The following is a 57671-nucleotide window of genomic DNA, read 5'->3' on the forward strand; positions in this document are numbered from 1 at the left end:
CACGGAATGCAGCAATTCTGTCTTCCTCGAAGAACATATGCTCTGTACGGCAAAGACCGATACCTTCAGCGCCAAGCTCACGAGCCTTCTTAGCGTCAGCAGGTGTATCAGCATTTGTTCTAACCTTAAGAGTTCTGTACTTATCAGCCCAAGCCATAACTCTGCCGAACTCGCCAGCGATTGTAGCGTCTACTGTTGGGATAATACCATCATAGATATTACCTGTTGAACCATCAATAGAAATATAATCGCCCTCTGTGAAATCCTTACCTGCGAGTGTAAACTTCTTGTTAGCCTCGTCCATAATGATGTCGGAGCAACCAGATACACAGCAAGTACCCATACCACGAGCAACAACAGCTGCGTGAGATGTCATACCGCCACGAACTGTGAGGATACCCTGAGAAGCCTTCATACCTGTAATATCTTCAGGAGATGTTTCAAGTCTTACGAGAACAACCTTCTCGCCCTTTGCATTCCAAGCTTCTGCATCTTCAGCAGTAAATACGATCTTACCGCAAGCAGCGCCTGGAGAAGCACCAAGACCCTTACCGATTGGTGTAGCAGCCTTAAGAGCCTTTGCATCAAACTGTGGGTGGAGAAGTGTGTCGAGGTTACGAGGGTCGATCATTGCAACAGCTTCTTCTTCTGTTCTCATACCCTCATCAACGAGGTCACAAGCAATCTTAAGAGCAGCCTGAGCTGTTCTCTTACCATTTCTTGTCTGGAGCATATAAAGCTTACCGTCTTCGACAGTGAACTCCATATCCTGCATATCTCTGTAGTGATTCTCAAGAGTTGAGCAAACTGTGTTGAACTGAGCAAATGCCTCTGGGAACTTGTCAGCCATTTCCTTAATCTTCATTGGTGTACGAACGCCGGCAACAACGTCTTCGCCCTGTGCGTTTGTAAGGAACTCACCGAAGAGGCCCTTTTCACCTGTTGCAGGGTCACGAGTAAATGCAACACCTGTACCACAGTTATCACCCATATTACCGAATGCCATTGACTGAACGTTAACAGCAGTACCCCATGAGTAAGGAATATCGTTATCACGACGATAAACATTTGCTCTTGGGTTGTCCCATGAACGGAAAACAGCCTTGATAGCTTCCATAAGCTGTTCCTTAGGATCAGATGGGAAGTCCTTACCAATCTTTTCCTTATATTCTGCCTTGAACTGACCTGCAAGATTCTTGAGGTCATCAGCTATAAGGTCAACGTCCTGTGTTACGCCCTTTTCAGCCTTCATCTTGTCGATAAGCTCTTCGAAGTACTTCTTACCAACTTCCATAACAACATCAGAGAACATCTGAATGAATCTTCTGTAGCAGTCCCATGCCCAACGAGGGTTGTTAGACTTCTTTGCGAGAACCTCAACAACATCTTCGTTAAGACCAAGGTTAAGAATTGTATCCATCATACCAGGCATAGATGCTCTTGCACCTGAACGAACAGATACGAGAAGTGGATTTTCCTTATCGCCGAACTTCTTGCCAGTGATTTCTTCCATCTTTACGATGTACTCCATAATCTGAGCTTGAATTTCGTCGTTAATCTTCTTGCCGTCTTCATAATACTGAGTACAAGCCTCTGTTGTGATTGTGAAGCCCTGTGGAACAGGAAGACCAAGATTTGTCATTTCAGCAAGGTTAGCACCCTTACCGCCGAGAAGATTACGCATATTAGCGTTACCTTCGCTGAATAAATAGACCCATTTGTTAGCCATTGGATTACCCCCTGAGATAAATTTAAAATCGACATAAGTCGCTTATTGGTATTATACCATAAACAAAAAGAAATTTCTATTGTTTTTTTCAAAAAAGTTGCTTTTAATGAAAAAATTTTTAGGACTATTTTGATAAATTTTATTTAAACGATATTTTTTATAAAATCACTTGAAAAACCTTTGAATTGTTGCAATAATTATCGTAAGCATATAAAATATATTAAAAGGATTACAGAATTTATTTTAAACTATATTTAGGAGGACTAATCTTGGAAAATAAATCTTGTGCGTTAATTCTCTCTGGCGGAGAAGGAAAGCGAATGAAATCAAATAAGCCAAAAGCTATGAGCGAGGTTCTTTTTAAGCCTATGCTTCAATGGGTTATAGATGCAGTAAGAGGTGCTGGCATAGAGGATATTTGCCTTGTAACAGGCTTTAAACACGAAATTATAGAAAACTATATTTCTACTCTCCCCTATCATATTGAAACTGTTATTCAGACAGAAAGACTTGGAACAGGTCACGCTGTTATGACTGCAAAAGAATTTTTAAAATCTCATAGCGGAAAAAATGTTCTTGTACTAAATGGTGACGCACCATTTATCGACAGCGAAACTATAAAGAAATCTGCGGAATTTCATTCAAATAATGGTTGTACTGTAATTTCTGCTGAACTTGAAAATCCATTTGGTTACGGAAGAATTATCCGTACAGGTGAATCTACACTTGAGGCTATCGTTGAGGAAAAGGAAGCTGATGATTTTCAGCGTGCTGTCAAAGAAGTAAATTCAGGGGCATATTGGTTTAATGTTGATAGTTTACTCTCAGCTCTTGATAAGCTTGTTCCAAGCGAAAAAACGGGAGAATACTATCTCACTGATACTGTTCAGATTATTAAGCAAACCGACAAAACCGTTTCTGCATTCAAGGCAGCTTCTTCAGATTCTGTTCTCGGTGCAAACGATTGTTCACAGCTTGCACAACTCAATGAAATCGCACGAAACAGAGTTATCGAAAAGCATCTTGCAAATGGTGTAAATATTCCTTGCAGAGATGGCGTTATGATTGGCTGTGATGTAAAGATAGAGGCTGGAGCAACTATTCTTCCTGCGAGCGTAATTGTAGGAAATGCTATTATAAAGGCAGAAAGTGTAATAGGCCCTGCGGCTTACATTAAATAATTTTATGGACAAAATCAAAGAAAGCGACCTTTATCAACCTATCAAGGACTATCTTGATTCTCTCGGCTATGATACCAAAGGCGAGGTTAAAGACTGTGATATAACTGCAATAAAAGGTGATGAGCTTATTGTTGTTGAACTGAAAAAGGGTTTCACAATAGAGTTAATCTATCAGGCTATTGAAAGGCAGAAAATCGCTGACAGTGTTTATGTAGCAATACCGTTTCCGAAGCGTGGTTATAAGAATCCACATTATAAAGATATGGTTGCGCTTTGTAAGCGGCTGGAAATAGGCTTGATTTTAGTTGATTTTACAATAAACGGAAAAGCCCAGATTGATATTACTGTAAATCCTGAATTCATAAAGCCTATTCGCAAAAACAATAAAAAGCGTATGGCTGTTATTTCTGAACACAACGGTAGAACAGGAAGTATTAACATCGGCGGTGTTAATCGACGAAAAATAATGACAGTATACAAAGAGCAATCATTAACTATTGCAAAAATTCTTGCTGAGAATGGCGAGCTTTCTGCAAGAGAAATTCGTAAACTTTGCAGTTATGAAAAAACCTCTTCGATTTTGCGAATGAACTACTACAAGCTATTCGAGAAAATCGGTGCTAAAGGTCATTGCACATATCGTATCACTGACATAGGGCTTAAAATGCTCGATGAATACAAAGATTTAATTGAATAAACAAAAATGCGATAAACCCGATTTTTAGAGTTTATCGCATTTTATTATTTATATGAGTTTTGCGGCGAACTGCGTTCGCCTTTTAGGTGAAAGAGAAGTTAAGGGCTTCGCCCTTAAAACCCACAAGGGACTCCGTCCCTTGACCCTGCAAGCTTTTGAAAAAGCTTGAGCAAAACTTTTAACATTTTTAGAAAAAAGTTTATCAGCTAATCGGTAGTCACTTCGACCGCGTCAACTATCTTCCCTAACTCACTACGAGCGAGACTTGTCGAGCGATTCCGCGTCTTGACTGCGGAGGCACTCCGCCAAAACTTTTAATTTTTTTAGGGAAAGTTTATCAGCTAATCGGTAGTTTCATCGACCGCGTCAACTATCTTCCCTAACTCACTACGAGCGAGACTTGTCGAGCGATTCCGCGTCTTGACTGCGGAGGCACTCCGCCAAAACTTTTAATTTTTTTAGGGAAAGTTTATCAGCTAATCGGTAGTTTCATCGACCGCGTCAACTATCTTCCCTAACTCATTACGAGCGAGACTTGTCGAGCGATTCCGCGTCTTGACCGCGGAGGCACTCCGCCAAAACTTTTAATTTTTTAGGGAAAAGTTTATTAGCTAATCGGTAGTTACTTCGACTACATTTTAACTGCGGAGGCACTCCGCTTATTTACTAAAGACAATAGACTTTCCTGCGTCCATAGTAACTGTTGTTCCGTCCTTGAGGAGGTTTGTTGCATTTTCTGCACCAACTATAACAGGCTTACCAAGAGCAAGACAAGCAATAGCTGCATGAGATGTAGCACCATTCATTTCTGTAATGACACCTGAAGCCTTCTTTATAAGTGGAAGAACTCTATTAGATGTACTTGGAAGAACGAGAATATCACCATCTCTGAATCTCTCGATTGCCTCTTCTTCTGTATTGCATACACAAAGTGAACCACAAGCGATGCCACTTCCGACAACTGTTGTTCCTGCTGCAAGAATATCGCCGACAAGGTGAACCTTCAGCATATTTGTTGTTCCTGAAATTCCGAGAGGGATACCAGCGGTAATAACTGCAAGGTCACCATTCTGGACAAGTCCTTCTTTTTCAGCAACCTCAATCACATGGTTGAATAAATCATCTGTATTTTGTTTTTCTTCAACCATAACAGGCTTAACACCCCAAAGTATATTCATCTGACGCCAAACTTTTTTGCTTGTTGTTCCGCCAACAATCATACACTGTGGACGATATTTTGAAATCATAGAAGCAGTCTTACCTGATTTTGAAACTGTCATAATAGCGGCTGCACCTAAATCGTGAGCTGTTGTACAAGTTGCATGAGAAATAGCTGATGTAACATTAGGGCGCTCTGGTCTGTTAGCTTTTTCAAATCTTCCGATGTAGTCTATATCCATCTCTGTTCTCTCTGCAATAAGAGCCATTGTTTTTACTGACTCAACCGGATAAAGTCCTGCAGCTGTTTCACCTGAAAGCATAATTCCACTTGTGCCGTCATAGATAGCATTCGCAACATCAGTTGTTTCAGCTCTTGTAGGGCGAGGATTCTTAATCATAGAATCGAGCATCTGAGTTGCTGTGATAACCTGCTTGCCGGCATCAAATGCTTTTTTAATAAGCTGCTTTTGAAGTACAGGAATTTCCTCAAGAGGAACTTCTACGCCGAGGTCGCCTCTTGCAACCATAATTCCATCAGAAGCTCTTACGATTTCATCAATATTATTAACGCCATCGGAGTTTTCGATTTTTGCAATAATCTTTATATTCTTGCAATGATTTTTCTCAAGCTCATCTTTTAAGTCCTCAATATCCTGAGCGCTTCTGGTAAATGAAGCTGCGATAAAATCGAAGTCATTCTCAACGCCAAACTTAATATCAGACCTATCTCTATCACTAAGAAATGGAAGAGAAAGAGTTATATTAGGAACATTGATACCTTTATTTGAGGAAACATATCCGCCATTTATAACAGTACAGATAATATCTCCGTCTTTCTTTTCAACAACTTTAAGTTCAATAAGACCGTCGTCAATAAGAATCTTAGAACCGATATTAACATCGTCATAAAGTCCGCTGAAGCTTACAGAACAACGCTCTGCATCGCCTTCAATGGTTTCTTTTGTAACAAGTGTAAAGGTTTGATTTGTTTCGAGAAAAACTTTCTTGTCTTTAAAAGTGCCTGTACGAATTTCAGGACCCTTTGTATCAAGAAGCATAGCTACCGGAAGGTTAAGCTCATCTCTTAATTTTTTTACAAGCTTTACACGCTCAAGATGAACCTCATGTGTCTGGTGTGACATATTGAAACGAGCAACATCCATACCATTGAGCATAAGACCTCTTAAGACCTGCTCATCATCAGTAGCCGGACCAAGTGTACAAATAATTTTTGTCTTTCTCATATTATTCTACCCCTCTTTTTATGAAAGTAACACAATTAAAAAAATCCTGCTTATACATAATAATACACCAGAGTAAATACTTTGACAAGTAGTTTCAGCAAAACTTTAAATAGATTTTACATAAGAAGCAATCAAAAACTCACCTATAAATCGCTCTATAATCAGTAAAATTCCAGTTTTAATATATTTTATACGATTTGTCTAAAATTAAGATTTTTTTAAAACAGATGATATATTTTTGCTTTAAATACAGCTTAAAACCCCTTTGCAATCAACGAAACAATAGTTTTTAATATATTTTGCACAATTTGTATAAATTTAGGCTTGAAAAATTTGGTAAGGTATGCTATAATTATCATCATTGAATAGTGATTGTGCATGAGTACAATAATTCTTATAAACAATTATCACTTTTAAAAAGGAGAATGGGAAATGAGCTATTGGGTAAACGAATCTGTATTTTATCACATATATCCTCTTGGATTCTGTGGTGCGCCAAGGGTTAATGACGGTGAAACTGTCTGCCGTCTTGATAAGGTAATCGATTGGATTCCTCATCTTAAAAGTATGAATGTAAATGCAATCTATTTTGGCCCTGTTTTTAAATCAACTGTACACGGCTATGATACTGACGATTATCGTGTAATTGATAACAGACTTGGCACAAATGAATCATTCAAGCACATTTGCGATGAACTTCATAAGAACGGAATTAAGGTTGTTCTTGATGGTGTATTCAATCATGTTGGCAGAAATTTCTGGGCATTTAAAGATGTTCGTGAAAAGGGAAATTCTTCACAATATTGTGGTTGGTTCCAAAATCTTCATTTTGGTGGCGGAAGCCCTTACGGCGACCCATTCTCATATGAGGGTTGGCAAGGACATTACGACCTCGTTAAGCTAAACCTTAAAAATCCTGATGTTAAGAATTATCTTCTTGATTCTGTCGGAATGTGGATGAACGAGTTTAAGATTGACGGACTTCGCCTTGATGCAGCCGATTGCGTTGACCCTGATTTCTTTAAAGCTCTTCGCCACTATACTAAAAGCAAAGACAGCAATTTCTGGCTTATGGGTGAGATTATTCACGGCGATTATAATCGTTGGGCTAACCCTGAAATGCTTGATTCTGTAACAAACTACGAATGCTACAAGGGTATCTATTCATCACACAACGATAAGAACTATTTCGAGATTGCACATTCACTAAATCGTCAATTTGCAAATGGTGGTATCTATCGCAATATATATACTTATAATTTCGTTGATAACCACGATGTAAACAGAGTTGCAAGCGTTGTAAGAAATTCTGCAAATCTTGAAAATATCTACACAACAATGTATTGTATGCCAGGTGTGCCATCAATATACTATGGCAGTGAATGGGGCATCAAGGGCGAAAAGAATAATACTGATTATGATTATCCACTCCGCCCTGAACTCAATATTTCTGATATTCAGGATAATGCTCTCCTCGCACACATCAGAAAGCTTGGCAAGGCAAGGACAAGCACTGAGGCTTTGAAGTATGGTTCTTTCGAGAATGTACAAATAAGAAATGAACAGCTTATCTTTAAACGCAGTTTAGATTCTCAGACAGCTTATGTTGCTCTTAATCTTGCTGATAACAATATGGATATGGGCTTTAATGCAGATGGTGCATATCTTGTTGATAAGCTTAGCGGAAAAAGCTATCAGGTAAACAATGGTTATGTCAATATTGATATTCCTGCTCATTCCTCAAGAATACTTGTAACTTCAAATACTCCAACACTTGAAGATGTACAGGTTGAGGAAACAAAGGCAGAAACTGCTCCGGTTGCTGAACCTGAAAAGAAAGAAGAACCCGTACTTCCAGCTTGGGGAACTCTCGGCAAGCATCGTCACTTCAAGGGCGGTGAATACGAGGTTATTGCATTGGCAAAGCACAGCGAAACAATGGAAGATTTAGTTATCTACAAAGAGCTTTTCGGTGAAGGTAAAGTCTGGGCAAGACCTGCATCAATGTTCTATCAGATGGTAAACATTGATGGAAACCTTGTTCCAAGATTTAAATTTATAGGTTAAGAGCCTTTAATAACCGTAAGCAAAGAATATATTTAAACACAATTGAATTTTATAAATAAATCAAACGCCACAACTCGTTACCTGAGTTGTGGCGTTTAGCATTTATTTGGATAATATTAGCGGCGAACTTCGTTCGCCTTTAGGAGAAAGAAATGTTAAGGGCGTTGCCCTTAAAACCCACGAGGGACGCTGTCCCTCGACCTTGCGAGCCTTTAAAAAGGCTCGAGCGAAACTTTTAACTGTATTAGGAGAACTCATTAACTAATCGGTAGTTCATTGGTAATTTTTTAGACCACGTCAACCAATTTCTCTTATAAGTGTCGAGCGAGACTTGTCGAGCGATTCCGCGTCTTGTCCCGTGCGGTCACGCACTGTTATTTCTTTTTGCTTCTGCGTTTTTGAGCATTCTTTGCTGAATCTACTAATGCCTGATGTTCCTTGTCAGCTTGAATCTGCTCAAGAGTTCTCTTATCCTCATCATAACCGTCAGGTAGCCATTTGGTCATTCCCTTTTCTACACATTCTTCATAATGTGCATACCAATAATCTTCCTGCTGTTTTGTATAAAAACCGGCTATACCAACAAAAAGTATAATAACATAAAGAACTGCAACAATTACTGCACCATACTCAATATAATTCAAGGGGAAAAATGTAAATAAATCGAAAAGCAAAAGTGCTGAACCAATAGTTGCAACGGCATTTTTTATATGACGCTTTTTATCAAAGCTCGCTACCAAGAAACCAATTATCGGAACAACCAAAAACCAAACAGAATAAATCAATCTTTGGAATGTTCCCTCTGTTCGCTTATCTACTGACGAACCTGAAAGACTCTTGCCAAATATAAGCTGGAAACCTGTATCACTAATTGTAGTTGATGAAGTAAGCAAACTTGTCGCAGTATATATACTATCAAGAAGTTCATCATAACTTTCTTTGGTATATAAAGTTCTATCAATGTGTGCTGCATCATCAATAACATTAAGAATTTCATCAGTCTGGCACTTCTGACCGATTATATTATCATCTGCAAGAGTTTTAGGATAAATAATTTTACTTTTTTCAAGCTTCTTATTTTCCTCTACTTCTTCTGCACTTGCTTTTTTGAGATTTTTCTCAGCCTTTTTTATATTCTGGCAGGCATTATCAAGCTGTGTCTGATACTCTGCAACATCTTTTTCAGTATCAAAAGTTCTTTCAACATTAAACTTTGTAAATGGGAATGATACACTGATAATTCCAAATAAAAACAAAATACATAATGAAATTCTCAGCTTTTCTGAGCGTTTCTTTTTACGCTTTTTCACTTCTGGAACATTATAAACCGTTTTACCCTTTTGAGATTTTTTAGGTTTATTTTCTTTTTTAGGCTCGTTAAATTCTTCTCCACCTATTTTTTTAGCCAAATACAAGACTTCCTTTCTATATAAAATAAAAAACTGCCGACCGAAAATATACGAATCGGCAGTTTTTATAATTCAAGCTATTAAATTTGGGTAAATTTTTCTTTATAGCTTTCAATAGTTTGTCCAATAATTTCTATTGCTGATTCTCTACCCTTAACCTCGTCAACAACCGTTTCCTTATTTTCGAGAGATTTATAAACCGAAAAGAAATGTGTCATCTCATCAAAAATATGCTTAGGAAGTTCAGAAATATCCTTATATTCATTATAGGTAGGGTCACTATAAGGAATAGCAATAATCTTTTCATCGTTATGTCCATTATCAAGCATTGTTATAACACCGATAGGATAGCAACGAATAAGAGTCATAGGATAAATCTGTTCTGAGCAAAGAACAAGAACATCAAGCGGATCCATATCATCCGCATAGGTTCTTGGGATAAAACCATAGTTTGCAGGATAGTGGGTTGATGTATGAAGTATACGGTCAAGCTTCAAAGTTCCTGTTTGCTTATCAAGCTCATACTTAGCCTTACTTCCCTTTGGAATTTCGATAACAACCATAAAGTCTTCGGGTTTAATTCTTGAGGAATCAATATCATGCCAAATATTCATAAATAGTTTCACTCCGTTCTTATAAAATATTACGGTTATCTTCAATAGAATTATAACACATAATAATCTATCTTTCCACTAAAAACAAGAAAATCTTCATTAAAAATAATACAAAAAGCAGGCATAGAAAAAATTCTTTGCCTGCTATAAATCTTTATCTTGTTTCAGAGGAAGAAACAGTTTCTTCATTTTTGGTAGAAATATTATCTGATATTTTTACAGGTGAGATATGCGCCTTACCCGACGCTCCTATAAGAACTACTTTATCGTTATCGAGATAAAATTTCAAGTTTTCATAATCACTATCAGAAAATTCTATTCCTTCAGACGCAAATGCATTAACAACTATATTCTTTATACTGCTTTCGTCACCACTGATAACATCACTAAGTTCAAGTTCTTTTCCTGTCCTCATATCTATTGTATGAAGTTCAATAGCAGATGAAGAATCGGCAACATTAGGCGATTGAATATCAATATCTACAACATACGAAAGTATGTAATCGCTATTATATGTAACTCTTGCAGAAATCCTTGTTTCTATTCTCTTGCCTTTAGATTTTACAAGATAATAAATATCATCTTCACCCTCAGCACCATATACCGACGGATTAAGTTTAAAATATCTATCAAGGATTTCCTTAACAGAAGAATTAACCTTATCTACACCTGTCAGATTTTCTTTAGAGCTAAGCTCAAACCATTCTGCTGTACTCTTAAAAATCTCTGTATCACTATATTTTCTGAGATTTTCGTCATTGATAGTTTTTACAGAAATTATACCCTTTGTCTCTGCACTTTGTGAAGATTCAGTAGAAGATTCACTGCTTTGTGTAGATTCACTTTTTTCTGAAGAAGAATCTTGTGGTTTAGATTCCACTGAATTTTCGGACGAACTACTTCCAGAAGTTTCAGAAGGTAAAATATCCGGTTTGCTTTCCTCAAGCTTTTTAAGCTCTGTTTTTATGGTTTCACTTTTGGTTTCAATATAGCCTGTTTCTAAAGTTTCACGAGCCATATCGTTTTCATTTGCACCGCTATATGAATCTGCCAAACCAATATAAAGTTCTTCGTTTGTAGGATTAATTTTTATTGCTTGCTTAAAAAGTTCAATAGCTTCTCCATAGTCATTAGCTTTCAATTTTTCCTGAGCAAGAGTAGCAATATCAGAATAAATCATATCTTCTTTATTATTTCCTATCAAAGGAGCTGTGGCAAGTAATGCTGCAACTATAAATGCTGTACTTGCAAGGACTATTGCCTTTGAACCTCCCGAAAAACCTGCTGCATCATTTACTTTAACCTTGTGAAGATTTATAGGTTCATTATTCTGTTTTTTCTTACTGTGCTTGAAAATTTTCATAATGCACTTCCTAAAAATATTAACAAAGCGACTAATTCAACAAAAAAATGAATTTATAGATATAATTATACTACTAATTCACCAAAAAGTAAATGACAAATTAGCAATGAATTATTCGAGACTAAGATATGTTGTATCCGTATCTTCCTCAATAGTAATCTTAAACATATCTGTGTTTGAATATGGTAAAGGTATTTCCTCATATTCCCAATCACGAATCTTAACCAAAAATACAAGCTTGTCACCCGCAAGGAAGAAATTATAGTTGTTTATCTGTTCATCTGTAAGAGAAACTCCTATAAGTTCTGCCTGAGTTTTTATAACTGTATATATATCACTTGTATTCAATAAATTATTAAGATAATACTCATCGCCTGTTTTCAGGTTTATAGTATGAGTTTCCATTGTTTCTTTGAAGTTAGAAATTGTAGGAGGCATATAATACTTATAAATTACAAACGAGAATATTCCGTTTTTGTTATAAGTAACTGTTATCCTACAATGAGAAAGTGCTATTGTACCTCTGGAGGCTCTTTCAAGATTATACAATTCTTTCTCATTTTTAACTCCATATAAATCTTTATCAAATTCATAATAACTATTTAATGTTTGCTGAATAATATTATTAGCATATTCTATTCCGGGAAGGTCTCTGTCATCAGTAATTTCAATCCATCTGCCTTCACCCTTATAAATTTCCTTGCCTTTATATTCAACACTTTTTTCGTCAACCTTAGTTTCAAACTTAACGGGTTGTTTTGCAAGCTTTTCAAGTCGTTCCTGCTCAAGACGCTCTTTTTCCTTTTGTTCTTCTTCAGCTTTCTTTCTCTCTTCCTCTTCTTTTTTCTTTGCTTCCTCTTCAATCTTCTTAACAGTAGCCTCTACTTCGGAAAGTTTTGAATTAAGCTTATCAAGTTCATCGCCTTCAAGCTTATCCGTTCCCGACTTAAGTACAGTTAATGCCTTATCATAATTTTCTTGGCTAATATAAACATTAGCTGCAAGAATATAAGGCTCTGAAATATTAGGTTTAGTTTCAATAGCTGATGTGAATTTTGTTATAGCAAGATTATAATCGTTGTTTTTGATTGCTGCATTGCCTTCGCTTACAAGATTATTATAAATCTTATCTACTCTAAGTTTTTCTCTCAAAGTATCAAGTCTTGTTTTTATCTTTGTACTTCCTGTTTCTCTATAACCAATCTCAAGAGCGGAAACTGCTTCATCTTCCTTGCCTGTTGCAACATATGCGTCAGCAAGGAGCATATATGCCTCAACATCAGATGTATCAAGTTTCACACACTCTGAAAGGTCTGTTATAGCGCCATAAAAATCTTCTGATTTATATTTCTGCTGTCCTGATGCAAAAAGTTCATCAGCAGTAGGGCCACTATTAGCTATAATCACACAAGTAGTGATAATTCCTGCTGCTATAACAAGAGCCGAACAGCAGACAATTATAGCCGCTTTCAATCCTTTTGAAAGTGGTTTTTTCTTTTTGGTTTTTTCTGAATTTTTTTCAACCTCATCTTTTGCGGCAGAACTTACTTCTCTTGTTTTAGATTCAACCTCATCAACAGAGCTTACAACTTTTGTTGTAGAATTTTTCTTACTCTTTGGAGTTATAATAGGCTTTTTATCCCTTTTGGGTTCACCGCCTTCAATCGTAAAAGAAGATATATCCTCAAATTCACTATGCAAATTAGGATTTTTTTCCTTAACTTCCCTCTTAGGCTCACTATTTATATTAGTGCTTGTATTTATAGATTCCTTTTTAGGTCTATTTTTGCCAGATTTATTTTTCTTAGATTTTTGTTTAGCCTGTTGAGGTTTTTGGCTCATAGGCTGATTCTGAGGTTTAGGTTGAACTTTATTTTCAGCCTTAGGTATACTTTCAGACTGAGCCTGAGGTTTATTTTCAGATTCAGGTTGAGCTATATCTTCAGATTGCTTTACTTCTATGTCATTTACCTGCACCTGAGGTTCTTCTGTTTCAGAGTTGATAACATTTTGCTTTTCCGCAGAATCTGCGATAGCACTTTCATTGATGTTCTTTTCAGGTTCTTCGTCAATTTTCGCACCGCAGACAAAACAAATTTTATCATTCTTATCTACGGCTGTTCCACAGTTTTTGCAAAACTTCATTATTATATCTCCTCCTATGTCACATAAGCCTTATATAAAGTTGTTTGCTCTATATTTAGGCCCTCATTTGTGATACTTTCCGTTAGAGTTTATCTGAAATGCTCTGTAAATCTGTTCACACAACAATACTCTCGCAAGCTGATGCGGAAATGTCATTCTTGACATCGAAATTCTTGCATTTGAAATTCGTTTAACTTCATCTGAAAGCCCCCAAGAACCTCCTATTATGAAAGCCAATTCACTTTTCCCATCAAGACCAGCTGTCTGAATTTTATCAGCAAGCTGTTCTGAACTTATCAGCGTTCCTTCTATACACATTGAGAAAATCATAGCTCCCTTTGGAATTTTCGCAATAATTCTTTCGCCCTCTTTTTTAATCGTGTTGTCTATATCAGACTGCGAGGGTTTATCCGGTAGCTTTTCTTCATTTACTTCAACTATATTGAACTTACAAAATGCACCGAGTCTTTTAGTATATTCTGCACAAGCATCTTTAAAATATTTTTCCTTTAGATTTCCGACACAAATTAAAGTAACATTCATCATAAAATCACCAACTAAAATATCATCGAACCGCTTGTATTTTCCTTTGGTGCAACAGTAAGAATAAAATCCTTTTTCTCAACCATTCCCGCAAGATTTAATGCACTTTTTGAAGTTACATAGGCAAGTTCCGGAAAATTATTTTGCTCACTAAGATGTGCAAGAATTATTCTTGTAGTTCCTTTTTCTACAAAATTCGCCAATTCAGCAGAACAAGTATCATTTGATAGATGTCCGGAATCTGACAAAACTCGCCTTTTTAATAAATATGGATAAGGTCCGTTTTGGAGCATATTTACATCATGGTTTGATTCTATCACGACTGTATCACAACCCGAAACTGCATTACGAACCTCATCTGAAATATATCCGAGGTCTGTGGCTATAGCAACGCTTCTTTTATCTGCGGTGTTTATAACATAGCCACAGCTTTCCCGACAATCATGTGATGTCGAAAAAGATTTAATCTCCATACCCGCAACTTCGTTGCCATAAGGAGAAATTATCTCATAATCGTATTTGCCATTCAGTTCTCCCATGTCTTCAAGAGCCGAAAGTGTCCCCTGTGTTGCATAAACCTTTATATTATGCCTTGAGGCAAGCACTCTTATTCCCTTTATATGATCCGTATGTTCATGCGTTACAAAAATAGCCTTGACAGCCGTAATGTCAAGACCATTGGTTTTAAGGGCATTCTCAAGCTGTTTGGCACTTCGCCCTGCATCAACAAGAATCCCCTCTTTTTCATTTCCTATATAATAGCTATTACCGCTACTTCCACTAAAAAGCGGACATAATCGAGCCAATTCAAGCCCTCCATTAAATAAAACTTATGCTGTTGCCGATTGAGAACCAGGTTCATTGGTATTTATGCGTTTAATATCAGCGCCAAGACTTCTGAACTTCTCTACAACATCTTCATAGCCACGTTCAATATATTTAATATCTTCAATATAAGATGTACCGTTAGCTGTAAGTGCAGCAATAATCATAGCGGCGCCTGCTCTAAGGTCTGTTGATTTAAGCGGAGAAGCATTAAGTTCAGAAACCCCCTCAATAATAGCAGACTTGTCGTTTACGGATATTTTAGCACCCATTCGCCTAAGTTCATCAACATATTTAAAGCGGTTATCCCATACGCTTTCTCTTACTATGCTTGTACCCTTAGCTTTGATAAGTACAGCTGCCATCTGTGGTTGCATATCTGTCGGAAAGCCAGGATGTGGCATGGTGATAATATTACAATGATTAAGCTCACCTGTGCGTTTTACTCTTACCGCATCGTCATATTCTTCTACTTCTACGCCCATTTCTCTGAGCTTTGCGGTAATAGATTCAAGGTGCTTTGTAATAACATTTTTAATTAGAACATCTCCACCTGTTGCAGCAGCGGCAGCCATATATGTGCCTGCTTCAATCTGATCAGGAATAATAGAATATGTAGAACCAGAAAGAGATTTTACACCTGAAATCTTGATAACATCTGTGCCTGCTCCTCTAACATCTGCACCCATAGAATTAAGGAAGTTTGCAAGGTCAACTATATGTGGCTCTTTTGCAGCATTTTCTATTACCGTCTTGCCCTCTGCCTTAACAGCAGCAAGCATTACATTCATAGTAGCTCCAACAGAAACAACGTCCATATATACATGATTGCCAACAAGTTTATCGGCTTTTACACAAATCATTCCGCCGTTTGTTATGCTGTAATTAGCGCCAAGAGCCTCAAAACCTTTAAGATGAAGGTCTATTGGACGAACGCCAAAATCGCAGCCGCCCGGCATCGCAACTTCAGCACTATTGAATTTTCCGAGTAATGCACCAAGAAGATAGTATGATGCTCTCATATGGCGTACAAGCTCATATGGTGCAACAGGATTTCTAATTCCTCTTGGGTCTATTTCTAAAGTAGATTTATTTATTCTTTTAATATTTGCTCCCATTGATTCAAGAATACTTGCCATAATTGATACATCGGCAATATTAGGAACATTTTCTATTCTGCATATTCCATCAGAGAGAACAACGGCAGGGATAATCGCAACAGCGGCATTTTTTGCACCGCTGATAGAAACCTCGCCATTAAGTTTATTTCCGCCTGTAATAACAAATTTCTCCAAGCTAAAACACTCCCAAAAGTATCTGGGCTAAAGAACCCGACCTTACATAATATTTAAGAAAGCTGTTTAATGAAAACAGCGTTGTTATTTAATTTAATAAAGGTTTATTTTTATACCCTTATACATTTTAATAAGCCTTTTCAAAGGCCTGAGCAAAACTTTATAAATTTCTGTCATACATAAAAAGACGATGATGAGTCAGAATAATTTATCCAACTATCTGAACGGCTATGATTTTCCGTCAGTACGATTAAAAACTTGCATATAATATACACCGCCTCTTATTGATAATAATACAAACGAGCGAACTTGTCAATGTTTACAAGACCTTTAAAATTTATTGTTACATACCGTCATTAAAATCTGCATTTTTAAAAAATAAATTGTAAAAAACGCAAAAAAGTACCGCAGAAAATAGCTTTTAAATACTAAAAAGTTTTTCTGCGGTACAATAAAAACCTATTTATTTTTTACAATTTGACAATATATTTTTCCATATAGGAAAAATATTCTGTTATTCTGCTTTATAAAATTCAAGAATTCCACGATATGTCATATATACATCAAGTTTTGAAACGACTTCAAATGGTGCGTGCATAGAAAGAACTGGAACACCTAAATCAACTACATCAACATTAAGATTAGCAACAAACTTTGCGATTGTTCCACCGCCGCCGCCGTCCACCTTACCAAGCTCTCCTGCCTGCCAAAGAACGCCTGCACCGTCAAAAATTGCACGAACCTTTGCCATATATTCAGCGGTAGCTTCACTTGTACCGCTCTTGCCACCACTGCCTGTATACTTTGTTATAACTGTACCATTGTTGATATAGCAAGAATTATTTACTTCGTATGCAGAAGCATAGGTTGGGTCGAATGCTGCATTAACATCAGCAGAAAGGCAGGTACTCTTCGCAAGAACATGTCTTAATTCAACGCTTTCAGCTTTTGCAAGATCTGCAATAAAGTCATACATATAAAGCGACTTCATACCAGTATTGCCATCACTTCCGATTTCTTCTTTGTCAGTAAGAACTGTAATACAAGTCTGTTCAGGAAGTTCAACATCAATAGCAGCCATAAGTGCAGGATATGCACAAACTCTGTCGTCATGTCCGTAGCTACCTATCATACTTCTATCAAAACCAAGGTCCTTTGCCTTAAATGCCGGAACTGCTTCAAGGTCAGCAGAGAGGAAATCTGTTTCCGTAATTCCATACTTTTCGTTGAGGATATTAAGAACATTGAGCTTAACTTGCTCACTCTCAGGATCATTGTTAAACGGTCTGCTTGCTACGAGAATATTCAAATCTTCGCCTGTAAATGCCTTAACCATTGTTTTTTGCATCTGCTCTACTGCAAGATGTGGAAGAAGGTCTGTAACGCAGAAGCAAGGGTCGCCTTCATCTTCACCGATATTAACTGTAACTGTTGAGCCGTCTTTGAGAGCAACTACACCATGAAGTGAAAGTGGAATAGCTGTCCACTGATACTTCTTAATCCCTCCATAGTAATGTGTCTTAAAGAGAGCCATATTACTAGTTTCATAAAGTGGGTTTGGCTTGAGGTCAAGTCTTGGTGAATCTATATGTGCTATACCAAGATGAACGCCGTTTTTTACGCCGTTTTTACCGATAACTGCAAGCATAATTGCCTTATTTCTGTTATTGACATAAACCTTATCGCCAGCCTTATATTCTGTGTCAACAGAATATTCAGTAAAGCCGTTTTCCTTAGCAATCTGAATAGCATAAGCTACAGCCTCACGCTCTGTTTTAGCTTTATTGAGGAAGTCCTTATATTCCTCGCAGAAATCATCTGCTTGAGCGACTTCCTTAGCACTTACACGCTTAGAGCCGTTTTCCTTGTTCATCATAAGCTTTTCTTTCAAAAGCTTTGCCTGAGATTTTTCTTCATTTGCCATATTATATCTTCCTTTCTATGATTTACCTCTGATATTTTATAACGAAATTTTTTGCTTATTTGCTAAAATATAGTTCGGCATATTTATCACGATTATTTTTTACACGCTTGAGATATTCATTCGTTTCACCAAACGGAGTTGAATCAAGTGTTTTCCCGTCTGCGGAATATTGGCTCATAGTCAGCCATTCATCGACATTTCCCAAACCTGCATTATACGCACAAATTGCCGTATCGAGGTCGTTATTATATCTTTCGAGAAGAACCGAAAGACATAGCGTACCATACTTAATGTTTATCTTTGGGTCAAAAAGTAAATCTGCATTGCTCGAATCGTAGTCATCATTTGCATAATAGGTATGAAGCCATTCAAATGTTGGCTGAGTAAGCTGCATAAGTCCACGAGCGTCAGCTGCTGAAACCGCATCCGGATTAAAATTGCTTTCTGTTTTTATAACTCCATAGATAAGCTCTTTAGGGATATTATATTCAGCCGAAGCTGCAGAAACCTCTTCTTCATATTTTAATGGATACGATGAGTTGATATATGTATCATATGCAAATTTCACACCTATTATTATTGCTACAAAAACCAACGCAAAAAGAATGATTGTCAGCGTTATTTTTAGTGCCTTATTCACCTGCCACTACCTTTCTTATGTGTGAAACCACCATCTTTAACAATTTTAACGAAAGCTTCTGCATCACTAATAAGATCATTTATGCTCTGCTCTCCATTAAGAATATAGTCTGAATGTTCCCGAAAATATTCCTCACTAAGCTGTACTTTCATACGAGAAAGAGCCTGCTCTCTGCTTATGCTGTCACGAGATATTATTCTTTGAAGACGACATTCCTGCGAGGCTATAACTGAAACTATTATATCACAAAGCTTATCGCTGCCGCTTTCAAAAAGCTGTGGTGCGTCAAAGACAACTATCTCACAGCCATTCGCAAAATATTCAGCAATTCTTTGCTTTGTGAGCTCAACTATATGTGGATGGGTAATTTCGTTGAGAAGTTTTGTATTTTCTTTAGAAGAAAATGCTTTTTCGGCAAGCTTTTTTCTATTAAGCGAGCCATCTTTATTTATTATATCACAGCCAAAAGCGTTTGTCAGCATTTTTAGGCAATCTGTTTTTGGTTCGACAACCTCTCTTGCTATTTTATCCGCGTCTATTATTCCGCATCCACACTTTTTCATAGCGTCAGAAACTGTGCTTTTTCCTGCGCCTGTTTGCCCGGTAAGACCTATTACAATTTTTTTCATATAAATCAGAACCTATGAATATCATTTTGATTATTATTTGCCTGTGTATTTTGGGGATTTATATCATTTTGTTGAGGATTATCATATCCTGTGTAGTATTCATCATTTGAATATGGATTATAAGCATTTCTATTTGAATCATATCCATTATCAGGCATAGCATTTATATAATTCTTGTTATTTTGTCTCTTCTTAATAAGATTAAGCAAAGTTATAATTGAGAAAGCCAGCAGTATAATACCAATTATAATCCAAACCCATTTTATAGACGGACTATCGTTTTCGATTTTATATGAGACAATATATTGCTGCGCCTTTTCAACAGAATTTACTCCAATATCAGCATCTACAACTGAGTTAAAAAATACATTTTTTTCTTCAGTTGTAAGTAACGATATTCTACCGTTTATTTCTAAGTTAAGTTTTCCATCATATGAATCAATATATGTATCCAGCATATTTTTTTGATTTACATCACTCGTAGCAAAAATAATAAACATTCCATTTTCCATAGGAATAAGATAATAATATTTTTTAGAGTTTTTTTCGTACATAAAAGCTCCAACTGTATCAGTAATTGTTGCATCAACTAATTTATTACTTTCAATTTCATTAACTGTTGCTGTATTTAAATTTAGTGGAGTGCTATTATGGAGTATAATTTCATTTGTTGCCGACCAAAGACAAAATATTGCCATTAAGGCAGAAAGTATTACCATAACGACATTTCTTAGTAAGTTTATATTTCCTATTCTTAATCCTTTCATATTTTACCCCTTAAAATTTATTTTTATATATATTGCATACCCTTCATTGCAATATATATAACTCAATAATTCTCCATATATCACATTTTTCTAAAACTATTTTACTTTTATACATCTATAACATTAAATGCTGCCGCTCTCAAAATTCTATTATATACGGCAAGACCTATACCTTCTGCTCTCGGGCAATGTGCATAAACACGAGTATAGCCGTCTTCATCTGCTTCTCTAAGACAGGTAAAAAGTCTATGCGCATGAGTTGCCTCATCATCTTTTTTCCCTAAAACAATATAATTTTTGAAACTATCCTTTTCTTCTTCATAGCAAAGCACAGCTGTTTTATCATCGGAATTTGCTTTTATATATTCGCAAAATCCCTGTTCTGAACCTCTAAGCAAGATGACTTCTGCCTTTGGAGAATAATGCTTATATTTCATTCCGGGACTTGAAGCTTTCATTCCCTTTCCAAGCGATTTCAAAACTGCTGGGTGAACCTTTACTTCTCCGATTTCTGCTCTAAGTTGCTCAAGAGTTACTCCGCCCGGACGAAGTAGTGTAGGAACATCTTCAGCAAGAGTTATAACTGTAGATTCAACTCCAACTTCACAATCTCCACCATCAACGATTGCATCTATTCTACCGTCCATATCTGCCAAAACATGGCGAACTGTTGTTGGGCTTGGACTTCCTGAAAGATTTGCACTTGGAGCAGCTATAGGTGATGATTTTGCGATAAGCTCGTGTGCAACGGGGTGTGAAGGGAAGCGTATTGCGACAGTTGAAAGCCCTGCACTTACCTCATCAGGTATAATATCTGATTTAGGTAAAACTATTGTAAGTGGACCCGGCCAAAATTTTTCAGCAAGCTTTTTTGCTTTATCGGGAAATTCCGAAACAAGCATATCAATTTGCTTAATATCTGAAATATGAACTATAAGTGGATTATCCATTGGTCTGCCCTTTGCCTTAAATATCTTTGCAACTGCTTCTCCGTTTAAGGCGTCCGCGGCAAGTCCATAGACAGTTTCTGTTGGCATAGCAACTATACCGCCATTTTTTATAATATCGGCAGCTATATCAATCTCATTTTTATTTAGCAAAAGTGTTTTCATTATCTCACTCCATTTTAATATAAAAATAGTGATAAACTAAATTATAGTCTACCACTATTTGACATATTATTCAATATTCTTATAAAATTATTCTAAAATTTACTTATATCCTTCTTTTCGATATTTTCCTGTGTGAAATCAAATGAATCATATTTATAGTCATCATAGGTTGGTATACTTTTTTCAAGTCTTGGTTTAATATATTCTTCTCCATATATAGTTCTGCGGTCTTCTTCTATATTAAAATCTACAGAGTCTTTAGTATACTCATTATAATATTCAATATCTTTAGCGTTATCGGGATTTATTTCTTCATATTTCTTAAACTCATCACCATGCTGAACTAAATCAACCTCTGGCATATATGGCTTTATTTTTCCTCTTGAAACACCTATACAATATATAGCATTTTTTATAGGTTTTTTCAGAAATAGAATTGATAAAACAAGCATAAATAAACCGCCGACTACTGTTGCAATAACAACGCCTTCATCAGAATATTCTTTATATATTGAAGCATCTACAACCTGATTTAGGGACGCCTTATTAAATCCGGTACGAATTCCCATATTTAAAAGCGTATTATCAGATAATGTTTTAGCAGAGATAGTTCTTCTGTCTGCTTCAGCCATTGCTTTCACATAACCTATAAAGTATTTTCTACTCTGTTGACCTTTTAGGACTTTTGCAAATTCTATATCACATTCACTGTCAACTTCCGTTCTAAATGTAAGAATCCTATTATTATCCGTTTTAACAAGATAATAATTAAGTTCTTTTTCCCCAACACTAATCGTTCCAAAAATAAAAGAAGCGCTTTCAATTTTTCCATAAACCATTTCGCCATTTTTTAGGTTTTCATAATCTGAAAATCCTATTTTTCTGCCTTCGTGTTCATCTTTTAAAATCCATTGTCCTGCAAAATACAGTTGATAAACAAATAAACAAAATGCTGCTACTCCAAGAATTATTCTGATACTTGTCCAAAATCCACCTTTGACTTCGCTTCTAAACAATATAAATCCTCCTATAATTATTCTGAATTTTTTAGTTGTTCCGTTCTATCTGCTGTAATAAGTGCGTCTATAATTTCATCAATGTTTCCATTAAGAATATCGTCAATTTTATAAAGCGTTAATCCTATTCTGTGGTCGGTAACTCTTCCCTGCGGATAATTATAGGTTCGGATCCTTTCGCTTCTATCTCCTGTTCCAACCTGTGAACGTCTTTCCTGTGCAACTTCATTATGCTGTTTTTCCTGTTCGATTTTAAGCAATCTTGATTTCAGAACTTTAAGAGCCTTATCCTTATTTTTAAATTGACTTCTCTCGTCCTGACATTCTACAACCATACCTGTTGGAATATGAGTAATTCTTATTGCTGAGGAGGTTTTATTGATATGCTGACCGCCTGCACCACTCGAACGGAAAGTGTCAATCTGCAAATCATTTGGGTTTATATCAACCTCGACATCATCAGCCTCCGGCAAAACTGCAACCGTAACTGTTGAAGTATGAACTCTGCCCTGCGTTTCTGTTTCAGGAACACGCTGAACTCTATGCACTCCGCTCTCATACTTCAATCTTGAATAAGCGCCGTCACCAGTAATCATAAAGCTGATTTCTTTATATCCGCCAAGTTCTGTTTCGTTGGCATTTATTATTTCAGTTTTATAACCTCTTTTAACAGCATACATACTGTACATACGATAAAGTACGCCTGCAAAAAGCGCTGCTTCCTCTCCGCCTGCACCGCCTCGAATTTCAACAATAACATTGCGGTCATCGTTCGGGTCTTTTGGCAGAAGTAAAATTTTCAATTCCTCTGAAAGACTTTCTATGCGTTCTCTTGCGTCATTAAGTTCCTCAGAAACCATATCTCGAAAATCCTTATCCAAGCCACCGCCTGAAAGCAATTCCAAAGCCTCTTTTTCGTCCTCTTGTGCTTTCTTATATTCTCTATATTTAAGAACTATAGGTTCAAGAGAACTATATTCTTTCATAATATTCCTATAAAGCTCTGTATCATTGATTACAGACGGCTCACAAATTTTTCTTGCAAGCTCCTGATAACGCAAATCGAGAGCGTTTATTTTTTCAAACATATCAAAAAAACCTCCGTTAAATTAAGCGTCTTCTCTTATAATTTTTTTAATATTTTTTTCCGCTTTAACACGAGGGAGCATAATCTCATGCCCGCACTGCTCGCATTTAATTTTGAAATCCATACCAACTCTTAACACATGAAAACGTTTATTTCCACATGGGTGTGGCTTTTTCATTTCAAGAATATCGCCTACACGAACGTCCATATTCGTCCTCCTAAAATCGACTTGAATCCTAAAATAAATTATGATATAATTATTTTTAGTGTGCATTAATATGCACACTTTATATATGCCCGTAGCTCAGTTGGATAGAGCGACAGACTCCGACTCTGTAGGCCGCAGGTTCAATTCCTGTCGGGCATACCAATATATTTTAGGTAAGGTTTGCTCAGTGTCCCTTTGGAACTCTCTCGAGCATACCTTTTTCTTTTGTGCGGTCTGCTCTAAATAAGCCTATGAAAATTATCATCATTATTATAGCTGCTCCCCATATAGCTTTACCGAGGATAAGTCTGCTAAGTACAGTTCCTACTGCTGCACCTGCAATAAACATAGAAAGCATAAATATATGAAGGAAAAAACGAGATTTAGCTTTCTTGTCTTTTTTCTTCAACCATTTTATAAGATGTACGCCTGTTTGTCTTAAATGGTTTGTACAGAAGGTTGTTGCCATAGGTACACCCTCAGCTTGTCTGAATGTATTATATTGCATAGAGCATATGAAATTTATCGCAACCTGCGAAATTTGAAATGGTGCCGATTCGGGAACAAACCCAAGAGCTATCAAGACTAAAACCTCAAAACCTATTAAACATGTATCCCAACGCAGAAAGTTTATTTTCTTTATTTTCTTTGGCAGAATTTCAGAAATTATTGCTCCAAGAAAATATGCCGAAATAGGAATCAAAAGATATGCCGCTTCAAGCCAATTTGCATCTCCAAGCGCAATACCCATAAGAACCATATTACCGGTCTGTGCGTTACAGAAAACATTTCCTCTTATAGTATATGTAAACGCACCCATAAAACCGCCGCTCATCATAAGCAGTAAAAATACCCATTTCTTTTCACACTCAAGAAAAAGTTCTTTTTCATCTTTGATAAGCTTTTTTTCGCCCTCTTTGATTATCTCCTCTTCTTTTTTAATAAACTGTTTTTCTTCATTTAATAATTTCTTTTCTTCTTCTAATAATTTTTCTTTGCGTTTCAACTTTATCAGCTCCCCTTAGTATTGCTCACTGATTGGTGAAAGTTCGCCCTTTTCAAAAGCTTCTATATATTTAAGAGATTTTCCGCAGCCTTTAACAACGCAAAGCGATGATTCGTCTGCAACTCTTACTTTTATTTTGGTTACAGCATTTATGATTTCTGCCATACCTCTTAGCTGTGCTGTACCGCCTGTAAGGATAATTCCATCAGAAGATATATCTCCCATAAGCTCAGGTGGAGTTTCTTCTAATACATCTTGTATCTGATAGACAATCTCTGTGACAATATCAACTAATATATCAGAAATTTCATATGAACTTATATCCGTCTGCATAGGCATACCTGTAACACAATTTCTGCCCTTTAGCCTGAATATTTTATTCTCTCCTATATTTCCGACACAGCCAACAGCTATTTTTGCATTCTCAGCAGTACGCTTACCAATGAGAAGATTATATTTTTTCTTAACATATTTTATAATTTCATCATCTATTGCATTACCTGCTTTTTTAATACTTCGTGAAACTGAAATTCCACCTAATGAAAGAACGGCTATATCTGTTGTTCCTCCACCAATATCGACAACCATTGAGCCATGCGGACTTGTAATATCAACTCCTGCTCCCATAGCTGCTGCAACAGGTTCTTCAACAAGACAAACCCTTCTTATTCCTGCACTGCTTATAGCATTTACTACAGCTCTTTTTTCAACTTCTGTTATATCGCTTGGAACACAGGCTACAACCTTTGGCATACCTATTCTTCCAATAGAAATGCCCGAAAGCATAATCTTAACCATATTTTCCACAAGAGAAAAATCCGTTATAACTCCGCCACTTAATGGATACATAGCCGACATACGCTCTGATGTCCTTCCAAGCATTTCATAGGCTTTTTGTCCCACGGCAATTATATTATCTGTCATAAGGTCAACAGTTATAACCGACGGTTCATCAACCACAACACCCTTATCAGGCAAAAAAATTCTTGTTTTTGATGTTCCGAGGTCTATTGCTATATCAACTCCCATAAAGGACTCCTTTCTGATGGCAAACCATCGTTCATATAATTAATGTAAATTCTAAAAATTAAAAGTTTCGCCCAAGCCCTTTCAAAGGCTTGCAGTTTCCAAAGGCGGTCACCTACGACAGAGCCTTTGGTCACTCTCCTCAAAGAACAAATTTTTTAATTATCTTAGGGAAATTTATTAATTTATCAGTAGTTTCTTTACTTAAATGGATTTCGATTTAAGCTAAATTCAGCTACAATTTTCCTTCAAAATCACTTTTTGTTTCTGAAAGAAACACTCTCAAGCCTGAATAGCGTTTTGTTCTTTTATTATTATTTACCATTGTTTCTATTGTTGACTGTGTACCTACTAGAATAAGCAGTTTTTTTGCACGAGTCACTCCGGTGTATAGCAAATTCCTGTAATAAAGCTGAGGTGCTCCTCTGAACATTGGCATAATGACAGCTTCAAATTCATTTCCCTGACTCTTATGCACTGTCGTTGCATAAGCAAGCTCCAAATCTCTGACGCTTTCCCTATCATATTCAACAAGCTTATCATCAAATTTAACGCTTGCTGTTCCGGCCTTGCTATTTACCCTTACAACAGTACCAATATCCCCGTTGAAAACACCTTCTCCGTCATCGTCATCTCCACGAGTCCAGATAAGGTCATAGTTATTTCTAATCTGCATAACCTTATCGCCATATCTCAAAGAATATGTTCCAATGTTCAAATCAAGATTCGTACCAATTGGTGGATTAAGTACCTCCTGCAATTTTTTATTCAACTCAATCACACCAAGCAATCCTTTTCTGCCTGGACAAAGCACTTGAATATCTGTCATTGCAGAGTAGCCATAACTTTTCGGAAGTCTATCCTTGCACAAGCCGATAATTGTTTCTGTAATCTTATCCGCTGATGAACAGGGCAAGAAAAAGAAATCCTTATCATGTGTACTAAGGTCTGGCATTTCGCCTTTTACGATTTTATGTGCATTTGTAACAATAAGACTTTTCATAGACTGACGGAAAATCTCTGTCAAAGCTACAACCGGAACAGCACCCGAAGCTATCAAATCTCCAAGAACATTTCCTGCCCCCACGCTTGGAAGCTGGTCGCTATCACCAACCATAATAAGTCGGCAGCCCATAGGCAAGGCACGAAGTACACTTTCAAAAAGCTTTGAATCCACCATAGAAAGTTCATCAAGTACAAGTGCATCACAATCAAGCATATTTCTCTCATCACGCTTGAAGTATGGTTTATCGTGCTTATCCCATTCAACCTCTAATAATCTGTGTATGGTTTTGGCCTCACAGCCCGTGAGTTCTGACATTCTGTGTGCGGCTCTTCCAGTGGGAGCGGCACATTGAACTTTTATACCATTATCCTTTAATAAGCTGATAATTGCATTAAGGGTTGTTGTTTTACCCGTTCCGGGTCCACCTGTTAATATGAGAAGTCCGCCCGAAATAGCCTCTAAAATAGCTTTTCTTTGAAGTTCGGCATATTTTATGCCCTGCTGTTTTTCAAAATTTTCAAGAGCAGATTCTATGCCAACAATTCTCTGAGGCGGAAATTGTTTCATAAGCTTTATTCGTCCTGCGGAATAGGTTTCACTCTTATAAAAATCTGGCAAAAAGATAAACTCTTTTCCTTCAAGAGTATCCTCAATAAGACTTTTGTCTATAATCATATTTTCGAGTATCTCGGAAATTCGCTTAGGCTCTGTTTTGAGAAATTTCGCACAAACCTCAATCAGCTTTTCCTTTGGCAGACAAGTATGTCCGTTATTGGAATTATATGTGTTTATATATATTATTCCTGCTCTTAGTCTGAACTCATCGTCCTGTGCCATATCCATAGATGCGGCGATTCTGTCTGCGTGTTCAAATGATACGCCGATTTCATCACAGCAAAGAACATAAGGATTTGATTCTATTGTTTCAATAGACCTTGCTCCAAGCTCTCTCCAAATCTTAACGCTGATTTCAGGAGGAACATTATACTTATCAAGAAAAGCTATAACCTCTCTCATACCAAAAATCTTTTTAAGCTCATTGCTTATTGACATAGCCTTTTCACGAGATATGCCTTTGATTTCGGTCATTCTAAGCGGTTCTTTTTCTATAACCTCAAGAGTGTTTTCGCCAAATGTTTCAACCAATCTTCTCGCAGTTGCCGGACCTACTCCCTTTACCGATCTTGACGAAAGATATTTCAAAATAGCTGTTGAACCTATCGGCATTGTTCTTGTGCAAGAAACTACAGCAAATTGTTCGCCATAGCTTTTATGCGTTTGCCAATGTCCTTGAACTACAATTTCTTCACCAACAGACACCTCTGGCATTATTCCGACAGCAGTAGTTTCACCGTCCTCACAAGAAAGATTGAGAACAGTATATCCGTTTGATTCATTACGATAAATTATAGATTCTACCGAGCCTTTAAGCTCTAACAATTCATCGTTCATTTATTAAGTTCCTTTCTCAATTTAGTGAGCATAACTCATAATAAGTTAAAGAAGCTTGTCAACATTATTAAAGTAATTACCAATGAACTACTAATACAGCGGACTCTGTCAGCCTTGCGTATTAAAGCGTTTCATAAGCTCTCTATATGTCATTTCATAGCCACGATTTTGAGAATCATAGCTTTGATTTTTAGCATTTCCATTTGTAATAAGTGAAACAACATAATCAAGCATTGCAGGATTTTTAACAAGAATAGGTCCTGTAAGATATGTTCCGAGAATATTATTTATTCGTATACCATCGGATTTATCATTGCGATTATTGCCTATTCCATAAACTACATTAAATAAGGGAGTGAAGTTTCCCTTAATAAATCCGCATTTATTAACAAACCCTACAAGTGGCTTTTCTATAAAATCCGCCTTGAAGATTACATCGCCTGTAATTCTTGTATCGTTCTTAATGAGTTCTGTATCATTCGGATTAGCTGAAATATATTTTTTATAGCTTTCTCCGCCCTGATATGTGTAAAAATCAGCAAATGAAAGAGCTTCAAAAGTATCTCCATTCCTATCACAGATACTTTTGCCGAGCATTTCAAGAGAATTTCCTGTAAATAATGCTGTACCATTGTTTTCGATGTAAATTTTTAATTCGTCCTTATGAGAAATAATGTCAGCAAGTGCAACCTTTTGATTTCTTTCTGTACCTGCTCCGCAATATACGAAATTATAATCCGCAATATTAAAACTATCGTCTACGCTTACCTTATCAAGCTGAACCTCAATTCCGGCGTCCTCAAGGTATCTGCATAGAACGGCAATATTTCCATATTCGCCATATAAATTCATTAAATCATGATATAGATGTAAGACTTTAATAATCATAATTTTTCCTCCTTAACAAGACTAAGGAATTTTCCCTTATCTGAGAAACAGGTTATTACATAAAGCTTTCTGTCACTGCTTGTCTTTAGATATTCAGCGGCTTCTCCAATATCGCTGAAAGCTTTAATCTTGCTTTCTTCAATGCCTGTAAACGAAAAGCGTGTTTGTAAATCGGCTGAATAAAGTCCCGCAAGGACAATTTCTCCGACATTCTTACTTGCAAGAAGCTCAAAATCAATATCCCACAGCCAAGAAACATCACTTGTAAAATACTTTCTGCTGATAGCGTCAACTATGATAAGTATATCACAGCCTTGCTTATCATTAGCGGCAAGTGTAAGCGATTGGTCATAAGAAACGGAATTTTCGTGCTTTGAGGTAAGCAATGTTCCGTAACGCTTATCAAGGCTGAACTCTATAACTCGTCCATTTTTAAGAACATAATTATTTATGCTCTTGCAAATAGTTGCATCATCAATTCCGACAATAGAGCAAACAGAATATGCTGCAAGAATATTATAAACATTATAAAGGCTCTTTAATGCAAGCTTTATTGTTGATTTATCATTTATAATTATCTCACCTTTATCAAGGTCTGCGGCGGTAACAGAAAACTGTGTATTATTTCTTTTAAGTCCGCAATTAGGGCAAGAATATTTTCCGATATGATTATAATGATAGTATTCATAAGAAAGACGCTTTTTGCAGTGTGGACAGAAAATTCCGTCATTATATACGCTGTTATTTTTTTCGTGCGAAACGGAAATCTTATCCGCACCAAAGTATATAACATCATCTTTTCCATAACCAAAGCAAGATACAAGCGGGTCATCAGCATTAAGAATAAGCTGTGTTCCATCGTGTATGCTGTTTTTCAAGCAATCATAAACCCACTCTGGGTGGCCGTTTCTTGTAAGCTGGTCACGATACAAGTTTGTAATAACATAATGTGTAGGTGTAAAATATTTAAATGTATACTGTGCAAAGCGTTCGTCACTCTCGATTAAAAGAATATCGCTCTTAACCTTACCACCCATTGTAGAATTACATAGAATAAAAGTTGTTACACCCTCAATTTGATTAGAACCTTCTTTATTATATGCGACAGTTTTTCCGCCCTCTTGCAAAATATGTGCTATCATTTCAACGGTCGAGGTTTTACCGTTACTGCCCGTTACCGCAATGATATATTCAGGCATTTTAATCTTCTTAAGAATATTACGGTCAAGCTTTAAAGCATATTTGCCAGGAAGACTGCTTCCCTTTCCAATCAATTTACCTATAAAATGCAGTAGTTTACAAACAAGAATTACAAAGAAAACACGCATTATCTCACCCTCATTTTTTTATTTGAACTTCATCTGTAAAAGCGGTTTATTCTATATTATACCATAATTCGATTTAAATTGGTATATAAAAAAGAATTTCCTTTGGCTACATAATTAAAATTGGCAAAGCAGGTTGTATGTAAACTAAATGTAACATAATTTGTTACATTTATGTGGTTGAAATAAATTCCATAAAATATTAAAATATTATCAAGGAGGTATGATAAATATGAAAAATCAAAAAATTAATATCAGTGAAAATCTTGTTAACCTAAGAAAAATAAACAAACTTTCCATTGAAGATGTTGCGGATAAAATTGGAGTTTCGAGGCAAGCAATCTCCCGTTGGGAAAGCGGCGAATCTGTTCCAGACATTATAAATTGTGATGCTTTGGCTGAATTTTATAACGTTTCTTTAGACGACCTCCTTCATTATTCGCAAAAGGAATCCGGACTTCCTATAGCTCCTAAAGGTAAGCATATATTTGGCACTACAGTTATTGGCGAAAGAGGTCAAGTAGTCATACCAAAGCCCGCAAGAGAAACTATGAATCTTAAAGCAGGAGATGTACTTTTAGTTTTAGGTGATGAAAATCAGGGAACAAAAGGAATTGCATTTGTTCCTGCGGATAATTTTATGAATCAGGTAAAAGAAATTATGGATTCTTTCCATTATAAAACAAAATAATAAGGAGGACAATTAAAATGGATGTAAGTACAGAACCCAAGAAAAAGGTCAAAAAGAAAAGAAAGGCATTAAAAATTACGCTTTTAATAGTGCTTGGCGTAATAATCATCATATCCGTACTGTTTTCAATTTATTTCTATAAATGTACACATTATTGGCAGGCGGATATGCAAAAAACTCTCGACGCAGGCTTTGAAACAAAGCAAGTTACTCTTTCGGACGGTTCAGTAATAAATTATGCTGAAGGTCCTGACAACGGAGATGCACTTTTACTTATTCATGGACAAACTTGTGCATGGGATGACTACACTCGTGTTCTTCCAAAGCTTAGTGAAAATTGGCATGTTTATGCAGTTGACTGCTACGGTCACGGAGATTCTTCACACAACCCTAAAAAATATTACCTTAAAGAAAATGGCGATGACTTAATCTGGTTTATAAACAATGTAATTAAAGAAAATACTGTTGTTTCGGGACATTCTTCAGGAGGACTCATTGCCTCATATGTTGCAGCATATGGAGGAGATAAGGTTATAGGCTCTGTCTTAGAGGACCCCCCAGTATTTTCAACAGAAAAAGGTTATTTTGAAAAATCCTTTGCTTATCTTGATACATATAAAAATATTCATGAATATTTGCAAAGTGATAAATCCGAGTGTTGGGAAGCTTACTATATGCGTCATTGTTTGTGGGGACAGCTCTATATGTCAAGCTCTATGGATAGTCTGGCAGATTATGCACAAAAATATCATGAACAGCACCCAAACGAAAGTGTTCAGTTCTTCTTTATGCCAGAAGATATAAACTTTATGTTTATGAATATGAACAGATATGACTTGCAATTCGGTGAGAATTTTTATGATTATAGTTGGCAAAGCGGTATATCACACGAAAAAATGATGTCTGATATAAAGGTTCCGACAATATTTATTCATGCAAAAGACAGTTATACTGACGATGGTATCCTTCTTGCCGCAAGCTCAGACGAACAAGCAAGAAAAGCTGTAAGTCTTATCGAAAATTGCGAATTAGTTGAGCTTGAAAGCAGCCACGATATACACAGATTTAATCCTGATACATTTATAAATGCTGTCAATAAACTTGCTAAAAAATAAAATTATTGACAAACACTTAATTAGGTGTTATATTAAATTTACAACTTAACAAATTACCAACTTATCAAGAGCGACTGAGGGAACAGGCCCTGTGAAGTCCGGCAACCTGCTTAATTGTAAGGTGCCAAATCCTGCGGTAAAGCCGAAAGATGAGTAGCATAAACTTAGCCGTTCGGTTTTCTGCCGAGCGGCTTTTTAAATGATTAAATCAAAGGCAGTTAAGAATTTTTCTCAAAAGGAGCTATAAATTATGGCAAAACATTTTTTCACATCTGAATCGGTAACAGAAGGACATCCTGACAAGCTCTGCGACCAAATTTCTGACGCAGTTCTCGATGCAATCATCGAGCAAGACCCTGATGCTCATGTTGCTTGTGAGGTTACTGCAACAACAGGTATGGTTCATGTTATGGGTGAAATATCTACAAGTTGCTATGTTGATATAAACCAAATTGCAAGAAATGTTATAAACGAAATCGGTTATGACAATGCACAAAGTGGATTTAACGGAAATACCTGTGCAGTTCTTGCTTCTATAGATTCCCAATCTCCTGATATTGCACAAGGCGTAAATATTTCTTATGAAGTTCGTGACGGTGAAAGTGATGCTCTTAATCAAATAGGTGCCGGCGACCAGGGTATTATGTTTGGTTACGCTTGTGACGAAACCCCTGAACTTATGCCTCTTTCAATCTCTCTTGCACACAAGCTTGCAAAGCGTCTTACTGAGGTTCGCAAAAACGGCACTCTTAAATATCTCCGTCCCGATGGCAAAACTCAAGTTACAGTTGAATATGACGATGACAAAATTACTCGTATTGACACTGTCCTTATCTCAACACAACACGATGAAGATGTTTCACTCGAAACCATCCGCAAGGACCTCATTAAATATGTTATTGAACCAATTATTCCTGCTGAACTTTATAAGGATACAAGAATACTTGTAAATCCAACAGGCAGATTTGTAGTTGGTGGCCCTGTCGGTGACAGTGGTTTGACCGGAAGAAAGATTATTGTTGACACCTACGGCGGATTCTCTCGCCATGGTGGTGGCGCATTCTCTGGTAAAGACCCAACAAAGGTTGACCGTTCGGCAGCATATGCAGCAAGATATGTTGCTAAAAATATTGTTGGTGCAGGACTTGCTAAGAAGTGCGAGCTTCAGCTTTCATATGCAATCGGTGTTGCAAAGCCAATCTCTGTAATGGTTGATACATTCGGCACAGGCACTGTATCTGACGATGTACTCTCTAAAGCCGTTTCTAAGGTTTTCGACCTAAGACCTGCCGCAATTATTCGTGATCTCGATCTCCGCCGTCCGATTTATCGCCAGCTTGCCGCTTACGGCCATATGGGCAGAGAGGAACTTGGCGTAGCTTGGGAAAATCTTGACAAAGTTGACGCTCTCAAAAAGGCTGTTGAGGAAGTTCAGAAATAATCTTTAGAAAACACAGTAATAAAATAAAGAGGAATATTTCATGAGCAATCTTGGTGCTTACCAATGGATTACTACATTATCAAAAAAAGTCGGTGGACCATTTCAACTTTTGGGCATTACTGCAGTTGGTGGATATGCAGTTTTTCGTGCTATAGAAGCTGGAGGTAAAAAGGCATATAAAGTATTCAAAAAGAATAAGGAACATGAAAAAAATATTAGTAATGCATCTGAATATATAGTTACAAAAGAAAGCAAGAGTGATGAAAATGTAGACTTTGCAGTAGGTGATAAATTCTGCATATTAGAAAAAGACGGTGATTCGATTCTTATAGATAAATTAGATGATCCTAATTCACCGTATTTTGTATCTAAAGAATTTCTTAAAGAAATATCTGAATATAACAAAAATGATAATGAATAAGATAAAATAGCAAATATAATGTATCTATATATTAAAGTAATATAAATCAAAATATCAATATTTTTGATAAAAAATTAATTAACCGGGAATCCATATGGGTTCTCGGTTTTTTGCACCTCATATGTAAAACTGAATATTATAGCTATGGGTGGTAAATATGCAAGAGCTATTCATAGTTTTATTCATAATATTGAGCATTTTGGGGCTTGTAAGTATTGTAAAAAAAATTATTATGTGGCTCTTAAAATATGACGATGGAGAAATTATAACCGTCATTCCTATTAAGGGACATTGCGAAAATATTGAATATCGCATTCGCTGTGCATACGAAAGAGCAAACTGGTCATCAGAAAATCATCATATAATATGCCTTGATAAAGGTATGGACGATGAAACACGCATACTTTGCAACAAAATTTGTGAACGCTTTGGGATTGAAATTATCAGTTCTCCGACTTTAGCACAAGTTGCTAAAAATACTTAAAGACAACAAAAATACCCGCCAGTTTCCTGACGGGTATTTTTTATGAAAAATTTAAAATTTTAATAATTTAAATTATTCGTTGATAGCAGAAACAACGCCTGAACCAACTGTTCTACCACCCTCACGGATAGCGAAACGGAGGCCTTCTTCGATAGCGATAGGTGTGATAAGCTCAACATCCATATCAACGTTATCGCCAGGCATGCACATCTCTGTGCCCTCTGGAAGAGAGATTGTACCTGTAACGTCTGTTGTTCTGAAATAGAACTGTGGACGATAGTTGTTGAAGAATGGTGTATGACGGCCGCCTTCATCCTTTGTCAAGACGTAAACATGACCCTTGAACTTTGTGTGTGGGTGAATTGTGCCTGGCTTTGCAAGAACCTGACCTCTTTCGATATCAGTTCTCTGAATACCACGGAGAAGAACACCGATGTTGTCACCAGCCTCAGCGAAGTCGAGAAGCTTTCTGAACATTTCGATACCTGTAACAACAGTTGTTCTCTTCTCGTCTGTAAGACCAACGATTTCAACTTCCTCAGACATCTTAAGTGTACCTCTTTCAACTCTACCAGTTGCAACAGTACCACGACCTGTGATTGTGAATACGTCTTCAACAGGCATAAGGAAAGGAAGGTCACTCTTACGCTCAGGAGTTGGGATATACTCATCAACAGCGTCCATAAGCTCACGGATGCACTTGTACTCTTCAGCGTTAGGATCTGTAGAAGTAGAAGTAAGAGCGAGGTATGCAGAACCCTTGATGATAGGTGTATCATCGCCTGGGAAGTCATACTCGTTAAGGAGCTCACGAATTTCCATCTCAACGAGCTCGAGAAGCTCTGGATCGTCAACTTGGTCAGTCTTGTTCATGAATACAACGATGTAAGGAACACCAACCTGACGAGCAAGAAGGATGTGCTCTCTTGTCTGTGGCATAGGACCATCAGCAGCTGAAACAACGAGGATAGCACCGTCCATCTGAGCAGCACCAGTAATCATGTTCTTAACGTAGTCAGCATGTCCTGGGCAGTCAACGTGAGCGTAGTGACGCTTGTCTGTTTCATACTCAACGTGTGCTGTGTTGATTGTGATACCACGAGCTCTCTCTTCTGGAGCGCTGTCGATGTTAGCGTAGTCAACGAAATCTGCATCGCCTTCGAGGTTAAGAACCTTAGTGATAGCAGCAGTAAGAGTTGTCTTACCGTGGTCAACGTGGCCGATAGTACCGATGTTAATATGCGGTTTGTTTCTTTCAAATTTTTCCTTTGCCATTTGAATTTTCCTCCTATACTATAAATATAATACACTGCATTTGCATATTGGATTCATTTTACCAATAAATCACGAGAAATGCAAGTGTTTTAATAAAAATAGACTAAAATTTACACAAAATTAATCCTTTTTATTTCTTGCGGACATAATTTCCTCAGCAATGCTCTTTGGAACTTCTGCATAGTTGCTTGGCTCCATAACATACTGACCACGGCCCTGTGTCTTAGAACGCATATCAGTAGCGTAACCGAACATCTGAGAAAGTGGAACCATAGCGTTGATTCTTTGTGCACCTGCAACTGCCTCCATGCCCTGGATCATACCACGGCGGGAGTTAAGGTCGCCGATAACATCGCCCATGTATTCCTCTGGAACGATAACTGTAACCTTCATAATCGGCTCGAGAAGAACAGGGTCTGCCTTTCTCATAGCTGACTTGAATGCCATAGAACCGGCAATCTTAAATGCCATTTCTGAAGAGTCAACTTCATGATAAGAACCATCATAAAGTGTAACCTTAACATCAACAACATTATAGTTTGCAAGAACACCCGAAAGCATAGCGCCCTGGATACCTTGGTCAACTGCTGGGATATATTCCTTAGGAATAGCACCACCAACGATTGCATTGACGAACTCATAGCCCTTGCCTGGGTTCGGCTCAATTCTAATCTTAACGTGACCATACTGTCCTTTACCACCGGACTGTCTTGCATACTTCTCATCAACTTCTGCTGTTGTGCGGATTGTTTCCTTGTATGCAACCTGTGGTTTACCGATATTAGCTTCAACCTTAAACTCACGGAGAAGTCTGTCTACGATGATTTCGAGGTGAAGCTCACCCATACCAGCGATGATAGTTTGTCCTGTTTCTTCGTCTGTATAAGCCTTGAATGTTGGGTCTTCTTCTGCAAGCTTTGCAAGAGCAATGCCCATCTTCTCCTGGCCAGCCTTAGTCTTAGGCTCGATAGCAACACGGATAACTGGATCTGGGAATTCCATAGATTCGAGGATAACCGGATCACTTTCTACGCAAAGTGTATCACCAGTTGTTGTGTTCTTAAGACCAACAGCAGCTGCGATGTCACCTGCATAAACTGTTTCGATATCCTGTCTGTGGTTAGCGTGCATTTGAAGAATACGACCGATACGCTCTGTATTGCCCTTTGTAGAGTTATATACATTTGAACCTGCGTTCAATGTACCTGAATAAACTCTAAAGAAGCAAAGCTTACCAACATATGGGTCAGTAGCAATCTTAAATGCAAGAGCTGCAAATGGCTCTGTATCAGATGAAGGACGCTCTACTTCTTCCTCAGTATCAGGATTGATACCCTTGATAGCAGGAACATCAACAGGAGAAGGCATATAATCGACAATAGCGTCGAGAAGCTTCTGTACGCCCTTATTTCTATAAGAAGTTCCGCATGTAACCGGAACCATATTGTTAGCGATTGTAGATTCACGGATAACTCTCTTGATTTGCTCTGTTGTTGGCTCTTCGCCCTCGAGATACTTCTCAAGAAGTTCTTCGTCCTGCTCTACAACATGCTCGATAAGCTCGCTTCTGTATTTGTCAGCAAGCTCCTTCATATCTTCAGGGATTTCCTCAACCTTCATATCCTGGCCCATCTCATCATAATAGACATCAGCCTTCATCTCTACGAGGTCGATAATACCCTTAAAAGTATCCTCAGCACCGATAGGAAGCTGAATTGGAACAGCATTACACTTAAGGCGATCCTTCATCATTTCTACAACACGGTAGAAGTCCGCACCCATGATATCCATCTTATTGACATATACCATACGTGGAACGCCATATTTGTCAGCCTGTCTCCAAACAGTTTCGGACTGAGGCTCAACGCCACCCTTTGCACAAAGAACTGTTACAGAGCCGTCAAGAACTCTCAAAGAACGCTCAACTTCAACTGTAAAGTCAACGTGTCCTGGGGTGTCTATGATATTGATTCTGTGCTTACCCTTATCGTGGTTGCTTCCGCTCCAGAAGCAAGTAGTAGCAGCAGATGTAATTGTAATACCTCTTTCCTGCTCCTGTACCATCCAGTCCATAGTAGCAGAGCCATCATGAGTCTCGCCGATTTTATGGTTGATACCGGTGTAGAAAAGGATACGTTCTGTTGTTGTTGTTTTACCAGCATCGATATGAGCCATGATGCCGATATTACGAGTCATTTCAAGTGAAACTTGTCTTGCCATCTTTGTATCCTCCTTAATGTTTTGTCGTAAGCCTTCTGCTTACGCATACTGTCCTCAGCTTGCGGATATTAAGCCGAATAGAGTACGCAATTACCATCTGTAATGTGCGAAAGCTCTGTTTGCTTCTGCCATCTTGTGAGTATCCTCACGCTTCTTAGCAGCACCGCCGGTTCCGTTGACAGCATCAAGGATTTCTCCGGCAAGTCTTTCTCTCATTGTCTTTTCAGATCTAAGTCTTGAATACTTAGCAATCCAACGAAGACCGAGTGTCTGTCTTCTCTCAGGTGAAACCTCGATAGGTACCTGATAGGTAGCACCACCAACACGGCGAGCCTTAACCTCCAAAGAAGGCATAACGTTTTCCATAGCCTGCTCAAAAACCTCTAATGGCTCCTTGCCTGTCTTCTCGGAAATAATATCAAAAGCACCGTAAACGATTTTCTGGGAAACACCCTTCTTTCCGTCATACATGATGTTATTGATAAGACGAGTGACGAGCTTTGAGTTATACACTGGATCAGGCAGGACATCTCTCTTAGCAATTTGACCTCTTCTTGGCACTTTACTTCCCTCCTTCATAATGATGAATTCTTAGGTACTCGAAAGGATTTTGTTCTTCCGTTTGCCATACAGAGGCTATATATAAAAATACATCTCTGTATTGCATAATCAATTAAACATTTATCCTTAGAGAATTTTCTTTCGCTCTATGCGAAATTATTTTGCAGCTCCAGCCTTTGGACGCTTTGCGCCATACTTAGAACGGGACTGCATACGCTTTGCAACGCCCTGTGCGTCAAGCGTACCTCTGATAATGTGGTAACGAACACCAGGAAGGTCCTTTACACGTCCGCCTCTGATGAGAACGACGCTGTGCTCCTGAAGGTTATGACCTACACCTGGGATGTAGGAAGTAACTTCGATACCGTTAGAAAGTCTTACTCTGGCAATCTTTCTGAGAGCTGAGTTAGGCTTCTTAGGAGTAGCTGTCTTAACTGCTGTGCAAACGCCTCTCTTTTGTGGGGAGTTTTGGTCAATAGCTACACGCTTCTTAGAGTTCCAGCCTTTACGGAGTGCAGGAGCCTTAGCTTTCTTTTCAGAAACCTCTCTGCCCTTGCGTACCAATTGGTTAAATGTTGGCAATCAAATCCACCTCCTTGCTCAAAATATATATGTTAAAGAGCTTAGTTATTATAGCCCTATAACAAGCAAAATATGCGAAAATCGGAATTTCATTTTCCAGATTTCAGTCGGCAAACAATAGTCGCCCACAATTTATGATTTTAACACAGCCAAACATATTTTGTCAAGCACTAATCTGCCTCAAATTAAGATTTTTCTTAAGCTTTACATAAATTAAGCCTTTCAAAAAGTCAATTTTCGAAAGGCCTATATTCTAAAATTTAATAATCAATTTAAATGATATTTTTCACACATAAAATGATATCGGATATTCTGCTGTTTATTTTATACAGAATATCCGATTTGCCTTGTTACTATATAATTTTTGCAACTTCGCCATCTTTTAGAATCTGACACTTTAAATCTGATATTGAAGAAAACTTCTTCTCTGCACGAATGAAGTCTAACAATCTTACATCTACTTTCTTTCCATAAAGATCTCCTGAATAATCGAGTATCCAAGTCTCTGAAACGGGCTTATCACTGCCAACTGTAGGCTTAACTCCGATATTAGTAACGCCACGATATTCTTTGTCGTCTATCGTAACAAGTGAAGCATAAACTCCAAATTTAGGCAAACAGAAATTTTCCGGAAATGTTTGATTTATAGTCGGTATTCCGATAGTTCTGCCAAGCTGTCTGCCATGAACTACTTCAAGACAATAACCGAACTTATGTCCAAGCATTTTATTTGCCGGTAAAATATCGCCGTCTTGCAGTAAATTTCTTATTCGGCTTGAACTTATACACTCGCCTTCATAAAGAATAGGCTCTCTTGAAACGGTTTGGCAATTATACTTCCCACATATTTTTGCAAGAATATTACTATCGCATTTACCGCCCTTTCCAAAATGATAATTAAAACCGCAGACAACGCCTTTGCATTTCAAATTATCAATAAGAACCGTTTTGACAAATTCTTCGCCACTAAAACTCATCATTTCTTTGAAATCGACTATGTAAAGCAAATCAATGCCTAAGCTCTCAATAAGACGTATTTTCTCGGATTTTGTCGTAAGAAACATATCCGATTCACCTGTGAGAATACTCTTAGGTCTGCGTGAAAATGTCAGAACGCAAGATTTTACTCCAAGAGCCTTTGCATTTTCTACTGCTGTACATATAACATCTTTATGTCCGAGATGTACTCCGTCAAAAAAACCAAGTGCTGTAAAGCTTTCATTCTCAGACGGAATTATATCATAAACTATTTTCATCAAAACACCCGTATATCAAAATTGCTTTTTTACGCTCAATTCTTCCTTTTCTTTGTTTACATATCCTAAGCCTAGAAAAACATCACTCGGATTATAAACTCTATAATATGCTCCGTTCTCGGAATTATCGTCTACACCTGTTCTCGAAAGCATAAGACCACCACCATTTTTAAACCTTATGGCTTGAGCCTCTGTAACCTTAACCGACGGATAACACGCAAAAACGCTATCTGTCGGTTTAAGATATTCCTCAAGCATACCATTTTCTGAAAGTTCTTTTGCTTTCTCAAGTGTGATTGCGTCATCAAGAGTATATCCGCAAGCTGTAACTCGTCTTAACGAGGTCATAACCGCACCACAACCAAGAGTTTGTCCTATATCGTCACAGATACTTCTTATATATGTGCCTTTAGAGCATTTAACAATAATTTTTGCCGATTGAAGTTGTTCGTCAAAATTTAATAAATCAAGTTTATAAACCGTTACAGGGCGAGCCTCTCTTTCTGTAATCAAGCCTTTTCTTGCAAGCTCGTAAAGGCGTACACCATCCTTAGAAACTGCCGAATACATCGGCGGAAGCTGCATTATATTTCCACGAAATTGTGGTAAAACAGCTTCTAAGTCCTCTAATTTAACATTGGATTCTGTCTGTGAAATAATTTTGCCCGTAATATCAAGCGTATCAGTAGTAATTCCAAAACTGAATGTTGCTTCATATTCCTTATCGCTTTCAGGCAAAAGCGATTGTGCTTTTGTTGCATTTCCGATAAGAATAGGTAGAACGCCCGTTGCCATAGGGTCAAGCGTTCCCGTGTGCCCGATTTTCTTTTCGCCGCAAATTCTTCTCATCTTGGCGACAACATCAAAGGAAGTATAACCATTGCCCTTATCTATAACTATAATACCATTCATTACTTACCCTCTAATGCTTGTCCGACAACTGTTACAATCTGTTCTATAGATTCATTAAGCGTACCTGTTATCATACAGCCGGCAGCAGCCTTATGACCGCCGCCGCCAAAATTTGCACAAATATTCGATGCATCAATTTCGTCTGTCGTTCTTACAGAAACTTTAAACTTGCCGTTATTCTTTTCACGAAGAGTTATTCCAACCATAACTCCCTCTATCTGTTTTGGCAAAGAGGCTACTCCCTCCATATCACTGTCAACAGCGCCGGATTCTTTCATCATATCAATAGTTGCATAAACTATTGCACATCTTCCGTCAAGATAAAACTGCATAGAATCCATTACTCTGCGTTCTATTTCAAGCCTTGAGCGTGACTTTGTTTCAAACATAAGGCGGTTAATCATACCGGATTCCGCACCACAGTCTATCATATCTGCGGCAATTCTATGAGTTTCTGCCGTAACATTTGTATATCTGAAACAACCTGTATCTGTCGTAATACCTGTATAAATGGCGTTAGCTATATCTTTATCAAATTCAACATTCATAAGTCTGATAAGTTTTTCAATAACCTGTGCTGCGGCTGCGGCACTGGCTTCAACATAATATTCCTTTGCGAATTTAGTATTTGAACCATGATGGTCTATGCAAAGGTCTATCTTATCGGCGTAGCCTGAAAGTTTTTCACCAAGAAGCTTTGTGTCTGCAACATCAACGCTGACAACAAATTCCTCGTCAAATTCGAGTTTTTCGAGTTTATCAGTAAAATATGAATACTTATCAGGGAACGGGTCTGTGCAATCGACCTTAACATTCTTACCAAGCTTACGCAATGCCATAGCAAGAGCATATCCCGAACCGATAGTATCACCATCAGGAGAACGGTGTGTCAATATAAGAATTTTATCTTTAGATAAAAGAGTTTTAGCGGCAGACTCAAGCGTTATCATGTTTATCTTCCTTTACATCATTCAGAATTCTGTTAATATTTGCACTATATTCAATAGAATCTGTTGCAATAAAAGTCAATGCCGGAACATGGCGAAGAGTAAGTCTTGAACCCAGTTCACTTCTTACATAGCCGGCAGCATTTTTAAGAGCCTTTACAGCCTCCTTTGCGGATTCCATACCGCTCATAGAGCTTATATAAACCTTACAGTATGAAACATCGCTCGAAACATCAACTCTTACTATGCTTATAAGAGAATTATGAAGTCTTGGGTCTTTCATTTCTCTCAATATAGCAGTAAGTTCACGCATAATATCTTCGGAATTTCTTACTGATTTAAAGCTTTTCATTATTTTAGCCTCCTTACATATTTCTATTATACGAAATAATCATCGAATTAAAACTAAATTATTATTTTTCTATCTGAAATTATCTTTATTACACGAAAGCGGCAGCTATTGCCACCGCTTTTTTAACAACGATTTGCCGTTATTACTTTGTATAATAAATTTTCAATGAGTATATTATTCTGTGAGATTATATACTTATTCTGTATACTCCTGCATCTCGTAAACCTCGAAAATATCGCCGTCCTTCAAATCGCTGAAACGCTCAAGTGTAATACCGCACTCAAAGCCAGCAGCAACTTCCTTGACGGAATCTTTAAATCTCTGCAATGATGCAATCTTATCATCAGCTATGACAATACCATCTCTTACTACTCGAACATCGGCACCTCTTACAGCCTTGCCTGAGAGTACATAAGAACCCGCAACAATACCGACATTTGTAATCTTGTAGGTTGTACGGCACTCTACTCTACCAAGCTCAACTTCTCTTACCTTTGGTGCAAGCATACCCTTCATAGCGGACTGGATTTCCTCTATGCAGTCATAGATAACTCTATAAAGACGCATATCAACGCCATCACGCTCTGCATTTTCAGCAGCAACCGGGTCCGGACGAACATTAAAGCCAACGATAATCGCATTAGATGCAGATGCAAGCATAACATCAGATTCTCTGATGGCACCTACGCCGCCATGAATGACATTAACACGAACTTCGTCATTAGAAAGCTTTTCGAGTGATTGTCTAACAGCCTCAACAGAACCCTGAACATCAGCCTTAACGATAACTTTAAGTTCCTTAACTTCGCCAAGCTGCATTTGGTCAAAGAGGTTATCGAGAGTAACCTTTGTCTGATTGCCCCACTGTTCTTCTTTCTGCTTTTCCTTACGCTGTTCAACAAGTTCACGAGCAAGTCTTTCATCAGAAACTGCGTTGAATATGTCGCCACCTGACGGAACATCGTCAAGACCTGTAATCTCAACAGGGAATGACGGACCTGCCTCCTTAACCTTTTCGCCCTTTTCATTTGTCATCGCTCTTACACGACCTACGGCTGTACCGGCAACGATAATATCTCCAACTCTGAGAGTACCGTTCTGAACGAGAACAGATGCAATAGGACCTCTACCCTTATCAAGACGAGCCTCGATAACAGTACCCTTTGCAGGACGGTCAGGGTTAGCTTTAAGCTCTTTAATTTCAGCAACAAGCGTTACCATTTCGAGAAGGTCGTCAAGACCTTCTTTTGTATGTGCTGAAACTGGAATAACCGGAACATCGCCGCCCCATTCTTCAGGTACAAGTCCATATTCTGTAAGCTGCTGCTTAACTCTTTCAGGGTCAGCACCAATCTTATCCATCTTATTTATAGCAACTATAACAGAAACTCCCGCAGCCTTTGCGTGGTTAATAGCTTCAACTGTCTGTGGCATAATACCGTCATCAGCAGCAACAACAAGTATAGCTATATCAGTAACCTGAGCACCTCTTGCTCTCATAGTTGTGAAAGCTTCGTGTCCCGGAGTATCAAGGAAAGTAATGTCATTTCCGTTGACATTAACTCTATAAGCACCAATATGCTGTGTGATGCCGCCTGCCTCTGTTGATGTAACATTAGCGTGACGAATAGCATCAAGAATAGAAGTCTTACCGTGGTCAACGTGTCCCATAACAACTACAACAGGAGCACGAGTTACGAGGTTGTCGTCATCGTCTTCGCTATCGTCAATAATTCTTTCCTCAATAGTAACAACAACTTCCTTTTCAACCTTTGCATGGAATTCCATAGCTGCAAGTGATGCTGTATCAAAATCAATAACATCATTAACTGTTACCATAGTACCCATCATAAAGAGTTTTTTGATAACTTCTGCTGCTGTTGCTTTAAGTCTTAAAGCAAGTTCTCCGACAGTAATTTCATCGGGAATAGAAACAGTGATAGGCTTTGCCTTTCTTTCTGCTGCAATTCTCTCTAAGCGTTCCTTTTCTGTTTCACGCTTTGAACTTCTGGATTTTCCACGCTGCTGTGAACGCTGAGTGAATTTCTGCTTTTGAGTAGTAGTCTTGCTTTCGCTCTTCTTTCCGCCGCCAAGCTTTTCACTTGCCATACGGTCGTACTTCTCATTATAACGCTCAATATCGACCTGTGCGGCTCTTGTATTTATAACTCTGCCACGAGATTGCTCTTGTTCAATGACAGGTTCTTCCGGTTTCTTTGCCTGTGCTTTTTGTGAAGTCTTTTTATCCTGTGGCTTATCCTGCTTTTTCTGAGAATTATTTTGCTGATTATTTTTCTTCTGTCCCTGCTTTTGGTCGTTCTTAGACTTTTCGTCCTTAGCTTTTGCAGGCTTATCAGTTTTTTCCGCTTTTTCTGTTTTTTCAGGTTCGGCATCTCTCGAAGCATAATATGCGTCAAAATTTTCAACTTGATTTTTCTGCGTAAAATACTCAAAAACTACATTAAGTTCTTGGTCTGTAAGAACATTACCGCTCTTCTTTGTTACACCGCAGCATTCCTTGATAGCCTCTATAACGGCTTTGCTTGGAACATTAAGGTCCTTAGCTACTTCACTTACCTTGTATTTAATCATATAATCAATTTCCTCCTGTCATATCATTGCAAAGCATAACGAGCTTTTTTGCAAAGCCCTCATCATCTACTGAAATAATGCCCGAGGTCTTTCCTATCGCCATTCCGACCTCATTCATAGATATATTTAACGAGATAGTCTCGGTTTTCGTGCGTTCTACGATTTTCAGAATTTTACTTTTTGAGCGTTCTGATAAATCATTGCACAAGAGCAATAGTCTTGATCTTCCATGAATCATAGCGTCAACCGCAGGGTCGAAGCCAAGTGAAAGTTTACCTGCACGCCTCGCCAAACCAAGAAACGATAGAATTTTTTCATTCACCAGTAAATTCCTCCTCGAGCTTGTTATATATTTCTTCCGAAATCTTGCATGAGAAAGCTCTTTCAAGCCGTCTTGCTTTTTTCGCGGAGGCAAGGCAGACGTTGCTGCGGCAAATATATGCACCTCGACCGGGCTTTTTTCCAGTAAAATCTACTGAAATTTCACCCGCTTGAACAACCTCGCCATTTTCGTCCTTCAAATCAGGAGCTTTTACAATTCGCACAAGCTCTTTCTTTTCTTTCATTTCTCCACAGCCTGTGCATTTTCTCAAAGGTACTTTTTTCTGTCGCATTTTTCTTTTCTTCGCCGCCTTTCTATCCTTTATTTCGGGAACATTGCCCTCAATTTTTCAAACCCCTTATAGGAGCTTTATGCTTCTTTATACTTTATAATAATTATTCTAAGCCGTCACCAACATACTCTTCCTTTTTAGCAGAAGTATCTTCTTCGTCCTCGCCAAAGAATCCGCTTTCTGGGCGAATATCAATCTTCCAGCCTGTAAGCTTTGCTGCAAGTCTTGCATTCTGTCCTTTATTACCGATTGCAAGTGAAAGCTGACTATCAGGAACTGTTGCCTTGCATACCTTTTCGCCGTTAGGGTCAATCTCTACCTTAACAACTTCAGCGGGCGACAATGCAGCAGCAATAAACTTAACTGGGTCTTCGCTATATTCAACAACATCTATTTTTTCGCCGGCAAGCTCATTTACGATTGCTCCTACTCTTACGCCACGAGGTCCGATACAAGCTCCTCTTGGGTCAACATTCTCATCACGGCTGAATACAGCAATCTTTGTTCTTGAACCGGCCTCTCTTGAAACAGACTTAATTTCAACGATACCGTCATAAATTTCAGGAACTTCTTTCTCGAAAAGACGCTTAACAAAGTCAGGGTGAGTTCTTGAAATGATAACACGAGGTCCTTTTTCTGTGTTTTTAACATCAGCAACATAAACCTTGATTGTGTCGCCCTCTTTGATAACCTCTCCGGCAACCTGCTCGCCTCTTGGAAGAACAGCCTCTGCTTTTCCTATACGGATTGTAGCATTGCCTGTTTTAGGGTCAACTCTTTCGACCTGTGCAGAAACGATTTCCTGAACCTTGCTCTGGAACTCAACAAGAACCTGGCTCTTTTCACCGTCACGAATACCTTGGCGAATTGTATTTCTTGCAACCTGAACAGCGATTCTGCCAAATTGCTTAGGGTCAAGCTTCACACCAATTTTATCTTCAAGCTGAGCCTTTGCGTTAATAGCACGAGCATCTTGGAGTGAAATCTCATAATCGGGGTCGAAAACTTCTTCAACAACTTCCTTATTTAAGTAAACATCGAATTTGCCCTTTTCTGGGTCCATCTCGACTCTTGCATCGTTGTTTCCGCCGTAAGCACTCTTACAGGCAACAAGTATAGATTTCTCAATCTGAGAAAGCATATATTCAACAGGTATTCCCTTTTCCTTTTCAAGAAGCTTCAATGCTTCAAAAAGCTCTGTATTCATTTTCCAATAACCTCCAATTATATTAAAAAGTCATCTAACTTTATATAGACCGTATTTTTCTTTTGAATAGTTGTTTTTTCGTTGCCATCAAGCATAAGAGTTACGCTATCCTTATCGTGTGCTATAAGCGTACCTTTAAGCTCACGAACACCATTTTCGTTTGGACGAATAAGCTTAATCATTATCGGAGCACCGAGAAATTCTTCAAAATGCTCATCACGAATAAGGTCACGCTCTATTCCCGGTGAAGAAACCTCAAGACAGTAATTCTGCTCTATCGGGTCGAGCTTATCGAGCGGTTCGTCTATTGCTCGGCTCATAGCCTCGCAATCCTCTATTGTAACACCGCTTGGCTTGTCGATAAAGATTCTAAGATACCAGACAGCACCTTCCTTTTGAAAGCGAACATCCCAAAGGCTAAGATCAAGTTTTTCGGCGATAGGCTTTGCCAAATCCCAGACGACTGAAACTGTGTTTCCCTGTTTTTTTTCTGCCATACGCTCCTCCTTTAAGCAAAAGTCCTTAAACACGATAAAAGAGCGGGTCGCCCCACTCTTTTACAATTCCTATTCTTGTTAATAATTTTAACATATAATTTCGATATATGCAAGGGTTTTATGCGAATTAAATCCCGATTTTACTACAGTTTTCTGATAATTACATATTTCGGGCAAATTTTTATTTAATTTTCTAACATAAAATATAAACTAAGCTTAATAAAGAACTAAAGTGCTACCATAGATTTCGCATTTGCAGTCATATTTATTCTCTGTGCCTGATTTTGTATCTATAATGTAGACAGCCTTATTATCGCTATTTGTAATGATGAAACGATTTTCTATACAGGCAATAAATTTACCAAAAGAGGTTTTATACTCAAACTTAAAATCATTCATCATACTTTCAACAAGGGTTTTATTCTCATCAATAGTAAGTCTGTATGTCTGACCTGTACGATTTTCAACATAATATGTTTCGTTATCTTCACAGGGCAGAAGTTCTGCAAGAGCCTCTATTTTTCTATCCTCAAAATCATATGAGCATATTTTTTCAACACCAGATTTAAAGTGTGTGGCTTTCATATATAGCTTTTTATCTGTTATTGCGGCATAACGCACCATACCTTTAATATCAGCACTTGCAACACAGTGAACCGTCAGATTTTCCTTACCGTCTTTAAGTTCAAGCAAAGCAGCATCTAAATCGCAAATCCATATATTATCACGAATATCAGCACTAATCCATCTTTGTTCCCTAAAGTAATATAGCTTTGTTTCCTCATCACCCCAAGGGTCGAGAATAATTAGCTTATTGCCCTCAGTGGTCTTAACTGTAAATAAGCTGTCGCAACCAACTTTTGAAATCAGAGGACAGCGTATAAACGATTTCTTATCTTGCTCTATATCGTAAATATAAGCAAGTGTATCGCACTTCGTTAAAGCTTTATACTGCTTAAAGAAATTCTTGCTTTTTTCATCAGGTGCAGCTGTAAAAATAATATTGTTTGCATCTATGGCTTTACACTCATAAAATCTTCCCGTAAAATTCAGCTTTCTGCGACTAAGCTCCATTCCACTGCGTCTATCAAGTTCAACTACCCACAGACTGCTTGAACCGTTTTCAAGCACGAGAAGTATGGTTTCTTCAAACGCAAAAATATGCTGCACAAAAGAAGAATCTTCAAGTGTATAATTTGTAACAAGTCTTTCTCTGCGAGTATCACGATTATATTCAAGTATATAGAGATTACTAAGTTCGCCCTGAAGCTTTTCTTCTGCGTAATATATAAAATCATCGTCAACATAAAAAAGCTGAATCCGTCTTTTCTCGAAAACATTTCTTATATCAACAACTTTCATTTATATCACCTGACTTTCGCTAATCAATAATCAAGAAATTTATATCTAATTATAAACTTAGGGAACCCTAAAGAAGGATTCCCTAAAGTTTGTTTTATGTTATGCAGCTTTAGAAATTAAAGTGAAATAGAGGAAACCGGCTTGTCCTCATAAATTCTCTCAATAGCCTCTGCAAATACAGGAGCAACTGGAAGCATTGTGAACTTATCAAGCATCTTATCTTGTGGTACAGGAATTGTATCGAGAAGAATAAGCTCCTTGATTGGGCTTTCCTTAATTCTGTCAATAGCAGGACCAGAAAGAACGCCGTGTGTAGCACCAGCATAAACCTCAGTAGCTCCGCCAAGCTCGATTGTAGCCTTAGCAGCGTTGCAGAGTGTACCTGCTGTATCAATCATATCGTCAACAAGAATAACCTTCTTGCCCTTAACATCACCGATGATGTTCATAACTTCGCATACATTTGCTCTTGGGCGACGCTTGTCAATAATAGCAATCGGGCAACCAAGGCGTGTAGCAAAGTTTCTTGCTCTTGTAACAGAACCAAGGTCGGGGGATACAACAACATAATCATCTGGGTTGTCGCCAATCATCTTCTTGAAGTAGTTAGCAAGAAGAGGAGCACCGAGGAGGTGGTCAACAGGGATATTGAAGAAGCCCTGAATCTGTGCAGCGTGAAGGTCCATAGTAAGAAGTCTGTCAGCACCTGCTGTTGTGATAAGGTCAGCAACAAGCTTTGCTGAGATTGGGTCACGAGGCTTGGACTTTCTGTCCTGACGAGCATAGCCGAAATACGGTACAACGGCTGTGATTCTTGCTGCGGAAGCACGACGCATAGCGTCAATCATAATAAGAAGCTCCATAATATTGTCATTAACAGGAGCACAGGTTGACTGAACAATAAAGCAGTCTGAACCTCTTACTGATTCATGAAGCGAAACAGCGATTTCACCGTCGCTGAAGCTTGAAACATCGGACTTGCCGACAGGAATTCCAAGACAAGCAGCTATCTGCTGTGCGACAGGAATGTTAGAGTTACAAGTGAAAATCTTGATGTCCTTACCATGAAAATTCATTACTGATAATCCCCCTAAATTTTCTATGAAGTTTTTAATATCTGTTTAAAAACAGACTTCGCCCAAAGCGGGGCGTTTCCAATTAATATTGTAATACTAACTGCGAAAAAAATCAAGTTTTGGAGTATCTTCGCCGAAAAATTGTAAAGACTAACAATAGAACAGCCATAAATTAAGTAAAAAAGTAGTAAAAGAGATAGGCTTAAGCATACACCAAAACCCATAAAATTATCTTATCCTAAAAATGCTTAATAATTATATTTCTTTCTATTTGTTATAAGGAATATAACTGTAACCACTAAAGCACAAAGTTCTGCACAGGTGATTGAAAGCCATATGCCGTCAAGACCGAGTATCAAAGGCAAAAGCATAACTGATGCTATCTGGAATAAAAGTGTTCTTAAAAAAGATATTGCAGCCGAAATAACACCATTATTCAAGGCTGTGAAAAACGCCGAACCATAAATATTGAAGCCACATATCAGATAAGAGAATGAGAAAATAATAAGTCCATGCTGTGTAATTTCAAAAAGTTTTGCATCATATCCGACAAATATACTTGATAGAACTCCTGAAAAGCTTATTGAAAGCACCGCCAAAGCAACACCTACAACACTTACAAAGCCTAAGCTCTTATGAAAAAGATTTTTCAATTCGCTATTATTTCTCGCACCATAATGATAACTTACAATAGGGGCACTTCCTATTGAATATCCAAGGAAAATTGAAACAAAAATGAAGTTTACATACATTATTACTCCATATGCTGCAACTCCGTCTTCGCCTATATATTCCATAAGCTTATAGTTATAGAGCATATTTACTATTGACATAGAAAGATTTGTCATAAGCTCTGATGAACCATTCGCACAAGTTTTCAACAAAATCTTCCAATACATTTTTGTCTTGCCTAAATGCAAGGAACTGCTATTCTTGCTTGAAAAGTAAAATAGTGGAATTACTCCTCCTACAAGCTGGCTTATGGCTGTTGCTATTGCCGCACCTGCTATTCCCCAATTAAATAATACTATAAACACGAAATCAAGAACCATATTTGTAACGCCTGCAGCAACAGTTACACCAAGTCCAAGCTGTGGTTTTCCTGCCGCAACGAAGAAGCTCTGAAATGAGTTAAGAAGCATATAAGGAATTAAGGCAGTTATAATTATATTGCCGTATATAACGCAATTTTCGAGCATTTCGCCCTCTGCTCCAAGAAGTATTGAAATAGGTCGCATAAAAGTCAAGCCTAAAGCTGTCAAAATTGCTCCCAAAACTATCATTACATAAACCAACATAGAAAAATACTGGTTTGCTTTTTCTTTATCGCCCTCGCCAAGAGTTTTAGAAATTATAGCACTTCCTCCTGTACCAATCATAAAGCCCAATGCACCGAGAATCATCAAAAATGGCATAATTAAATTAACTGCCGCAAAAGGTGTCTTGCCTACGAAATTGGAAACAAATATTCCATCAACAACTCCATATACTGATGTAAAAATCATCATAATTATTGACGGAAATACGAATTTCAATAGTTTTTTAAGTGTAAAATGCTCTGAAAGCTGTATTTTCATAAATTTTTCTCCTCCCATAAAAATGCGCTCGATTATCTCTCAATAATCGAGCGCACCCGACATCTTATCGACTTCACAATTGCGATTGTTAGTCCTCCGATGACCTATTTAATTTTAAAATTAAGAACCTCTTTTTGCTTTGCGTTTTCTTGTAGAAATAAGAGCTACAACCGCACCCGCAAAAGAAACTACTGCCGCAGATGACAAACTGATAACCAGCGGCATTACAAATTCCGGAACCTTATATTTTTCCGAATAATTATAAATTACATAAATATCATTCTCAGTATAGACGCCATTGGCATTGGCAGGTGTTTCTATAAGTTCATAGCCATCGAACTTCATAGCCTCTGTCGTATAGCTTGATGTGCCGTCAGCCTTGCCTGTCATCACCTTTTTATCTAAGACCTTTCCATCAGCACCAATATAAACTGCAGTAACCTTGCCTGAATATATTACGCTATCTCCATCAACCCAGCAAGTGCCACGAAGTGAATATCCCTTGCCTGTTGAACTCTTATCGGTTTTGATACCGTTGTCAGGGTCTTTCATATTCGTGAAAATACAATATGCCTCACTCGCATCAATAGTGAGAGTATACCAACCATCTTCACTGCTTTTTTTCATTTCTGTACCAGGGCTTTTTGCAGATATTACATTACGCTTATCATCGTCGCCAAGTGTAAATACATATGCACCGACTTTTTCCCAACCGTTTTTATTATAGTAGTTTATAACAAGCTTGTCAGCTTCCTTAGTTTTATAGTAATAAACCACTTCAAGTTCTTCACCTGTAAATGTTCCTGCCGTATTATCAGGAAGTTTTTCGAGGTCAAGCTCAAAACCGTCAATAGCCTTTACTGTTGTTGTATAAGCTGTGCCTTCTCTGCCCTCAATAGTAACTGAGCTTGCTATTTCCTGTGCTGCCATACCAAAAGCTTCATCGCCTGCTCGCATATACTTTACAGTAACCTTGCCGACTGCACCCTCAAACTTATTATAGTAATAAGTTACAGTTTGGTCAGCCTTTGTAAATGTTCCGCTCTCATTACCGTTTACGCTGTCAAAATCATATCTAAGGTTTAAAGATTCGTCCTTTGAGGTTGTGAACTTACTTCCCTCTTTGCCAGTGATAACCTGAGAATTTATAACTTCACCTGTTGCCTTGTCTTTATATTCGATAGTAACCTTGCACTTATCGCTTGTGAGATTGATTTTCTCAAAGCTTGATTTATCAACAAGAATCAAAGCTGAACCTGCGGCAACCTTAACTGTATTTCCCTTTACTGTTCCAAGACTCTTAACGCCTGCTGAAGTCTTATTTGCAATAACAGTCCACTCGCTTGGAAGCTTATCACCCTTGAGGGTTACTTCTTTTTCCTCAGTTGAGGAATTGAATATGAGAGCAACCTGCGACCACTCTGATTTAAGTTTCTTTTCTGTATTTGTTAGAGTATATGCAACTAAACCATCGCTGTTATTTTCAGCAAATACCATTCTTTCAGACGCACCTGTTGTAGCATCTCTGAATGGCGAAAATGCCTTTTTAATTTCGATAAGTCCACTGTAATAAGATACCAAATCACGATATTTTTCAACATTGGACCAATTAAGCATATTTATGCTTGTAGACGATTTGTAGCTATTTTCATCGCCCTTTTTAGTTCTTGCAAATTCTTCACCTGCCTGCATAAATGTCAAGCCCTGTGAAGTAATATACATGGCTCCTGCAAGCTTATTCATATCTACAAGCTCATCGTCTCTGTCTGTAAAGTTTTGGTCGGTTCTTGCAGAGAGTACAAGCTTATCATAAAGAGTATAATTATCATGTGCCGAAACATAGCTTACACACTGCGAAGGCTGATTTGCCCAACCTCCGGTAGTAGTCTTTGTGTTATTTGCCTGTATGCTGTCTATAATATCACTGTCGTTAGTACCATGCTGTATAAAACCAGTGTTAGCCGCAATAAAAACATCACCCTTAATTGCATCACGGATTTTGTCATTAAATGCACCAATTCTATTGTCAAGTTTATTTATATTACTCTGAATAGCAGTAGCTTGACTTGTTCCGATAGTACCGCCTGTCCAAGGCTCACCGTAGAGAATAATTTTCTTTCCGCCGTCAAGCTTATCAACGGCTTCACGAATCTTATTCATTGTTGTTACATCGTGTACACCCATAAGGTCGAAACGGAAACCATCTATATGATATTCCTGAATCCAATAAAGAATAGAATCTATCATATATTTTCTGAACATAGCGTGTTCACTTGCGGTTTCATTTCCACACCCTGAAGCATTGCTGAATGTTCCGTCTTTATTCATACGATAATAGTAATTAGGAACTGTCTTTTGGAATGAGCTATCCTTTGCAGTATAAGTATGATTGTAAACAACGTCCATAATAACACCGATACCAGCATCATGAAGTGCCTTAATCATCTGTTTAAACTCATTAATTCTGACATTTCCGTCATAAGGGTCGGAAGAATATGAACCTTCCGGAACATTATAGTTCTTTGGGTCATAACCCCAGTTAAATGCACCGTCTTGAGTTTCGTCAATAGTTGCATAGTCAAAAACAGGTAAAAGCTGAACATGAGTCACGCCAAGTTCTTTAAGATAATCTATACCTGTTGAGATAACTCCCTGATTATTGAGGGTTGTGCCTTTTTCTGTAAATGCAAGATACTTACCCTTATTAGCGTCCGTAACGCCAGAATCCGGGCTTATAGAAAAATCACGAACATGAACTTCCCAAACAACTGTATCTGTCGGAGAATCATAGGTTATATGCTTGTCCTTATCCCAGCCATCAGGATCCGTTGAATCGAGGTCAACAACCATCGCTCTATTGCCATTTACACCAACAGCTTTAGCATAAATATCACAGGTTTCCTGAGACTTGCCATCAGTTGTTACAATATATGTGTAGTAGGTATTTTTAATATCTCCAAAGACTGTATAATACCAAATGCCATTATCGCCTTTAAGCATTTTCAAATTAGAAATAACTCTCGCACCCTGCTCACTGTCACTTCCTGTTGTATAACGCTTAAGATATACTTTTTCAGCACTTGGTGCCCATACCTTAAAGGTAGTTTTTTCTTTGGTATAATTTGCACCTAAGTCGTTTCCGTCATAAGCCTGCTTATCAAGCTCATGAGCGTATTTTTTCTCAGCTGCATACGCCATATTTGGAACAGTCATTGCTATACCTCCTAATAAAATTGTTGCTGATAACATAGCTGATAAAAGCCTTTTTAACCTTGCCAAGCTGGAACCTCCCAATATCACAAAAAGCGTGCAAATATAAATTTGGATAAGTTACATTTTTTACAACTTTTCCTAAAATCATCTTTTAAAAACTTAAACTTTTGCCATACCATATAATTTTATCATATTAAATCAATATTTCAAGCCGTTTTTTTATTTTTGGTAAACATTTTATTATTCACCTATAAATGTCACATTTGTATAGTAATATATTCATAATAATGCAATTACTTTCGGCAAATTTGACATATTATTTTTTCATACTTGAAGCTATAAGTTACTATATAGTATAATAAATTTAAAGGTATTTTATCTAAAAAGGAAGTATACGTAATGACAGAAAAGCCATTTTCACAAATCAGGCAATCACTTATCAGAACCGCTATGGGAGAAATCAAGCCGGACCTCATACTGCGCGGTGGTAAAATTATAAATGTTTTTACAGAAAAAATAAATTCAGGAGATATTCTCATTAAAGATGGCTATATTGCCGCTATCGGAGACTATTCTGAGATGTATCCAAGCTCCGAAGATTTCGAGATAGTAAATCTTAAGGGAAAATATGTTTCTGCTGGATTTATAAACGCTCATGTTCATGTTGAATCATCTATGGTTCTTCCAAATGTCTATGCTTGTGAAGAAGTTCGTTTCGGCACAACAACTATAATCACCGACCCTCACGAAATAGGAAATGTCGGTGGTATGCCTGCTCTTGAAAGCATACTTGAGATGACCGAAAATCTACCTATAAATTATTTTGTTATGTTGCCAAGCTGTGTACCATCAACACCGTTTGAACATGCCGGTGCAGTTTTAACTGCTGATGAACTTATCAAACTTAAAAATAATCCTCGTGTTCTCGGACTTGGTGAAATGATGAATGTTCCGGGTGTACTTGGTTGTTCTGAAGATGTTATGAACAAGCTTGATGCCTTTGATAATGAAATAATAGACGGACATTCTCCTATGCTTTCAGGCAATCCTCTTTCAGCATATAAAGCTGCAGGAATTATGACCGACCACGAATCAGCATCATTTGATGAAGCGATAGAAAAGCTTAGCCTTGGACTTTCCGTTCTTGTAAGAGAAGGTTCTGCCGCAAAAAATCTTGAAGATATAATTCGTGGTGTCGTTGATAATTCAATAGATACAAATAATATGGCTTTCTGTACAGACGATAAACACCTAAGCGATGTTTGCAAAGAGGGTACTATACGCTGTAATATAAAGAAAGCTATCGCACTTGGACTTTCCCCTATCAACGCATACAAAATGGCAACTATAAATGCCGCAAAAATTTATGGCTTAAAGCATATAGGTGCAGTTGCACCATCATATAAAGCAGATTTAGTTATACTTGATGATATGGAAAATGTCAGCATATCGGAAATTTATAAAGACGGTATTCCGTTTAAAAATTTGAACTTCGAGCAAAAGTTGAGTTGTCCTGAATATCTACTCAATTCTGTAAATTATGCGCCTATTAAAATTTCAAATTTTGAACTTCCTAAAAATGATAAATATTCTATAATAGGAATTATTGACAATCAGATTATCACTAAAAAGCTTGAATACACCTATGCTGATGCACAAAAAGCTCTTGCAAAAAAAGAGCTTCTGAAAATTGCAGTAATAGAGCGTCATCACGCAACAGGCAATATGGGAATAGGTCTTATAAAAGGCTATGGTTTAAAAAATGGTGCAGTTGCCACAACCGTTGGACACGATTCACATAATATAATCGTTGTCGGAGATAATGACAGTGATATGCTTCTTGCAGTAGAGGAACTAAAGCATATTAAAGGCGGATATACCGTTGTAAGCAATGGAGAAGTTATCGAATCACTACCACTTATTTTCGGCGGATTGATGAGTGTACTTCCAACAGATGAATTTATTTCACAGCTTGATAAAACTATATCCGCCGCAAGAAATTTAGGTGTAAACAAAAATATAGACCCATTTATAACACTTTCATTTATGGCACTACCAGTGATTCCTGAAATAAGAATAACCGATATGGGAATATTTGAAATGTAATTAAGACACTCAAAAGTTTCGCTCAAGCCTTTTGCGGCGAGCCGCCGCTCCCAAGACGCGGAATCGCTCGACAAGTCTCGCTCGTAGTGAATTAGGGAAAATTATTGACGCGGTCGAAGAAACTACCGCTTAGCTGACGCACTTATCTAAGACAGATAAAAGTTTCGCTCAAGCCTTTTCAAAAGCTCATAGAACAAGAGCAACGCCATTGTCATTCTCCGCAGACGGCAAAATTCTTTAAATCAACAAAAAACGCAGTAAAGTCAATTTTCGTTTGGCTTTACTGCGTTTTGCTTTTAGCTTTTTAGCTTAGATTACATATGCTTTGGCTCAAATGAAAGACAGTCTGTACATTGCTTAACTGTTGGATTATTCTCGTGAGTACCTACCTTAATAGTATCAAGAGAACAATAGTTAGCTGATTCGCAGTGATTTGAACATTGTGTTACTGTACATTCAATACATTTGTTTGGCTGACAATTACAATCCATTTTTAATTCTCCTTAAATTATAAGTTTATAACGACTGCCCGAACCGATTTTTTCGGCCAGCTTTTGTCGTCCTCAATTATCTTAACCAAAACATCTTGCTTTATACAAAAAATTATTCAAAGCTCAATTTTAAACAATCTCCTTAATTTACGGTAGCTATTACCTATATTTATATAAAATAAACAGCTAATAATAATTTCAGGAGGTGAATTTCTTGGCTGAATATCTTTGTCTTAGTGATTTACTTGACGCTGACCTTTCAAGCTATGAATATTTTTGTTCATTACCAGAAAGTATAAAGCAAAAAATTGAAATGGAGG

The 57671-nt window shown here is 37.6% G+C and carries 50 protein-coding genes, 1 tRNA gene and 1 riboswitch (1 of these 52 running past the window's edge); of the genes, 11 read left to right on the forward strand and 40 right to left on the reverse strand.

What is annotated here, in order from left to right:
- Window positions 1-1729 (reverse strand): pyruvate, phosphate dikinase (gene ppdK / locus ACLU24_RS00005; RefSeq protein WP_412609101.1); only part of this gene is annotated, 1729 nt, incomplete at its 3' end.
- A 269-nt stretch (window positions 1730-1998) separates the two neighbouring features.
- On the opposite strand from ppdK, the gene ACLU24_RS00010 reads away from it, so the two are divergent.
- Window positions 1999-2910: a sugar phosphate nucleotidyltransferase gene (locus ACLU24_RS00010; protein WP_412609104.1), complete on the forward strand. Its 912-nt coding sequence runs from the start codon at window positions 1999-2001 to the stop codon at window positions 2908-2910.
- Between the two features lie 4 nt (window positions 2911-2914).
- The gene (locus ACLU24_RS00015) at window positions 2915-3607 is read left to right on the forward strand and encodes a DUF2161 family putative PD-(D/E)XK-type phosphodiesterase (RefSeq protein WP_412609107.1); all 693 of its coding nucleotides are present in this window, start codon (window positions 2915-2917) and stop codon (window positions 3605-3607) included.
- Between the two features lie 659 nt (window positions 3608-4266).
- Here the strand turns inward: ACLU24_RS00015 and pyk are convergent.
- The gene (gene pyk, locus ACLU24_RS00020; RefSeq protein ID WP_412609109.1) at window positions 4267-6012 is read right to left on the reverse strand and encodes a pyruvate kinase; all 1746 of its coding nucleotides are present in this window, start codon (window positions 6010-6012) and stop codon (window positions 4267-4269) included.
- Window positions 6013-6444: 432 nt separating this feature from the next.
- Here pyk and ACLU24_RS00025 point away from each other — a divergent pair, with 432 nt between their 5' ends.
- Complete coding sequence (locus ACLU24_RS00025) at window positions 6445-8079, forward strand: DUF1653 domain-containing protein (protein WP_412609111.1); 1635 nt, start codon at window positions 6445-6447, stop codon at window positions 8077-8079.
- 374 nt (window positions 8080-8453) lie between these two features.
- On the opposite strand, the gene ACLU24_RS00030 is transcribed toward ACLU24_RS00025, so the two are convergent.
- The 15 genes from ACLU24_RS00030 to ACLU24_RS00100 form a co-directional block, all read right to left on the reverse strand.
- Complete coding sequence (locus tag ACLU24_RS00030) at window positions 8454-9488, reverse strand: hypothetical protein (protein ID WP_412609114.1); 1035 nt, start codon at window positions 9486-9488, stop codon at window positions 8454-8456.
- 80 nt (window positions 9489-9568) lie between these two features.
- Window positions 9569-10102 carry an inorganic diphosphatase gene (locus tag ACLU24_RS00035; RefSeq protein ID WP_412609117.1) on the reverse strand — a complete coding sequence of 178 codons (534 nt, stop codon included), beginning with the start codon at window positions 10100-10102 and terminating at the stop codon, window positions 9569-9571.
- 154 nt (window positions 10103-10256) lie between these two features.
- Window positions 10257-11465 (reverse strand): tetratricopeptide repeat protein, encoded by a 1209-nt coding sequence (locus ACLU24_RS00040; RefSeq protein WP_412609120.1) that lies wholly within the window; start codon window positions 11463-11465, stop codon window positions 10257-10259.
- Window positions 11466-11576: 111 nt separating this feature from the next.
- Entirely contained in the window at window positions 11577-13610 is a 2034-nt protein-coding gene (locus ACLU24_RS00045) for a hypothetical protein (RefSeq protein WP_412609123.1), read from the reverse strand.
- Window positions 13611-13673: 63 nt separating this feature from the next.
- Window positions 13674-14156, reverse strand: coding sequence for a 23S rRNA (pseudouridine(1915)-N(3))-methyltransferase RlmH (gene rlmH, locus ACLU24_RS00050; RefSeq protein WP_412609126.1), 483 nt, complete (start codon window positions 14154-14156; stop codon window positions 13674-13676).
- A gap of 11 nt (window positions 14157-14167) precedes the next feature.
- Entirely contained in the window at window positions 14168-14959 is a 792-nt protein-coding gene (locus ACLU24_RS00055; protein WP_412609129.1) for an MBL fold metallo-hydrolase, read from the reverse strand.
- A 24-nt stretch (window positions 14960-14983) separates the two neighbouring features.
- Complete coding sequence (locus ACLU24_RS00060; RefSeq protein ID WP_412609132.1) at window positions 14984-16273, reverse strand: UDP-N-acetylglucosamine 1-carboxyvinyltransferase; 1290 nt, start codon at window positions 16271-16273, stop codon at window positions 14984-14986.
- A 514-nt stretch (window positions 16274-16787) separates the two neighbouring features.
- A complete protein-coding gene (locus ACLU24_RS00065) occupies window positions 16788-18197 on the reverse strand; it encodes an aminopeptidase (protein ID WP_412609134.1) in 1410 nt (469 codons plus the stop codon).
- Between the two features lie 55 nt (window positions 18198-18252).
- Window positions 18253-18837 carry a lytic transglycosylase domain-containing protein gene (locus tag ACLU24_RS00070; RefSeq protein WP_412609137.1) on the reverse strand — a complete coding sequence of 195 codons (585 nt, stop codon included), beginning with the start codon at window positions 18835-18837 and terminating at the stop codon, window positions 18253-18255.
- Complete coding sequence (gene coaE, locus ACLU24_RS00075; RefSeq protein ID WP_412609140.1) at window positions 18834-19466, reverse strand: dephospho-CoA kinase; 633 nt, start codon at window positions 19464-19466, stop codon at window positions 18834-18836. Before coaE ends, ACLU24_RS00070 begins: the two co-directional genes overlap by 4 nt.
- Before the next feature lie 5 nt (window positions 19467-19471).
- On the reverse strand, window positions 19472-20233 hold the full coding sequence (locus ACLU24_RS00080; protein ID WP_412609142.1) for a DUF6709 family protein: 762 nt from the start codon (window positions 20231-20233) through the stop codon (window positions 19472-19474).
- 107 nt (window positions 20234-20340) lie between these two features.
- Window positions 20341-21345, reverse strand: coding sequence for an L-threonylcarbamoyladenylate synthase (locus tag ACLU24_RS00085; protein WP_412609145.1), 1005 nt, complete (start codon window positions 21343-21345; stop codon window positions 20341-20343).
- Between the two features lie 92 nt (window positions 21346-21437).
- Window positions 21438-22361: a hypothetical protein gene (locus tag ACLU24_RS00090; RefSeq protein ID WP_412609146.1), complete on the reverse strand. Its 924-nt coding sequence runs from the start codon at window positions 22359-22361 to the stop codon at window positions 21438-21440.
- A gap of 17 nt (window positions 22362-22378) precedes the next feature.
- Window positions 22379-23449 (reverse strand): peptide chain release factor 1, encoded by a 1071-nt coding sequence (gene prfA / locus ACLU24_RS00095; RefSeq protein WP_412609148.1) that lies wholly within the window; start codon window positions 23447-23449, stop codon window positions 22379-22381.
- 21 nt (window positions 23450-23470) lie between these two features.
- A complete protein-coding gene (locus tag ACLU24_RS00100) occupies window positions 23471-23656 on the reverse strand; it encodes a DUF951 domain-containing protein (RefSeq protein ID WP_412609150.1) in 186 nt (61 codons plus the stop codon).
- A gap of 85 nt (window positions 23657-23741) precedes the next feature.
- On the opposite strand from ACLU24_RS00100, the gene ACLU24_RS00105 reads away from it, so the two are divergent.
- Window positions 23742-23818 (forward strand) — tRNA-Arg (locus ACLU24_RS00105).
- A gap of 22 nt (window positions 23819-23840) precedes the next feature.
- On the opposite strand, the gene ACLU24_RS00110 is transcribed toward ACLU24_RS00105, so the two are convergent.
- From ACLU24_RS00110 to ACLU24_RS00130, 5 genes are all read right to left on the reverse strand, one after another.
- On the reverse strand, window positions 23841-24662 hold the full coding sequence (locus ACLU24_RS00110; RefSeq protein WP_412609152.1) for a YoaK family protein: 822 nt from the start codon (window positions 24660-24662) through the stop codon (window positions 23841-23843).
- Between the two features lie 15 nt (window positions 24663-24677).
- Window positions 24678-25691, reverse strand: a complete 1014-nt coding sequence (gene mreB, locus ACLU24_RS00115; RefSeq protein ID WP_412609155.1) for a rod shape-determining protein — start codon at window positions 25689-25691, stop codon at window positions 24678-24680.
- 232 nt (window positions 25692-25923) lie between these two features.
- Window positions 25924-28146, reverse strand: a complete 2223-nt coding sequence (gene recD2, locus ACLU24_RS00120) for an SF1B family DNA helicase RecD2 (RefSeq protein WP_412609157.1) — start codon at window positions 28144-28146, stop codon at window positions 25924-25926.
- Window positions 28147-28254: 108 nt separating this feature from the next.
- Window positions 28255-29034: a type 1 glutamine amidotransferase gene (locus ACLU24_RS00125; protein ID WP_412609159.1), complete on the reverse strand. Its 780-nt coding sequence runs from the start codon at window positions 29032-29034 to the stop codon at window positions 28255-28257.
- Entirely contained in the window at window positions 29031-30362 is a 1332-nt protein-coding gene (locus tag ACLU24_RS00130; RefSeq protein ID WP_412609161.1) for a MurT ligase domain-containing protein, read from the reverse strand. The genes ACLU24_RS00125 and ACLU24_RS00130 overlap by 4 nt, the downstream gene beginning before the upstream one ends.
- A 229-nt stretch (window positions 30363-30591) precedes the next feature.
- Here ACLU24_RS00130 and ACLU24_RS00135 point away from each other — a divergent pair, with 229 nt between their 5' ends.
- From ACLU24_RS00135 to ACLU24_RS00155, 5 genes are all read left to right on the forward strand, one after another.
- Complete coding sequence (locus ACLU24_RS00135; RefSeq protein ID WP_412609163.1) at window positions 30592-31050, forward strand: helix-turn-helix domain-containing protein; 459 nt, start codon at window positions 30592-30594, stop codon at window positions 31048-31050.
- A 17-nt stretch (window positions 31051-31067) separates the two neighbouring features.
- Window positions 31068-32165: an alpha/beta fold hydrolase gene (locus ACLU24_RS00140; protein WP_412609166.1), complete on the forward strand. Its 1098-nt coding sequence runs from the start codon at window positions 31068-31070 to the stop codon at window positions 32163-32165.
- 58 nt (window positions 32166-32223) lie between these two features.
- A riboswitch (SAM riboswitch) is annotated at window positions 32224-32321 on the forward strand.
- A 94-nt stretch (window positions 32322-32415) separates the two neighbouring features.
- Complete coding sequence (gene metK, locus ACLU24_RS00145; RefSeq protein WP_412609169.1) at window positions 32416-33606, forward strand: methionine adenosyltransferase; 1191 nt, start codon at window positions 32416-32418, stop codon at window positions 33604-33606.
- Between the two features lie 40 nt (window positions 33607-33646).
- Entirely contained in the window at window positions 33647-34027 is a 381-nt protein-coding gene (locus ACLU24_RS00150; RefSeq protein WP_412609172.1) for a hypothetical protein, read from the forward strand.
- Window positions 34028-34184: 157 nt separating this feature from the next.
- Window positions 34185-34511: a hypothetical protein gene (locus ACLU24_RS00155; protein ID WP_412609174.1), complete on the forward strand. Its 327-nt coding sequence runs from the start codon at window positions 34185-34187 to the stop codon at window positions 34509-34511.
- A 72-nt stretch (window positions 34512-34583) separates the two neighbouring features.
- Here ACLU24_RS00155 and tuf read toward each other — a convergent pair whose 3' ends face one another.
- From tuf to pulA, 17 genes are all read right to left on the reverse strand, one after another.
- The gene (tuf, locus tag ACLU24_RS00160; RefSeq protein ID WP_022263966.1) at window positions 34584-35786 is read right to left on the reverse strand and encodes an elongation factor Tu; all 1203 of its coding nucleotides are present in this window, start codon (window positions 35784-35786) and stop codon (window positions 34584-34586) included.
- Window positions 35787-35906: 120 nt separating this feature from the next.
- Window positions 35907-38006 (reverse strand): elongation factor G, encoded by a 2100-nt coding sequence (gene fusA / locus ACLU24_RS00165; protein WP_412609177.1) that lies wholly within the window; start codon window positions 38004-38006, stop codon window positions 35907-35909.
- A 90-nt stretch (window positions 38007-38096) separates the two neighbouring features.
- Window positions 38097-38567, reverse strand: a complete 471-nt coding sequence (gene rpsG, locus ACLU24_RS00170; protein WP_022263968.1) for a 30S ribosomal protein S7 — start codon at window positions 38565-38567, stop codon at window positions 38097-38099.
- Window positions 38568-38723: 156 nt separating this feature from the next.
- Window positions 38724-39149, reverse strand: a complete 426-nt coding sequence (rpsL, locus tag ACLU24_RS00175; protein ID WP_022263969.1) for a 30S ribosomal protein S12 — start codon at window positions 39147-39149, stop codon at window positions 38724-38726.
- 353 nt (window positions 39150-39502) lie between these two features.
- Complete coding sequence (locus tag ACLU24_RS00180; RefSeq protein WP_412609181.1) at window positions 39503-40405, reverse strand: bifunctional riboflavin kinase/FAD synthetase; 903 nt, start codon at window positions 40403-40405, stop codon at window positions 39503-39505.
- 15 nt (window positions 40406-40420) lie between these two features.
- Complete coding sequence (gene truB / locus ACLU24_RS00185; RefSeq protein ID WP_412609184.1) at window positions 40421-41317, reverse strand: tRNA pseudouridine(55) synthase TruB; 897 nt, start codon at window positions 41315-41317, stop codon at window positions 40421-40423.
- Window positions 41317-42267: a DHH family phosphoesterase gene (locus ACLU24_RS00190; RefSeq protein ID WP_412609187.1), complete on the reverse strand. Its 951-nt coding sequence runs from the start codon at window positions 42265-42267 to the stop codon at window positions 41317-41319. The genes truB and ACLU24_RS00190 overlap by 1 nt, the downstream gene beginning before the upstream one ends.
- Window positions 42254-42616 carry a 30S ribosome-binding factor RbfA gene (rbfA, locus tag ACLU24_RS00195; RefSeq protein WP_106763092.1) on the reverse strand — a complete coding sequence of 121 codons (363 nt, stop codon included), beginning with the start codon at window positions 42614-42616 and terminating at the stop codon, window positions 42254-42256. The genes ACLU24_RS00190 and rbfA overlap by 14 nt, the downstream gene beginning before the upstream one ends.
- 195 nt (window positions 42617-42811) lie before the next feature.
- Window positions 42812-45208, reverse strand: coding sequence for a translation initiation factor IF-2 (gene infB, locus ACLU24_RS00200; RefSeq protein WP_412609189.1), 2397 nt, complete (start codon window positions 45206-45208; stop codon window positions 42812-42814).
- Window positions 45209-45212: 4 nt separating this feature from the next.
- Window positions 45213-45530 (reverse strand): L7Ae/L30e/S12e/Gadd45 family ribosomal protein, encoded by a 318-nt coding sequence (locus ACLU24_RS00205; protein WP_412609192.1) that lies wholly within the window; start codon window positions 45528-45530, stop codon window positions 45213-45215.
- The gene (rnpM, locus tag ACLU24_RS00210; RefSeq protein WP_412609195.1) at window positions 45523-45822 is read right to left on the reverse strand and encodes an RNase P modulator RnpM; all 300 of its coding nucleotides are present in this window, start codon (window positions 45820-45822) and stop codon (window positions 45523-45525) included. The genes ACLU24_RS00205 and rnpM overlap by 8 nt, the downstream gene beginning before the upstream one ends.
- 103 nt (window positions 45823-45925) lie before the next feature.
- Complete coding sequence (gene nusA / locus ACLU24_RS00215; protein ID WP_412609197.1) at window positions 45926-47029, reverse strand: transcription termination factor NusA; 1104 nt, start codon at window positions 47027-47029, stop codon at window positions 45926-45928.
- A 17-nt stretch (window positions 47030-47046) separates the two neighbouring features.
- Window positions 47047-47526, reverse strand: a complete 480-nt coding sequence (locus ACLU24_RS00220; RefSeq protein ID WP_412609200.1) for a ribosome maturation factor RimP — start codon at window positions 47524-47526, stop codon at window positions 47047-47049.
- A gap of 216 nt (window positions 47527-47742) precedes the next feature.
- A complete protein-coding gene (locus ACLU24_RS00225; RefSeq protein ID WP_412609202.1) occupies window positions 47743-48888 on the reverse strand; it encodes a hypothetical protein in 1146 nt (381 codons plus the stop codon).
- Window positions 48889-49004: 116 nt separating this feature from the next.
- Complete coding sequence (locus ACLU24_RS00230; RefSeq protein ID WP_412609205.1) at window positions 49005-49964, reverse strand: ribose-phosphate diphosphokinase; 960 nt, start codon at window positions 49962-49964, stop codon at window positions 49005-49007.
- Between the two features lie 248 nt (window positions 49965-50212).
- Complete coding sequence (locus tag ACLU24_RS00235) at window positions 50213-51541, reverse strand: MATE family efflux transporter (protein ID WP_412609208.1); 1329 nt, start codon at window positions 51539-51541, stop codon at window positions 50213-50215.
- 120 nt (window positions 51542-51661) lie between these two features.
- On the reverse strand, window positions 51662-54820 hold the full coding sequence (gene pulA / locus ACLU24_RS00240) for a type I pullulanase (protein WP_412609210.1): 3159 nt from the start codon (window positions 54818-54820) through the stop codon (window positions 51662-51664).
- Between the two features lie 333 nt (window positions 54821-55153).
- Here pulA and ade point away from each other — a divergent pair, with 333 nt between their 5' ends.
- Window positions 55154-56860 (forward strand): adenine deaminase, encoded by a 1707-nt coding sequence (gene ade, locus ACLU24_RS00245; RefSeq protein WP_412609213.1) that lies wholly within the window; start codon window positions 55154-55156, stop codon window positions 56858-56860.
- Window positions 56861-57174: 314 nt separating this feature from the next.
- Here ade and ACLU24_RS00250 read toward each other — a convergent pair whose 3' ends face one another.
- Window positions 57175-57351, reverse strand: coding sequence for a DUF1540 domain-containing protein (locus ACLU24_RS00250; RefSeq protein WP_412609216.1), 177 nt, complete (start codon window positions 57349-57351; stop codon window positions 57175-57177).
- A gap of 214 nt (window positions 57352-57565) precedes the next feature.
- On the opposite strand from ACLU24_RS00250, the gene ACLU24_RS00255 reads away from it, so the two are divergent.
- Window positions 57566-57671: the 5' portion of a hypothetical protein gene (locus tag ACLU24_RS00255; protein ID WP_412609218.1), read on the forward strand. 68 nt of this gene lie beyond the right edge of the window; only the first 106 of its 174 coding nucleotides appear in the window; the start codon lies at window positions 57566-57568; its stop codon lies beyond the right edge, outside the window.

It is taken from the genome of Pseudoruminococcus sp., assembly GCF_047012705.1.
Lineage (GTDB): Bacteria > Bacillota > Clostridia > Oscillospirales > Acutalibacteraceae > Pseudoruminococcus.

What these genes read in the sequence shown, in the direction of transcription:
- nusA (WP_412609197.1), bottom strand. Translation starts at nt 47,029, where the DNA reads ATGAATACAGAGCTTTTTGAAGCATTGAAGCTTCTTGAAAAGGAAAAG.
- ACLU24_RS00025 (WP_412609111.1), top strand. Translation starts at nt 6,445, where the DNA reads ATGAGCTATTGGGTAAACGAATCTGTATTTTATCACATATATCCTCTT.
- recD2 (WP_412609157.1), bottom strand. Translation starts at nt 28,146, where the DNA reads ATGAACGATGAATTGTTAGAGCTTAAAGGCTCGGTAGAATCTATAATT.
- truB (WP_412609184.1), bottom strand. Translation starts at nt 41,317, where the DNA reads ATGAATGGTATTATAGTTATAGATAAGGGCAATGGTTATACTTCCTTT.
- prfA (WP_412609148.1), bottom strand. Translation starts at nt 23,449, where the DNA reads ATGTTTGAAAAAATAAACGCTCTCGATTTGCGTTATCAGGAGCTTGCA.
- ACLU24_RS00220 (WP_412609200.1), bottom strand. Translation starts at nt 47,526, where the DNA reads ATGGCAGAAAAAAAACAGGGAAACACAGTTTCAGTCGTCTGGGATTTG.
- ACLU24_RS00065 (WP_412609134.1), bottom strand. Translation starts at nt 18,197, where the DNA reads ATGGCAAATGAAGAAAAATCTCAGGCAAAGCTTTTGAAAGAAAAGCTT.
- ACLU24_RS00155 (WP_412609174.1), top strand. Translation starts at nt 34,185, where the DNA reads ATGCAAGAGCTATTCATAGTTTTATTCATAATATTGAGCATTTTGGGG.
- ade (WP_412609213.1), top strand. Translation starts at nt 55,154, where the DNA reads ATGACAGAAAAGCCATTTTCACAAATCAGGCAATCACTTATCAGAACC.
- ACLU24_RS00250 (WP_412609216.1), bottom strand. Translation starts at nt 57,351, where the DNA reads ATGGATTGTAATTGTCAGCCAAACAAATGTATTGAATGTACAGTAACA.
- ACLU24_RS00040 (WP_412609120.1), bottom strand. Translation starts at nt 11,465, where the DNA reads ATGAAAATTTTCAAGCACAGTAAGAAAAAACAGAATAATGAACCTATA.
- ACLU24_RS00100 (WP_412609150.1), bottom strand. Translation starts at nt 23,656, where the DNA reads ATGGACGTTCGTGTAGGCGATATTCTTGAAATGAAAAAGCCACACCCA.
- ACLU24_RS00125 (WP_412609159.1), bottom strand. Translation starts at nt 29,034, where the DNA reads ATGATTATTAAAGTCTTACATCTATATCATGATTTAATGAATTTATAT.
- infB (WP_412609189.1), bottom strand. Translation starts at nt 45,208, where the DNA reads ATGATTAAATACAAGGTAAGTGAAGTAGCTAAGGACCTTAATGTTCCA.
- coaE (WP_412609140.1), bottom strand. Translation starts at nt 19,466, where the DNA reads ATGAAAAAAATTGTAATAGGTCTTACCGGGCAAACAGGCGCAGGAAAA.
- mreB (WP_412609155.1), bottom strand. Translation starts at nt 25,691, where the DNA reads ATGGGAGTTGATATAGCAATAGACCTCGGAACATCAAAAACAAGAATT.
- ACLU24_RS00180 (WP_412609181.1), bottom strand. Translation starts at nt 40,405, where the DNA reads ATGAAAATAGTTTATGATATAATTCCGTCTGAGAATGAAAGCTTTACA.
- metK (WP_412609169.1), top strand. Translation starts at nt 32,416, where the DNA reads ATGGCAAAACATTTTTTCACATCTGAATCGGTAACAGAAGGACATCCT.
- ACLU24_RS00190 (WP_412609187.1), bottom strand. Translation starts at nt 42,267, where the DNA reads ATGATAACGCTTGAGTCTGCCGCTAAAACTCTTTTATCTAAAGATAAA.
- ACLU24_RS00150 (WP_412609172.1), top strand. Translation starts at nt 33,647, where the DNA reads ATGAGCAATCTTGGTGCTTACCAATGGATTACTACATTATCAAAAAAA.
- tuf (WP_022263966.1), bottom strand. Translation starts at nt 35,786, where the DNA reads ATGGCAAAGGAAAAATTTGAAAGAAACAAACCGCATATTAACATCGGT.
- ACLU24_RS00080 (WP_412609142.1), bottom strand. Translation starts at nt 20,233, where the DNA reads ATGAAAGGATTAAGAATAGGAAATATAAACTTACTAAGAAATGTCGTT.
- ACLU24_RS00140 (WP_412609166.1), top strand. Translation starts at nt 31,068, where the DNA reads ATGGATGTAAGTACAGAACCCAAGAAAAAGGTCAAAAAGAAAAGAAAG.
- ACLU24_RS00085 (WP_412609145.1), bottom strand. Translation starts at nt 21,345, where the DNA reads ATGAAAACACTTTTGCTAAATAAAAATGAGATTGATATAGCTGCCGAT.
- fusA (WP_412609177.1), bottom strand. Translation starts at nt 38,006, where the DNA reads ATGGCAAGACAAGTTTCACTTGAAATGACTCGTAATATCGGCATCATG.
- rbfA (WP_106763092.1), bottom strand. Translation starts at nt 42,616, where the DNA reads ATGAAAAGCTTTAAATCAGTAAGAAATTCCGAAGATATTATGCGTGAA.
- ACLU24_RS00235 (WP_412609208.1), bottom strand. Translation starts at nt 51,541, where the DNA reads ATGAAAATACAGCTTTCAGAGCATTTTACACTTAAAAAACTATTGAAA.
- ACLU24_RS00130 (WP_412609161.1), bottom strand. Translation starts at nt 30,362, where the DNA reads ATGCGTGTTTTCTTTGTAATTCTTGTTTGTAAACTACTGCATTTTATA.
- ACLU24_RS00230 (WP_412609205.1), bottom strand. Translation starts at nt 49,964, where the DNA reads ATGAATTTTCATGGTAAGGACATCAAGATTTTCACTTGTAACTCTAAC.
- rlmH (WP_412609126.1), bottom strand. Translation starts at nt 14,156, where the DNA reads ATGATGAATGTTACTTTAATTTGTGTCGGAAATCTAAAGGAAAAATAT.
- ACLU24_RS00225 (WP_412609202.1), bottom strand. Translation starts at nt 48,888, where the DNA reads ATGAAAGTTGTTGATATAAGAAATGTTTTCGAGAAAAGACGGATTCAG.
- ACLU24_RS00015 (WP_412609107.1), top strand. Translation starts at nt 2,915, where the DNA reads ATGGACAAAATCAAAGAAAGCGACCTTTATCAACCTATCAAGGACTAT.
- ACLU24_RS00045 (WP_412609123.1), bottom strand. Translation starts at nt 13,610, where the DNA reads ATGAAGTTTTGCAAAAACTGTGGAACAGCCGTAGATAAGAATGATAAA.
- ACLU24_RS00035 (WP_412609117.1), bottom strand. Translation starts at nt 10,102, where the DNA reads ATGAATATTTGGCATGATATTGATTCCTCAAGAATTAAACCCGAAGAC.
- ACLU24_RS00135 (WP_412609163.1), top strand. Translation starts at nt 30,592, where the DNA reads ATGAAAAATCAAAAAATTAATATCAGTGAAAATCTTGTTAACCTAAGA.
- rnpM (WP_412609195.1), bottom strand. Translation starts at nt 45,822, where the DNA reads ATGCGACAGAAAAAAGTACCTTTGAGAAAATGCACAGGCTGTGGAGAA.
- pyk (WP_412609109.1), bottom strand. Translation starts at nt 6,012, where the DNA reads ATGAGAAAGACAAAAATTATTTGTACACTTGGTCCGGCTACTGATGAT.